Raw genomic sequence first — 57,671 nt, forward strand, 5'->3', positions numbered from 1 at the left:
TAAAGATTATGTGGTTATTATAGCAAAGAGGATACACCTGTTCCCATTCCGAACACAGAAGTTAAGCTCTTTAGCGCCGATGGTACTTGGTGGGAAGCTGCCTGGGAGAGTAGGACGTAGCCACGTAATCTTTTTTTATTTGAAAAAATTTAAATTTAATATAGAGGAAATCGATATCTAAAACTATTGCTATATAAAAAATCTATTTGTAATATTTTGAATATTAATGTAAAATTTTAATTGAAATCGTATATTAGGGAGGATTATTATGAAGAAGGTTTTACTATTATGTAGTATGGTGTTTTTAATGACATCATTAGTTTTAGTAGGGTGTAGCAAAGGAGAAGAAACTAGTAATGAAAAAAAGTATAATTATTATACTGCAGATCAACTTAAAGAAGCAATTGAGAAAAAAGAAGACATTACATTGTTAGATATACAAGTTGAAAAAGATTATAAGAAGCATCATATAAAAGGTGTAATTCCTACATATGCATATCCGGTAAAAACTGAAGAAGAAAAAGCTAAGTTAGATAAAATATTACCTCAATTAGAAGAAAATGAAAATCCAATAATAGTAGTGTGCCCAGGTGGTGGCGGTGGAGCTAAAAAAACTATAGATCATTTAGAGTCTAAAGGTATAAAAGCAGATAGATTGTTTATACTAGAAAATGGTCAAAAAGGTTGGCCTCATGATGAATTACTAGAAAAATAAATTTTAAGAGCTATTTTAATAAAAGATAGCTCTTTTTTATATGCTAGGTTAATTTATAGGAATATAATTATTCTTATAAATTTAAAAAATATTAAATTTATTTTCAATTTTTGTTTAAAGCAAATGTTGACGGGTATATATGTATTATAACAAGTTAATAAGAAATTAATATGAATTAATTTTAATTTATTAATATAGATAAGGTTAAAGGGAGGATTTTAATATGAAAAAGTTTGTTTGTACAATATGTGGATATATACATGAAGGAGAAATGCCACCAGAAGTGTGTCCTATATGTAAAGCGCCAGCTAGTAAGTTTGAGGAAATGAAAGGTGAAATGGTTTGGGCTGATGAACATAGAATAGGTGTAGCCCAAGGTGTTGATGAAGAAATAGTTGAAGGATTAAGAGCTAATTTTACAGGAGAATGTACAGAAGTAGGAATGTACTTAGCAATGAGTCGTCAAGCAGATAGAGAAGGATATCCAGAAGTAGCAGAAGCTTATAAGAGAATAGCATTTGAAGAAGCAGAACATGCAGCTAAATTTGCTGAATTATTAGGCGAAGTAGTAGTAGCAGATACTCAAGCTAACTTAAAAGCAAGAGTAGAAGCAGAATACGGAGCAACTGATGGAAAATTAAAATTAGCTAAGAAAGCTAAAGAATTAGGATTAGATGCTATACATGATACAGTTCATGAAATGTGTAAAGATGAAGCTAGACATGGTAAAGCATTCTTAGGTTTATTAAACAGACATTTTGGGAAATAATATAATAAGAGGAATTATATAATTCCTCTTATTATATTAACTAAAAATCAGAAAAATTTTGAAATTTATGATTTAATATAGTAATATAGGGTAGTATATATATGAGTAAAGTCAAAAGTTAACAAAATTAAAGGTTGAATTGATAGGGAAATTAATAAAAAGTTTATATAAATTTAGGAGGATTATAAATATGAAAAAATTTGTTTGTACAATATGTGGATATATACATGAAGGAGAAATGCCACCAGAAGTGTGCCCTATATGTAAAGCACCAGCTAGTAAGTTTGAAGAAATGAAAGGTGAAATGACTTGGGCTGATGAACATAGAATAGGTGTAGCACAAGGCGTAGATCCAGAAGTAGTAGAAGGATTAAGAGCTAACTTTGTAGGAGAATGTACAGAAGTAGGAATGTACTTAGCAATGAGTCGTCAAGCAGATAGAGAAGGATATCCAGAAGTAGCAGAAGCTTATAAGAGAATAGCATTTGAAGAAGCAGAACATGCAGCTAAATTTGCTGAATTATTAGGCGAAGTAGTAGTAGCAGATACTCAAGCTAACTTAAAAGCAAGAGTAGAAGCAGAATACGGAGCAACTGACGGAAAATTAAAATTAGCTAAGAAAGCTAAAGAATTAGGATTAGATGCTATACATGATACAGTTCATGAAATGTGTAAAGATGAAGCTAGACATGGTAAAGCATTCTTAGGATTATTAAATAGACATTTTGGGAAATAATATATAAAGGAGGAAATCTAAATAGATTTCTTCCTTATTTATTTTCAATATATTTAAGTAAATAGAAAGTATAAATTGCATTAGACAAAATACTAAATAGGCAATTTTAGTCGTTGGATGATGTATAAGAAATTAAATTAGTAAATATGGTTAAAGGATTTTATCAAACTAAATTTTTAGATAAATATCTTTATACTGTAATAATACTAGTTTAAATATAATATGATTAAAATATAAAGATATCTAAATATAAATAAAGGAGTAATAATATTTTTATAGAATACTATTACATATGATGAAAATTTAATATACTATATTATAGGTTTTTATTTATAAAATTAATAGGGAAAGAGGTTAAAATCCTCTGCAGCCCCCGCTACTGTTATGCTGATGAAACTTTTTATACCACTGTGACTTAATATAAGTTATGGGAAGGAAAAGTAGTAAGATGAAGCTAAGCCAGGAGACCTGCCTATAATATATAAATTAATTTCTTCGGGGTGAAGGAAAATAGTTTAAAATTTGTATATAATAAGTTGATGATGATTATTTTGTATACAAACTATTAAGTTATATTAATCCTAATCCCGGTATTGGGATTTTTTTATTTTAAATCCTAATATATAATTAAGCCCCTAATCTTATTAGATTAATATAAATAAAGAAATTATATTTTAGCCTAACTTTAGCTCCTTAGATTTTATCTAAGGAGTTTTTATTTAATTATAAAGACGATATGATTTTAAAGATTGTAAATTATGGATATCATTAATATGTAGAATTAATAAATTTGAATTAATATAGATAATAGATTAAAATATACATATAACATTGACTGTAGGAGGTAATTAATGGATATAGATTCGCTAAACCCCGCCCAAAAAGAAGCGGTACTTAAAACAGAAGGACCAGTACTTATATTAGCAGGAGCTGGATCTGGAAAAACGAGAGTTTTAACAACTAGAATAGCTCATCTTATGAAAAATAAAGGAGTACATCCTAGTAATATATTAGCAATAACATTCACAAATAAAGCGGCAAATGAAATGAAGGAAAGAGTTGAAGAAACCATAGATTCAGATGTAAAAGATATGTGGATAACAACTTTCCACTCATGCTGTGTTAGAATGCTTAGAAAAGATATAAATAGAATAGGCTATAATAGATCTTTTGTTATATATGATAGTTCAGACCAAGTAACTTTAGTTAAAGATTGTTTAAAAGAACTTAATTTAAGTGACAAAGCATTTGAGCCTAAAGTTGTTATAAGTTATATATCTGGAGCAAAAGATAAATTACTAACTCCTAAAGAATATAAGGATATGCATAGAAATGATGCTAGAATGAGTAAAATTGCTGATGTATATACACTTTATCAAGATAGATTAAAAAGAAATAGTGCACTTGACTTTGATGACTTAATAATAAAGACAGTAGAATTGTTAAAGACTGAAGAAAGTGTACTAGCTTATTATAGAAATAAATTTAAATATATAATGGTTGATGAGTATCAAGATACAAGCAAAGCTCAATATGAATTTATAAAATTATTAGCTAAAGAGCATCAAAATATATGTGTTGTTGGAGACGATGACCAAAGTATATATGGTTGGAGAGGTGCAGATATAAGAAATATACTTGAATTTGAAAGAGATTATGAAGATGTTCATGTTGTAAAATTAGAACAAAATTATAGATCAACTCAAGTCATATTGGATGCTGCAAATACAGTTATATCTAACAATATAGAAAGAAAAAGAAAAAAACTGTGGAGTGAGCAAAAAGAAGGGGAAAAAATAAAGATACAAGTTGCAAATGATGAAATGGAAGAAGCTGATTTTGTAGCTGATAATATATGGAGAATCCATAGAAAAGAAAATAAACCTTTCAAAGATTTTGCAGTACTATACAGAGCAAATGCACAGGCACGTGCTATAGAAGATGCTTTAAATAGAAGTCAAATACCTTATAATATATATGGTGGTACTAAATTCTATGAAAGAAAAGAGATAAAGGATTTAGTTGCTTATTTAAGAGTTCTTCAAAATGTACAAGATGATATATCTTTAAAAAGAATAATAAATGTACCTAAAAGAGGAATTGGACTTAGAACTATAGAAAAAATAGAAGATAGAGCAAGTTTAAGACAAGAAAGTATATTTTCTGTGCTTTTAGATGTAGATACTAATTCAGATATATCTACAAAAGCTAGAGCAAATATAAATGGATTTGTAGATTTAATAGGAACACTTAGAGTAATAAAAGATGCTTATTCCGTAAGTAAGCTTATAGAAAAGGTACTTGATGTTACAGGGTATTTAGATGAACTTGAAAAAGATAAAAGTGAAGAATCTCAAGATAGAATAGATAACTTAAAAGAGTTTATATCTATAGCTATAGAATTTGAAAATACTAGTGAAGAAAAAGATTTAGAAACTTTCTTAACTAATGTTGCTCTTACTTCTTCAGAAAGTGATGATGAAGAAGACGATAGAGTATCTCTTATGACTATACATACATCTAAAGGACTAGAGTTTCCTGTAGTTTATTTAGTTGGTATGGAAGAAGGATTATTCCCAATATCAAGGGCCGTAAGATCTATGAGTGAGTCAGATATAGAAGAGGAGAGAAGACTTTGCTATGTTGGGATAACAAGAGCTAAAAAAGAGTTATATATGACACTTACAAAGAAAAGAACTCTTTATGGAAAAACTAATCCATCTATACAATCAAGATTTATGGAGGAATTACCAGAAGAGTGCATAGAAAAATTAAATAAAGAGGAGCATGAGCTAAGTTATTCTAAAGCAAATTACAATATATTAGATAAGTATAAGCAAAAATATATGAAGTCTATGAATAAGGCAAATGTTGCAAGTAAGGTTAATGCTACTATAAAAGAAAGTAAAACTGAATCTAATGTTGATGATATAAAATTAGGTTCTAAGGTTCATCATCCTAAGTTTGGGGTAGGAACTGTAGTAGCAGCTTCTGGCTCTGATTTAACAATAGCTTTTAATAATCAAGGTATAAAGAAAATAAATAAAGAATACACTACATTAGATTTACTATAAAATTTAATATAATTAAGGGGGATTTAATATGAATTCAAAAGAATTTGCTAGAAATTTAATCGGGTTTATAGAGAAAAGTCCAACAGCTTTTCATTCAGTAGAAACATCAGAAGAATTATTAAAATTGAATGGATTTAAAAAACTTGATGCTAGAGACAAGTGGACTATAGAAAAAGGCGGAAAGTATTACACAACTAAAAATTCATCAGCTATAATAGCTTTTACTGTTGATACTGATAATTTAAAAGAGGATGGATTTAGAATAATAGGTTCTCATTCAGATTCACCTTCATTTAGAATTAAACCAAATCCAGAGATGGAAGTTGAAAAAACTTATTTAAAACTAAATACAGAATGCTATGGAGGACCTATATTAAACACTTGGTTAGATAGACCACTAGCTATAGCAGGTAGAGTTATATTAAAAGGAGAAGATATACTAAGACCTGTTGAAACTTTAATAAATATAAATAGACCTATATGTATAATACCTAATTTAGCTATACACATGAATAGACAAGTAAATGAAGGCGTAGCTTTAAATAAGCAAAAGGATATGTTGCCATTAGTAGGATTATTAAATGATACATTAGAAAAAGATAATTTCTTAATAAAAACTATAGCTAATGAGTTAGGAAGAAAAGTAGAAGAAATACTTGATTTTGATTTATTTTTATATGAATATGAAAAAGGTATGCTAATAGGACCAAATGAAGAAATGATATCTTGTGGAAGACTAGATAATTTATCTATGGCACATGCTAGTTTACATGCATTAATAGATTCTAAACCTTCAAGAGGCGTTAATGTAGTATCGGTATTTGACAATGAAGAAGTAGGAAGTTCAACTAAGCAAGGAGCAGATTCTAATATGCTAATAAATGTATTAGAAAGAATATCTTTATGTTTAGGTCAAAGTAGAGAAGAATTCTTTAGAAGCTTATATTCCTCATTTATAATATCTGCTGATCTTGCACATGCTGTTCATCCTAATGTTTCAGAAAAACATGATCCAACGAATAGAGCAGTTATGGGTAAAGGACCAGTTATAAAAATAAATGCAAATCAAGCATATACAAGTGATAGTCAATCTACAGCTGTTTATAAATCTATATGTAAAGAAGCTGGAGTTAATTGCCAAGAATTTGTTAATAGATCTGATGTAAGAGGTGGAAGTACAATAGGACCTATATCATCTACACATATAGATATACCATCAGTAGATGTAGGAAGTCCGATACTTGCTATGCATTCTATAAGAGAATTAGGATGTGTAGAAGATCATATGGATATATATAAAACTTTTAAAACATTTTATGAATTATAAAATTAATAAAAAAAGTTAAAGTTAGGGGATGTATAAAAAGTATTTTACTTTTAGACATCCCCTATAATCATTAATGAAAATAAATATAGGAAAAAGAATAGGAGTGATTTTAGATGAAGACAGGTTTATGCCTAGCAGGCGGAGGGGCTAAAGGAGCATTTCAAGCTGGAGTTATATATGGATTATATGAAAAAGGAATAAAATTTGATGCTATAGCTGGAACATCTATAGGGGCTATAAATGGATATTATATATACACAGAAAATGTTAACAAGTTGAAAGAAATGTGGATAAACATTCAGAAAATTGGTGAAAACGGTATCAAAATAGTTGATAATACTGTGGATAATTCTTTAGCAATTGATGAATTAAGAGGATTAATCAACAACTCAAGTTATTCAAAACCTTGCTATATCAATTATGTGGAAGTTGAAAATTCAAAATTAGAAGAAAAAATAGTAGATATATCTGAACTAAGTTATGAAGATGCATTATTAAGTATAAAATATAGTTCATTACTTCCGTTTAGACCGTCAAAAGAGTTAAAGCCTTTTGAACAATTTGGCAAAGATTTAATAGAGGGGTTATATGATGGATATAAATTAGATGGGGGTATATTAAATAATGTTTTAATAAAGCCCTTAATAGAAGCTAAAATGGATAAAATAATAGTTATAACTATGAAACATGATTATGAATTACCAGAAGATATAAAGAACATATATAAAGAGGAAGATATAATTATTATAAGACCAAATACTATATTTGAAAAAAATGCTACTCTAAGATTTGAAGGTGAGTTTTGTAAGAAGATATTTAATGAAGGTTATGAAATTGTAAAAAATATGGATATTAATTTGTAAATAACTACAATTATATTAAAAACATTGAATAAATTGTCGTATATTAGTATAATAAAAAAGTTCTAATTTTGAAATATAAAATATGGAGTTGATATAAATTATGGCAACTAAAAGAATTGCTGTACTAGGTGGACCTAGATGCGGAAAGACAACATTAATACAACACTTATATGTAGAAATGAAGATATCTGGATTAGATGTAGGATATGCTTTAGAATACTCTACTGAATATTTAAGAGATAAGGGTATGATAGAAACTATATCTGAGCAGTATGGTATATATTTAGGGCAAAAGAAAATAGAAGACGATTTATCAGCATTTGATTATGCACTTACAGATTATGCTACATTTGTACCTTACATATACGGTAGATTTATGCTAGGAGATAGAAAAAGAACTCAAAAAGAGATTCAAATTTTAAAGGATTTATATTGTTTAGCATTAGAAGATATACAAAACTATGATATGATAATATACGTTCCTAGAGAATTTGGATATGTTAAAGATGGAGTAAGATGGCAAGATGAAAGTATAGCTATTAAAATCGATGAAGCTATATTAAGTTTCTTAAAAGCAGAGAATATAAATTATATAGAAGTTTCAGGATCTACGAAAGATAGAGCTAAGCAAATATTAGATTTATTAGATATAAATTATGAAGAAACTGCATTATTAAATGAAAAATAAGCTACTAAAATAAGTAGCTTATTTTTGTGATTTTTTAGTGTTATTGGTATATAATATAAAATGAGAATATAAAACTCATAAGAAAGGAAGTACATAAAATGGAAAATAAAAATCCTATAGTAACTATAGAAATGGAAAATGGAAAGCAAATAAAAGTTGAGTTATATCCACATATAGCTCCAAATACAGTTAAAAACTTTGTATCTTTAGTAGAGTCAGGATACTATGATGGAGTTACATTCCACAGAGTTATACCTGGATTTATGATACAAGGAGGATGCCCTAATGGAAATGGAATGGGTGGACCTGGATACTCTATAAAAGGAGAATTTACTCAAAATGGACATACTAACAACTTAAAGCATGAAAGAGGAGTTATATCAATGGCTAGAACAATGGCTCCAAATTCTGCTGGTTCACAATTTTTCTTAATGCATGCAAATTCTCCACACCTAGATGGACAATATGCATCATTTGGTAGAATAATAGAAGGTCTTGATGTTGTAGATGAAATAGCTTCTGTTAAAACTGATAGAATGGATAAACCTCAAACTCCACAAGTAATGAAAAAAGTTACAGTTGAAACATTTGGAAAAGATTATTCTGACGTAGAAAAAATTTAATTGTATATTATATATGGTTATAAAAAAAAAGAGATTCTTAAGTTTAAGAATCTCTTTTTTTTATATTTTAAAATTATATATTTTTCTTAACTGCTTCTGTTAAATTTGGAACTAATTGTTTCTTTCTTGAAACCGCACCTTCAACAAATACTCCTTGAGAAGCATTTACTTTAAATGCATCAGATATTATTTTATCTTCAGCTTTGTATATTAAATATGAACCTTCTTTTATTATATCTGTTACTGCTAATAATAACATATCAAAGTCAGTTCCATTTATATAACTTAAAAATTCATCTTGCTTATTAAGAACTGCATCTATATCTAAAGTAAATACTTGTCCTATTCCTACCTTTTTGCCTTCCATATCAAATGGTTTAAAGTCCATATTTACTATTTCTTCAACAGTAAATCCATCTAATGATGTACCAGCTTTAAACATATCCATAGCGTATTTTTCAACATCTACTTTAACTATTTTATTTAATTCTTCAACAGCTTTTTTATCCATATCTGTAGTTGTTGGAGATTTAAATAATAATGTATCTGATAATATAGCAGACATTAAAAGACCAGCTATTTCATAAGGTATTTCAACATTATTTTCTTTAAACATTTGAGTTATTATTGTACAAGTACATCCAACAGGCATTAATCTCATTGATAAAGGAGTATCTGTTTTTAATCCTCCTAATTTATGATGATCAACAACTTCTACTAAATCAGCATCTTCTAGTCCATCTATGCTTTGTCCGTACTCATTGTGGTCAACTAATATAACTTGAGGTTTACCTTCTAGTACTAAGTTAGCATCATCAATGCATATATTTGATATAGAAGTTAATACAGTTGGGGCATCAACTTTGAAGTAGTCTAAAACGAATTGAGCTTCTTTTCTAACTTCTCCTAAAGCATAAGCCTTAGCTGATTGTCCTAATTTATTTTTTAAGTATGCTAAAGATATTGCTGAACAGATTGAATCTGTATCAGGATTTTTATGACCAAAAACTAATAAAGTCATTTTAAGTCTCCTTTCATATTTGAAAAAAATTATGTATTAATTTTTATTTAAGTATACAAATTTAAAACTTTTTAATCGTAACTTATATTATATCAAAAGGAGGGGAAATTTTGTTACAAAAACGTAAAAAAATTAATAACAATAAAGTTTTATTAATATTTATAATTATAGGAATCATATTGGGAATAACACTATCTTTAAAATTAATCTTTTCCGAAAAAGCTCCAAAAGATACATCGAAAGTATTAAATACTATAGAACAAGTATTAGAACTATCAACATCTAAATATAATTACAGCAATATAGTAACTATTAAGAAAGACAGAAGCTTTAAAAATATCAAGATACCTTTCACAGAAAAATCATTTATTATAAAGTACAATGGAGTAGTAAAGGGTGGTGTAAATTCAAAGGATATTACTATAGATAATGTAAAAAAAGACTCTATAACTGTAAATGTAGCAAAGTGTAGTATTATAGATCACTACATAGATGAAGAAAATATATTTATTTATGATGTAAAAAATGCATTATTTAATAGAGTAAAAACAAATGAAGTTATAGATGAATTGGCAAATAGTAAAAAAGAATATGAGAAAAAAATTATAAAAGAAGGCTTTATGAATGATATAAGTCGTAGTGTAAAAAAGAGTTTGGAAAATAGCTTGAAGAACTTAGGGTATGAAGAAGTAATAATTAATTTTAAGTAATAAATATAATATAAAAAAATCCATCTGATTTTCAATAAATCAGATGGATTTTTTTATTTTAAGATACTAAAGTTAATATCAAAAATAATTAGATTATTATATATTTTACAACATTAAATAATGGATAAAAAATTAACAAAAAATGATTGACATTCTTTTTTGATAGGTATATTATATAAACATAAATATTGTTAAATAACTAACATTGAAATAAATAAACAACATTTTGGGAGGGTTTTAAAATGAGTAAAGAAGCTAAAAAAGTAGTAAATATGGGGACTAAGAAAGAATTAACAGCAGAAGAAAGAGTAAATGTTTTGGTCGAAAAAGCTAACAAGGCTAAAAAAGAGATGTTAAAATTAGACCAAAAAGCTGTAGATAAAATTGTTAAAGAAATGGCAAAGTGTGGTCTTGATAAACATATAGAACTTGCTCAACTAGCTGTAGATGAAACTCAAAGAGGGGTTTTTGAAGATAAAGTAACTAAAAATATATTTGCAACAGAGTACGTTTACAATAGTATAAAGTACAATAAAACTGTTGGAGTTATAGAAGAAAATGAAGAAGAAAATTATAAATTAATAGCAGAACCTATAGGAGTTATAGCAGGAGTAACGCCAGTTACTAACCCAACTTCAACAACAATGTTTAAATCTATAATAGCTATGAAAAGTAGAAACCCAATAATATTTAGCTTCCATCCATCAGCTCAAAAGTCTTCATCTGAAGCTGCGAAAGTAGTAAGAGATGCTGCAATAGCTGCTGGAGCCCCAAAAGATTGTATCCAATGGATAGAAGAACCTTCAATAGAAGCTTCAAATGCATTAATGAAAAATGATGGGGTATCATTAATACTAGCAACAGGGGGACCTGGTATGGTAAAAGCTGCATACTCTTCTGGAAAACCAGCATTAGGAGTTGGAGCAGGTAACGTACCTTGTTACATAGAAAAAACTGCTGATATTAAACAAGCAGTAAACGATTTAATATTATCAAAAACATTTGATAATGGAATGATATGTGCTTCAGAACAAGCCGTAATAATAGATGAAGAAATATATGATGACGTAGTAGCTTTAATGAAAGCTTATGATTGCTACTTTGTAAATAAAGAAGAAAAGAAATTACTAGAAGGTTTAGTTATAAATAAAGAAACTTGTACAATAAATGCTAATATAGTAGGTCAAAGTGCATATAAAATAGCTGAAATGGCAGGAATAAAAAATGCTCCAAAGGATACAAAAATATTAGTTGCAGAGTTAGAAGGGGTAGGACATGACTATCCTTTATCTAGGGAAAAATTAAGTCCAGTATTAGCTTGCTATAAAGTAAAAGGTTATAAAGAAGGAATACAAAGATGTGTTGAAATGACAGAGTTTGGAGGTCTTGGACACTCCGCTGTTATTCACTCACACAACGATGATATAATATTAGAATTTGGTGAAAAGGTTAGAACAGGTAGATTACTTGTTAATGCACCATCAACTCACGGTGCTATAGGGGATATATATAATGTAAATATGCCATCATTAACGTTAGGATGTGGATCTATGGGTAATAACTCAACAACAGACAATGTATCAGCAGTAAACTTAATAAATGTTAAAAAAGTTACTATGAGAAGAAACAATATGCAATGGTTTAGAATACCTGAAAGAGTTTACCATGAATTTGGTTCAGTAAGCTATTTAGAAAAAATGGCAGATACTAATAGAGTAATGATAGTTACAGATAGAATGATGGTTCAGTTAGGGTATGTAGATAAGTTAACTTACCATTTAAGAAAAAGAAATAATCCAGTAATGATAGAAGTATTTGCAGATGTTGAACCAGATCCATCAGTAGAAACTGTATTAAATGGTGCAAATGTTATGAGACAATTTAAACCAGATACAATAATAGCTTTAGGTGGAGGTTCATCAATGGATGCAGCTAAAGGTATGTGGTTATTCTATGAAAACCCTGAAGTTGACTTTGATGACTTAAGATTAAGATTTATGGATATAAGAAAAAGAGTATTTAAATTCCCTAAACTAGGAAGACAAGCTAAATTAGTAGCTATACCAACTACATCAGGAACAGGTTCAGAGGTTACATCTTTTGCAGTTGTTACAGATAAAGTTAACAATGTTAAATATCCTTTAGCAGATTATGAATTAACTCCAGATATAGCAATAATAGATCCAAACTTTGTAATGACTGTACCAAAATCTGTTACAGCAGATACAGGAGTAGATGTATTAACTCACGCTATAGAAGCTTATGTTTCTGTAATGGCTACTGATTACACAGATGCATTAGCTATAAAAGCAATAGAAATGGTATTTGAATATCTTCCAAGAGCATATAAAGATGGAAGTGACAGAGAAGCAAGAGAGAAAATGCATAATGCATCATGTATGGCAGGAATGGCATTTGCAAATGCATTCTTAGGTATAAACCATTCATTAGCTCATAAGCTTGGTTCAGAATTCCATATACCACATGGTAGAGCAAATGCAGTTTTATTACCTTATGTTATAAGATATAATGCTACTAAACCAACTAAGTTCTCTGCATTCCCTAAATACAAATCATTTGTAGCTGATAAAAAATATGCAGAAATAGCTAAGTATATAGGTCTTAAAGCTAATACTACTGAAGAAGGTGTAAATAATTTAATAGATGCTATAAACAAATTATTAGTTGAATTAAATATACCTAAAACTATAGCTGAATGTGGAGTGAGTGAAAAAGACTTTATGGCATCAGTTGATAAATTAGCATTAGATGCATTTGATGATCAATGTACTCCAGCAAATCCAAGATATCCATTAGTATCTGAATTAAAAGATATATACTTAACTGCTTTTGGAAAAGGTGAAAATAAATAAAGGCTATATGAGAAAATTAGAATTTTAGAGAAGATAAATTTATTAATCTAAATTATTGAATTGTATTTTATTAACAACATATAAAATTAAAAGGGGCCTATTAAGGCCCCCTTATTATTTTATAGTAAATTTTTATAAAGATAGTTTCTTTTTACTAAATATTACTTTTTCATGATTATTTTTAATACATATACTAGAATCAGCACAATTGATTTCAAAATTTGCAAATGCGGAAAATAAATCTATATCTCTCATAAAGTGAACCGTCATTGAATTACTAGATTTATTAAATCTCAGTATAATGGACCTAACAAAAGGAAATTGAACTCTAGATGAAAAGAAGCTATTATCAGAGCAATCTATATCTACACTTCTATAATTGACATCAATGAATAAATCAACATCATCATTCTCTTCTCTTATAATTCTATAATCAAAATCTGTATCTAAGTTTAAGTTATATATTTTTATCATAAACAACAGCTCCTTTTTAATAATTACTTAGTAAATTATTATATATTATATATTAAAAATAACAATATATATAATAAAAAAAAGAGCTTTCATAGGGGAATGAAAGCTCATAATTGGGGGAGATTGAGTTAAATATTGTTTATATACTAGTATTATTAACAATATTTATAGTTTTATACAGAAAAAATAAAAAAGTATAAAAATATCCCTAACAAATTGTTAGGGATATAAAACTATCTTTTATTAACAAATTTAGGACCTAAATACTTTCTTATTTCTTCTTCTGGAGAGAAGTCATCTATTAAAATTTCTCTTCCACTGTCTTCTAATATAACTAAAACTTCACAGTCACCTTGTAAGAAGAATTTTCTAACTGTTTCTTCTCTTACTTCTCTGATTTTAGTTACATTTTTTTTCTTTTTCTCGTAGTCTTTTGTATAGTAACTTTCCATCATATTTATAACCTTAGTATATCTATTCATATAAAGTACCTCCTATAAAATTCAAAAAAATGTGTTATAATAATTGTTTGTATTAACCTAATAATTATAACAAGGAGTAATAATAATGGCTAGCCTAAAAAAGATTGATATAGAGAAAAGCATAGAGTTTGCTAAAAACAATGGTTTAATCAGTGAATTAAATAAAGTATATGAAACTGTACCAAGTGGAGATTGCACTGGATGTGGAAATTGTTGTATGGAATCAGTAGGTATAAACTTAGTAGAGTTTATAAATATATATAACCACTTAAAAAACAATAAAGATTTAAGAAAAAGATGTTTAGACAAGGTAATAGATTATTACTTCTTAGAGTATATAAAAAAGAGTCCGTGTCCTTTTAAAGATGAAGACAACAGATGTTTAATATATGAAGTTAGACCTTTAAATTGTAGGATTTATGGACACTGGATTAAAAGCGATTATAATTTGAATTTAAACAATATAAATAAGAGAAATAAAGATTATGCAAATTTAATAAAATCTAAATATGGTTTTGATATTAATGATGATGTTGTAAATTATAAAATAAACTATTGTGAAGATTTTAAACCAAGTGAGAGATACTTAGAAAAGCATGAAAGATTAAATTTTTCTGATTCATTAATGATTTTAGATTCTAAGATATATTCAAGTGGAGTTATTGATATAGAATTTAAAGATAGAGGTATCGTTGAATATTTTATAGAGTCTTTATTATATGAAGATGTGGCGTATAATATAAAGATAAAGGTATCAAAAGACGAAAATATTAGGAGTAGGGCATTAAGAAGATTAAAAAAAATAGTATTGTAAGGTGATTCTAATGAGGCTAATAAATATAAAGGGAAACTCTTTTTATATAAAAGGTGGTACTAATACAGGCGTTTATATATTTGAAGACAAAAGTGCACTAATTATAGACCCAGGATTACCAGGAGCTAGACCAAGAAATATAATAAGAGACCTTGAAAAAGATGGCATAGAAGTAAAATGGATAATAAATACACATGAACATAATGATCATTATGGTGCAGGTTATCAATTCAAAGATAAATTTAAAGATCTGATTAACATGTCTAGTAAAGATAGTAAACCTTATATTGATAATCCAATTTTATTTTCAGCATATATAATGGGTGGAAACACTAATGAGTTTTTAAATACTATACTAACAAATAAAAATATGGAAACAGTTAATATAGATAAAACAATAGAACCAGGTAGAATTATAATAAATAATGAATATATAGATATAATAGATTTAAAAGGACATACACTAGGGTCTATAGGTGTTCTTACTAAAGATAAAGTATTTTTCATAGGTGATACATTAGTAAGTGAAGAGCTACTAAGTAAATTTGAATTGTTATTTTTATTTGATATAGAAGCCTATTTAAAATCATTAAGCATATTAGAAATTATAGACTTTGAGTATGTTGTATTAGGTCATGGAAAAAAAGTATTAAGTAGAAATGAAGCCTTAGAATTGGCTAAAAAACATGAACTTTGTGTAATGAAATATTTAAATCAATTAAGAGAATTAACTAAAGAACCTAAAAATTTAGAATCTATATTAAAAACTATATTAAACAATAATAAATTAAGTTATAATTATAAAGAATATCATTTTTTTAAGTCAACATTGGTAAGTATGATAAGTTACTTAACAAAATTAGGAGAACTAAATTATGATTTAAGAGATGGAGATGTTCTTTATTATACAAAATGATTAGAAATTATGTTAAAATATAGAAGTTGGTAAATTTGAAAATAAAGGGTGAGAAATAATGGAATACGAAAAGTGGGATAAGATACTTGTTCCTTATGAACACGCTGTTGAAGAACTTAAAGTTAAGTTTAAGAATATAAGAAAAGAGCTTTTAAAAAAAGGAGAATATTCTCCTATAGAGTTTGTAACAGGTAGAACGAAAAAAATAGCATCAATAATATCTAAAGCAAAAAGATTAGATATTTCAGATATAGAGGAAATGGAAGATATAGCTGGTATAAGAATAATGTGCCAGTTTGTTGAAGATATATATACAATAGTTGAACTTATAAGATCAAGAAATGATATGAAAATAGTTTATGAGAAAGACTATATAGAAAATTTTAAAGATAGTGGATATAGAAGTTATCATGTAATAATAAAATATCCTATAAATACAGCACACGGATATAAGGAAATTTTATGTGAAATACAAATAAGAACATTAGCTATGAACTTTTGGGCAACTATAGAACATTCATTAAAATATAAATATGAACATTACATACCAGAAGACTTAGCAATGAGATTAAGAAGAGCAGCTGATGCAGCATTTTTATTAGATCAAGAAATGAGTGAAATTAGAGAACATATAATGAAAGCTCAAGTAATGTATCAAGTAAAATCTATAACAGTAAGAGATGTATTAGGTAAGATACAAGAATTATATGATCTAGGAGAAACTCAAAAAGCTATAATATATCAAAGAAGATTAGATAAAATTGATAGTGAGAAAGATATAACTGAAATAATAGCTCTAAAAAGTGAGATAGATACTTTGTTAGAAGGGTATAATAAAAAAAGAAGAGGGTAGAAATCTCGCTTCTTTTTTTAATTTTAAAATAAAGAAAGGACATTAATATGAGTTTATATGCAATAGGAGATTTACATTTTTCAACTGCAGTTAATAAACCTATGAATATATTCGGAGACAATTGGGATAATCACGAAGAAAAAATAATTAATAGTTGGAAAAGCCAAGTTAAAGATGATGATATAGTGTTAGTTGTAGGAGATACATCTTGGGGTATAAATATGAATGAAGCGGAGCAAGATTTAGATATAATACATAAACTTCCTGGCAAAAAGATATTTGTAAAAGGGAATCATGACTATTGGTGGACTACTGTAACTAAATTGAATAAGCTTTATGAAAATATGAGTTTTTTGCAAAACAATTTTTACTCATATAAAGATTATGCTATCTGTGGAACTAGAGGTTGGATATGCCCAAATGACTTTAAGTTCACACAAGAAGATGAAAAAATTTATAAAAGGGAAGCTCATAGGTTAAAGCTTTCTTTAGATGCAGCTAAAAAAGCAGGATTTAAAAAAATAATTGTAATAACTCATTATCCACCTACTAATGATAAATTAGAATCATCATTGTTTACAGATATATATGAAGAATATTGTGTTGAAAAAGTTATATATGGACATCTTCATGGTAAAGAATCTTTTAAGATGGGATTAGAAGGAATACGAAATGAAGTTGAATATAAATTGGTATCATGTGATTATACAAATTTTAATATAATAAAAATTATGGATTAATTAATATAATCTGGTAAATACTATAAGATATGGTTAGCCTAATACATAAAATTTATGTAAAGGAGTTGTTAATGTGAGATGGGCATTAGTAATTTTAATCTTATATATATTACCGTTATGGACTTTATTTAAAAATAGAAGAGATTTTAAACGAGCTAGTATATATGGGAGTATCTATATAGTTATTGCCAGTGTTATAGTAATTAGTAATATATATATAAGTACATTAAATAAAATGGAAGATATGTTAGATTATAAAGCATATGCATTAGATGAAAAATATACAAATGTATCAAATAAAAAAAATCCAAAAAAATCAAATGAAAACAAATCTAAAGTTAATAAAGAGATTTTAGAGGAAGATATAGAAGATAACAAAATAAATAAAGATTATAATAAATCAAAAAATGCCAAACCAAAAGAAAAAAGTGATAAAGAGATTATAAATAAATTCAAAGAAAATATTTATTCTATAGAAAGAAAAGCTTTAGTTCCTATGAGAGAATGTATGCCGGATATGAAGCATTTAAAAATTAACTCTGAAACAATAAAAAATGCAAAAAAAGATGTTTCCTATGCTAAAGATATGTGTGAAGAAGTAGTTAAAACATATGAAAAGATGAAAGTACCAAATCTTTCAAATGATAAAGATACTAAAAAACTAGCACAATCAAAGATGTATGTACAAAAAGCATATATCTTAAGAGGAAAGGCTATGGATTCAGCTCAAAGTTTATTAAAAAGTAAAAATTTAAAGTATGTAGGAGAAATAAAAGAATATTTAAGGCTATCAGATATAGAAATAAAGAGATTTGTAGATACTATTAAAAAAATATAAAACAATTGAAAAATAATGTTGAACGTGAAACATTTTTTGGAAAAGCTTGTGAATACACAAGTTTTTTCTTTTATATACATATACTAATAGTACGGTTTTGATTTATAATATGTATTGTGATATAATGTCTTAACCATAAAAATAAGGTATCAACTGGAGGTAGAGATGGGAAAGTTAAACATATGTATAGATATAGATGGAACAATAACTAATCCATATCATTTTATTCCATATTTAAATGATATGTATAATAAACAAATAACAGAAGCTGAATGTATAACTCATAAATTAGAAGAACTATATGAAGTTAAACTAGATGACTTATTAAAAGCTTTCCATACAGATTATATTTACGCATATAAAGAAGCTAATGTGGTAGAAGGTGCAAAAGAAGTAATAAAAGATTTAAATGAAAATCATAATTTATATTTTGTAACAGCTAGAGATGAAATGTTAAAAGATATAACACAAGGATGGCTAAATGAAAATGATTTAGGCTATATAGATGTTCATTTATTAGGAAGTGATTATAAAGTTAATAAAGCTAAAGAATTAGAATGTAATATTTTCATAGAAGATAATCCAAGTAATGCTATGCAATTAGCTCAAGAGGGATTAACAGTATTATTAATAGATAATAATTACAATAAAGATATCGATAATGAAAATATAATAAGAGTGAGTAGTTGGAATGATATAAAAGACTTTATACTTAATATGAAGTAAATAGATAGATTGGGGGGAGGTAAATAATTGTTAGAAGTAAAATTAAAACAAAATCAAGAAACCCTAAATATAAAAAGTATAGATATAAAAGAAATGCTAAATCAACGTGAAGACTTTGCTAGTGTGCAAGATATATCGACTAATATAAAAGAAGATAGTATAATGGCATTTGACTGTCAGTTAGATGACACTATATTTTCAGTAGATGAAATAAATGAATTATTGGAAGAATTGGGTGAAGATGCTAATATAGAAGATATTCAAATTTTATTTGAAGATGTAAGAGCTTTTGTAAAAGATGTAACAGATGAAATTGAATCTGATTTAAGAGAGCGATACTTAGATGATAATATAAGATGTTTTTTTAATGTTTATAGTATAGATGAGACATTTACTGATTTTAAGCTAGTATTTGTAATAAGTTTTAAGAAAATAAGTATAGCATCACTTACAAGTTTAGCTAATTTGTTAGGTAAAAAACAGTTAAACGGAGCATCTAAGTTTTATAGTTAATAAATTAAAATTAAAAAAGGGATGTCTCAAAATGAATAATATTTGAGATAGCCCTATTTTTATGCAGTAGTATTTATAGATAAATTGTAATAATGAAAAATTAAAAGTATAATAATATCTATATAAATAAGTAAATAATTAAAGAAAGGATGATATATATGCCACAAATTAAAATAAGAGGAATACATGAAAATGATATATGTAAAATAAGTGAAAAAATGATAGATGATTTAGTTGAGGCTGTTAAATGTCCAAGAGATTATTTTGAGATAGAGTGCATAAAATCAGTAGCTATAAGAGATGGAAAAATAGCAGACGTTTATCCATTTGTGGAAGTAGCTTGGTTTGATAGAGGACAAGAAGTTCAAGATACAGTAGCCAAAATAATAACTAATAGTATAAGAAAGAATCTAGATGTAGAAAGTATGGATTTAGCATTTACAGTATTTGAGAAAGAAAAGTACTATGAAAATGGAGAACATTTTTAAAGGAAGGTATGACTTATGGCTAAAAAGCAACGTTTAGATAAGGTACTTTCAAACTTAGGATATGGAAGTAGAGCAGAAATAAAGAGAGATTGCAAAAAAGGATTAGTAAGTGTTAATGGAAAAATTGAAAACAATCCTGGACTTCAAGTAGATACAGATAAAGACGTTATAGTATTTGATGGCGAAACTATTGAATATAAAGAATTTATATATTTGATGTTAAATAAACCAGATGGATACATATCAGCAACTTTTGATAAATATGATCCAATAGTTCTTGATTTGATAGATGATAAATCTTTAGTGTTTGAACCATTTCCAGTAGGAAGGTTAGATAAAGATACAGAAGGTCTATTAGTATTAACTAATGATGGGCAATTAGCACATAGGGTATTATCTCCAAAGAGTCATGTTCCAAAAACTTATTATGCTAAAATTGATGGAATAGTAACTAACGAAGATATAAGTGCTTTTAAAGAAGGTGTAGTATTAGATGATGGTTACAAGACTATGCCAGCACATCTTGTAATACTTAAAAGTGATGAAGTATCAGAAATTGAACTTACTATAAATGAAGGAAAATTTCATCAAGTTAAAAGAATGTTTGAGAGCGTAGGTAAAAAAGTAATTTACTTAAAAAGATTATCTATGGGTAAATTGAAATTAGATGAAAGTCTAGAATTAGGAGAATATAGAGAACTAACAGAAGAAGAGATAAGACTTATAGAACAAAGATAGTCTTTAATAACGGAGGATAAAAGCGTGAAGAGAAGAGATATAATAGAATTTGAAGTAGATAAAATGGAGTTTGGTGGTACGTCTGTAAGTCGCTTAGGAAATAGAGACATATATATGAAAGGTGGAATAAGTGGACAAAAGGTGAAAGCTTCAGTTAAAAAAACTAGAAGTGGAAAAGCTGAAGTTAAGATGCTAGAACTATTAGAAAACTCACCTATTGAAACAGAAACTCCATGTAAGCATTTTAATGTATGTGGTGGATGTAGTATATTATCAGTACCATATGAAAAACAACTTGAAATAAAAGAAAGACAAGTAATGGATTTATTTTTAGCCCAAGATATATTTGGATTTAAGTTTGAAGGAATAGAAAGAAGTCCTCAAGCTAAAGAATACAGAAATAAAATGGAGTATACTTTTGGAGATGAAATGAAGGATGGACCTTTAACTTTAGGTCTACATAAAAAAGGAAAACATATAGATATATTAACAGTAGATGGATGTTTTTTAGTAGACGATGATTTTATAAAAGTATTAACTTCAACGGTTGAATATTTCAATGAGAAGAAAGTTCCTTACTATAGAAATATGAGCCATAAAGGATACTTAAGAAACCTTGTAGTAAGAAAAGGTATAAATACAAATGAAATGATGGTAAATATAGTAACTTCATCTCAAGAAGATTTTGATATGACAGAGTATAAGGATATGTTATTAAATCTTAATTTAAAAGCTGATTTAGTAAGTATATTACATACTATAAATGATGGATTAGCAGATGCTGTTAATTGTGATGAATTAAGAGTTTTACATGGAAGAGATTATATACAAGAAGAACTTTTAGGACTTAAATTTAAAATATCTCCTTTCTCATTCTTCCAAACTAACACTAAGGGAGCTGAAGAATTATACAAAATAGCTAGAGAATTTGTTGGAGAGCACAATAATAAAGTTGTATTTGACTTATACAGCGGTACAGGAACTATAGGTCAAGTAATGGCAGAAAAAGCTAAAAAGGTATATGGAATAGAGATAATAGAGGAAGCAGTAGAAGCAGCTAATAAAAATGCTGAATTAAATGGGTTAACTAACTGTGAATTCATAGCAGGAGATGTTTCTAAGACAGTTAATAAACTAAAAGCTAAACCAGATATAATAATAGTTGATCCACCAAGACCAGGTGTACACAAAGATGCTATAAGAGATATAGCTGGATTTAATTCTAAAGAGATAGTTTATATATCTTGTAACCCTAAGACATTAGTTTTAGATTTAGTAGAATTTAAAAAGTATGGATACGAAGTTGAACGAGTTAAGTGTATGGATATGTTCCCTAATACACCTCATGTTGAAACAGTAGTTAAGATATGTAAAAAAAATTAATAAATTAAGGACTATCTAAAATTAGATAGTCCTTTTATTTTACATAATCATTAATATCTCTTATATAAACAGTGTTATATACACAAATTTTAAAAATTGTTTATATTATTAAGCTTTGTTTATAGAACCAAATAGTTCCATTTTTTCTTTTACAGTTTCTTTTATAGCTTCAAATCCTGGAGCAAGAAGTTTACGAGGGTCAAAACCTTTACCTTGTAAGTCTTTACCTTCTTCTATATATTTACGAGTTGCAGCAGCAAAAGCTAATTGACACTCAGTATTAACATTTATTTTAGATACACCTAAAGATATAGCTTTTTTTATCATATCAGCTGGTATACCAGTTCCACCATGTAAAACTAAAGGCATATCTCCTGTAGCTTTATTTATAGATTCTAAAGCATCAAAGTTTAATCCAGCCCAATTTTCTGGATATTGACCATGTATATTACCTATACCAGCAGCTAACATATCAACACCTAAATCAGCTATTAATTTACATTCATTAGGGTCTGCTATTTCACCAGCACCTATAACACCGTCTTCTTCTCCACCTATAGAACCAACTTCTGCTTCTACAGATATTCCTTTAGCATTAGCTATTTTTATTATCTCTTTTGTTTTTTCTATGTTTTCTTCTATAGAGTAGTGAGAACCATCAAACATAACAGAAGAGAATCCTGCTTCTATTACTTTTAAAGCTCCTTCATAACTACCATGGTCTAGATGTAGTGCAACTGGAACAGTTATATTTAATTCTTCTAACATTCCATTAACCATACCAACTACAGTTTTATATCCTCCCATATATTTCCCAGCACCTTCAGATACCCCTAATATAACTGGAGAATTGTTTTCCTGAGCAGTAAGTAATATTGCTTTAGTCCATTCTAAGTTATTTATGTTGAATTGACCAACAGCATACTTACCTTCTCTAGCTTTGTTTAACATTTCTTTAGCTGAAACTAACATATTAAAAACCTCCATAAGAAAATTAACCCTTAACTAGATTGTTAAAAAGTTATGTATTATCTAATGCATATTATACCCTAAAAAAAGGAAAATGAAAATAAAATATTAAATTACATTCATATGAAAATTAAAATAATTTTTATAAAAATATTTAAAATTGTGCAAAAATAACAGTTAATGTCAATAAACAGGTATACTTAAATTATGAAATATTGTATATTAATAAAGTGAAATAATATTTAAGCAGATTCTCATATAATTTGTAAATAAGGAGGGAATATGTATAAAATTATAAAAAGTTTTAACAATAATGTTATTCTATGTATAGAAGAAAATAAAAATAAGGAGTACATTTTAATTGGAAATGGAATTGGATTTAAAGCATCTACAAATTCAATTTTTAAAGATGTAGATAAAATTGAAAAAATATTTGTTATAAATGAAGATAGATATAAAAGTTTAGAGGAATTATACGATACAATAAATCCAAACTATATTGGGGTAGTAACAGAGGGTTTATCTACAATAGATGATAGTATAGATGTAGATATAAACAATAAATCACATATGGCACTATTAGATCATTTAGTATTTGCAATAGAAAGATACTATGACAATATGTGCTTAAAAAACCAATTCAAAGCAGAATTAAAGACTTTATATGAATATGAATGGGAATTAGCAAAGAAAATAGTTGATTTTATAAATAAATCTTTAGATATAACATTAAATGAAGATGAAATAGCATTTGTAACTATGCATATAAATGGAATATTAAATAAAACAAAAGCAGTAGATAGTGCTAAACAAGCTATAATAATTAAAGAAGCTATAGATTTTTTAGAAAAAGAATTAGATATAAATATATATAAAGATTCAATATACTACAATAGACTTATAGTACATTTAAGACTTGCTATTAACAGATCTATTAAAGGGATATGTGAAGAAAATATGTTATTAGATCATATAAGGGAGAAGTTAAATAAATCATATAGTATATCTGAAGTATTATGCGAATATCTAAAATTAAAACACGATATAAATTTAAATGAAGGTGAAGTTGGGTTTATAGCACTTCATATAGATAGATTAATGACAAATTCTAACAGATAGTACAAAAAAGTGGTAGGGAAATTGTTTACAACGTACAATTTAAATGTTATACTTAATTTATACTAAATAAATAAAGAGCGTGTTACTGGTAAAGCAGGCAAGAGCTAAATTATTTATATTTATGTAACTATTTTATAGTACTCATAAATATGAATATTTTAGCTCTTTTTTATTTATTATAGTAATAATGCATGAAAACTTAACTAAAATTAAATTTAATTACACATATTATAATAAGTAAGGAGGAATTATGAAATGCTTCAATTTTTACAAAGAATCGGTAAGGCTATAATGCTTCCAATAGCAGCACTACCGGTTGCTGGTATTTTACTAGGAGTTGGAGGAGCTTTACTTAATATAGCAGCACTAGATAATGCTCCAGCTATATACCAACCACTTATAAGCTTTGTATCTATTCCAGCAATTACAGTAGTATTAAAGATAATGCAAGGTGTAGGAGATATAGTATTTGGTAATTTACCACTACTATTTGCAGTAGGTACTGCAGTTGGTCTTGCAAAAGAAGATAAAGGAACATCTGCACTTGCTTCAGTATTTGGATTTTTAATAATGAATAAAGTTATAAGTGTATTATTAGCTTTAGGAGTTACTAGATTAGGTGTTGTAACAGAAGCAAATACACCAGCTCAATATGCAACATATGTAACTTCAACATTAGGAATATTTACTCTTAATATGTCAGTGTTTGGGGGTATTATAACTGGTATAGTTACATCTACACTACACAATAAATTCTATAATATACAATTACCACAAGTTATAGGATTTTTCTCTGGATCAAGATTTGTTCCAATAGTAGTTTCAGTAGTTATGGCAATTGTAGGTGCAATACTTGCTTTTATATGGCCATTTGTTCAAGACGCAATAGCTTACATAGCATTAGGAGTTAATAATGCAGGTATAATAGGAACATTCTTCTATGGATTAATAGAAAGATCTTTAATACCATTTGGATTACATCATGTATTCTATACGCCATTTTGGTTTGGTTCTTTCGTAGATGGACATGTTTTAATAGATGGAGCATGGAAAACAGTACAAGGAGCGAATTATGCATACTTCGCACAATTAGGTAGCATGCAAGATTTAGTAGGAGCTTCACCAGAAACTATGTCTAAAATAGTTGCAGGAACTACTAGATTTATGGCTGGTAAATTCCCATTCATGATGTTTGGATTACCTGCAGCAGCATTAGCAATGTATCATACAGCTGCTCCAAGTAAGAAAAAAGTAGTAGGAAGTTTATTATTATCAGCAGCAGTAACATCTTTCTTAACTGGTATAACTGAACCATTAGAATTTACATTCTTATTTGTTGCACCAGTATTATATGCAGTTCACTGTGTACTTGCAGGACTTTCATTCTTATTAATGGATTTATTAAATGTATTTATAGGAATGACATTCTCTGGAGGATTTATAGATTTCTCATTATTTGGTATACTTCCAGCAGGAGCAGGAGTACCAACTAATTGGTTAAGAGCTATAATGGTAGGAATTGTATATGCGGTAGTTTACTACTTCTTATTCAAATTCTTAATAGTTAAGTTCAATTTAAAAACTCCAGGTAGAGATGAAAATGAACAAGAAACTAAGTTATATACAAAAGCTGATTATCAAGCAGGAAAAACTGATAAATCAGGAAGTAGTGAAATAGAAGAAAATGCACCATATGTATTAGAAGCATTAGGTGGGGAAGAAAATATAGTTTCAGTAGATGCTTGTATAACTAGATTAAGAGTAGAAGTTAAAGATAAATCTAAGGTAGAAAAAGATAAGTTTAAATCATTAGGTGCTGTTGGTGTTATGGAAGTCGGCAATGGTATCCAAGTTATATATGGAGCTAAAGCAGATGCATATAAAAACCAAATAAATAAAATTTTAAAAAAATAATTTAAAGGCCTTGAAGAATATTCTTCAAGGCTTTTTTATTTGAATAAATATATTTCCAAAATATTAATATAATATTTTTAGGATATAATCAGAAAATAATATATATTACAGATTAGGAGGAATATATATTATGATTTATAGAAAAAGACTTATATTCTTAACAGCACTTATTACAATAGTAGTATCTATTTTTTATATAAATGTAAAAACTAAAGGTCCAATTGATTTTAATAATTTAACATCATCTATAATACAAGGTTTTAAACCTTTAAAAGTAATAGAAGATAAATCAGTTATAGAGTACGATGGAATTAAATTTGTAGTAAAAATGCCTATAGTAAATTATGAAAATAAAGATGTAGAAAGGTATATAAATACATATATAAGGAAAAATATAAGTCAATTTATAAATACAAAGAAACAACAAAAAGATATTTCTTCAAATAACAAAGATTTAGTGATAAACATAAATTACCATATAGCGTTTGAAGATAAAAATGTACTAAATATTATAATTTATAAAGATATAAACATTAAAGGTAAAAAGTATGAAAGAATTAAGGACAGTTATGTGTTTGATTTAAAAACTGGACAAAGAATATATATAGATAATTTTTTAAAAAATAATAAAGATTACGATTATGTATTAAAAAATTATGTTTTAAACAAAATAGATAGAAAAAATCTTAAAATAGATAAAGAAAAAATTCAAATAAATAAACATACTAATTACTATATAACAGATGAAGGGCTAGCTATATACTTTAATCCTTATCAAATTAGTGATAGAAAAGAAATTTATGAATTTAAAATACCTGTTACAGCATTTAATAAAAAGATAAAAACATTAGATACTAATCCTATAGTAGCTCAAATAGATACACAGACTATAACTAAAAATACTGAATATATAAATAGTATAATTAATATTCCTATGATAATAATTAAAAATAAAGAAATTGAGAAGAGTATAAATGAAAAAATAAAAAATGATATAATGAAATCTTATTCTAGTGTAGAAGAGGATGCTAAATCATATCTTTCAAATACACCTAAAGAATATACAAAACCATTTATATATAATGTTAATTTTGATGTAAAAAAAAATAGTGATAATATGTTAAGTATTTTGATTAAATATTATCAAGAGAGTGGGGGAGCCCACGGATTTTATGAAAATAAATCTTATAACATATATATAGAAGATGGAAAAATATTAAGTTTAAGAGATTTGTTTAAAGAAAGTTCAGATTATGTAAATGTAATAAATGAAATAATAAGAGAGAAAATAAAAGAGGGTCAAGATGGAGCATATAGTTTTAAAAGTATTTCTAATAATCAGAAATTTTATATAGAAGATGATAAGTTAGTTATATATTTTGATTTATATGAAATCGCTCCTTTTGCAGCAGGTATACCTGAATTTAAGATAGATATAAACAACATAAGCCATATATTAAATGAAAAATATATAGATATATTTAAATAGTGTAGTAATTTTACTACACTATTTAAATGAAATAAATTAAATTGTTGGATTTAATGAAGCTATTTTTGTAACAGCTACATAAACTCTAGATATTTCATACCATGTTTTAAAATCTACGACACCTGATTGAGGAAGACCGAATATACGTTGAAATTCCTTTACTGAATTAGCAGTAGCATCATTATATATACCATCTTCTCTAATTTTAGGAATAGCGGGATAACCATTTGATATTGCATTTAATTGACTTTGAATAGTTCTTACATCTTTTCCTGTAGACCCTATTTGTAAAACCTCTCCAGGGAAGGATACAGGAACTCCACTTACTATAGGTGCTTTTTCAAACACAACATTATTTCCATAAAAAGATCTTATAATTTCTTCATAGCTAAGTCCTTGATCTCCCAAATCTTTGCTTCCCCATTGTGTCATTTGACCTGGACATTGAGTTTTGACTCCGTCACAGTATTGAGCTAATAACGGCTGTCTAGATGTAGGAGGTCTTTTTATAAAAGTATTAAAAATTTCATCAACTGCAACACTTATAGTATCAAACACATTTCTTTCATGTATATATTTATGGTCATATGCTGTAGTTGAAGTTATAGTAAATGTATATCCCTTACTTCTATACCATTCAGTAAAAACTCTATTTAAAGTAAATGATATTATAGCTACAACATTAGCTAAAATAGTTTCTCTAGTCCACGTAGAGTAAATCTCTGAAGATGCTACGTTTTTTATATAATCTTTGAAATAAATCCAATAATTAGGAGCATTTTTATCTTCAGGCATACCGTCATGAACTACTACAAATTCAGGGACAACAGGATTATCTAAAACTACGAAACCAGTTGGAGGTGGTATTGGTTTTAAATCACTTTCTGGAATTTTTGGAGGATAATTACCCCATAAAGTATGAGGCCCTATATCAATTATTATTTCATTTTGTCTAGAGTACAATCGTCTGCTTCGTTGAAGAGGCTGCATTCTAATGCCTTGCTCAGCTATAACTGTAGCTAAAATTTGAGTTCCATTTATTAATGTTGTCTCATAACCGTCTTTTATAACTTCTACAATATATTGACTATACGGCCTAACATCACTTGGTTGTTGAGAATAAATTAAATCAGGTGCTTCTAGATTTAATCCTACAATTTGGCCAGAGATGTCTGTTTTTAAATTTTGAAATATAGTTCTAGATGCTTGGTCTTCAGTTGCCATAGAGTAAACATTAACAGTGGCATCAACAATTGGAAAATTGTTAGTACTATCAACTACATTTACAGTTAAAAAACCATCTTGCATAAAAAAACTCCTTTCTTACTTAAAATGATAGTATTAATACATAGTATGAATAAATAGATTATTTTGTTAAGAGATTTGGAAATAATATATTAGAAACGTATTTAATAAGAAAGGTAATGAGTATATGAAATTAAATTTATTAATTATATCTATAGCACCTAGTCTTGCGTTTTTAATGTGGATATATTTTAAAGATAAATATGAAAAGGAACCTATAAAATTCTTAGCAAAGCTATTTTTTATTGGAATTTTAATAAGTATTCCAGCAATAGCAATAGAAGATTTACTACTTAAAATTAAGATTAATAATGAATATTTAAATTTATCTTATATAGCGTTTATAGTAGCTGCATCAACTGAAGAAACTTTAAAATATATTGTATTAATAGGTTATACATTAAAAAGTAAATATTATACAGAAAAACTAGATGGAATAGTATATAGCATATTTATAACTCTTGGATTTGCAACAGTTGAAAATATAATATATATATTTTATGAAAATTATTTAAGTTTACTTGAAATTGGATTAAGTAGAGCGATTATAGCTATACCAGGTCATATAATGTTTGCTATAGCTATGGGGTATTATTTATCTATATATAAATTTAATAGCAAAAATAAGAATGAAAATAAAATTAATTTATTTAAAATCTTATTTATTCCAATAATACTTCATGGAATTTTCGATTTTTTATTAATGATAAAAACAACTTGGGCAACAGTATTATTTCTTTTATACTTGATATATTTATGGAAAATAAGTTTAGATAAAGTAGATATTTATACTGATTATGCAAGGAAGAGATTTATAAGATTAAGGACAAGAAGAAAAAGAAAATGATCAATAGGAGTGATTAAATGAGATATATAAATAAAAGTCAAGAATTAGTTATATGCAAGTTTTTACAAAGATATGATTATGATGGAGTTTTAGATATATTAATTGAGGCAGGTATAGAAAGTGGAGATTTATATGATTTATTAAATTCATGTAAATATGCTACTAATTTTGACTTTAATACAGCACTTAGTATTGCTAAAAATTTAAGTGAACCTATGTTAGAAAGAAAAGAGATTAAAAATCTTATATCTAACTTAGAAAATTTAAATGATGGAGATCCAGAAGACATACTATCAGAGTTAATAGAGAATATAAAAATTCAGATAGTTAACGAGGAATACATAGATTTCTTAGGTCGACTTTACAGATTAAAAGAAGCTTTATTTAAATATATATTTGTTAATTCCAAAGAAGATAAAAAATATGTAGTGTCAATGCATGGGCATATGGTGTCTAAGAAAAATATACTATATACTCTTAAAAAGAAGTATAATATATATAATGGTAACCTAATACATGGTGTAACTCAATATATAAAGAGATATCTTAAACAAACTAAGCGTATGGATAAAGTTTTAGAAATATTAAATGGAGAAAAACTTGAAAACTTAATAAGGTTAAGAAATGAAAGTCCAGTAGGCCACGGATTCAGAGGTGTTAGTAGGGAAGATATAGAAGCTATATATGGAAGCCCTATGGAAGTTGTACATGATTTAATTAAGGCATGTGAACTTTTAGATTTGGGGATAAATACTAAAAAGTATGAGCATATAAATGATATAATTATAGAGCTTTTATCTAAGTATGTAGAGCATGAAGGAGATGAAGAATTTGAGCAAAAACATTAAAAAGGAGATAATAGAGTGGATTAAAATAATAGCTGTATCATTAGTTATTGCTCTTATAATAACTCACTTTGTTAGACCAACACTAGTGCAAGGATCATCTATGTATCCTACGCTAGAAGAAAAAGATTATTTGATAATAAATAGAATTGCATATGATCACAAAGAGCCTAAAAGAGGAGATATAATTGTTTTTAAGACAGATTTATTACAAGATAATGGAAAAGCAAAGGATTTAGTAAAAAGAGTTATAGCAGTTCCAGGAGACCATATAAAGATAACTGATAATAAAGTATATATAAATGGAAAGCTTCAAGATGAAAAATACATACATGGAGCAAAAACAGAAGGAGATATAGATATGACTATTCCAAAAGGATATGTATTTGCTATGGGGGATAATAGAGAAAATAGTATGGATAGCAGAGATCCACAAGTAGGAATAGTAAAAGAAAGTGATATAATGGGAAAAGTTATGGTTAGATTGCTACCATTTAATAAAATAGGAAAGATTTCATAGAGGTATAGATATGAAAATAGGTATACCAGCATTAGTTCATGAAATAAGTAAAGCTATTGATATATGCAAGTGTAATAAATACATAAATCATATAGAGATAGGAATTGACAATTTAGATGAATGTAAGCAAGTTATTAAATATGCTAAAAAATTTGAAGAAAATAATATAAGTATAGGCATACATATTCCTATGGAACTTAATACTTGTGAAAATATAGATTATATAAGAGAGTCTTGGATAAAGTTTATATTAGAACTAAACAAGAACTTAATTAATATAGATGTAAAATATTTTAATATGCATGTAGGGTATGTGATAACAAATAGGTTTGAAAAAAATAAAGAAAAATACTTAAATAATAGTATTAAATTTTTCAAAAATTTAGATATAGATACAAAAATATATATTGAAAATACTTATACAAAAGGTGGAGATATATGTAATGTAGGAACAACATCGTATGAATTTGAATATATATTTAATAGCGTACCTAAGATTGGATTTTGTTATGATACAGGACATAACTTAATAAATAAAGATGATTTTATATCAAAATTAAAGGATAAATTAAATTTAATTCATCTAAGTGACAATGATGGTATAAAAGATTTACACATTGGACTTGGAAAAGGAATATTAAGTATTGATAGCATAAAAGATTTAATAAAATTAAATCCTCAATTTATTATATTAGAAATAAATTACAATGATATAAATGAATCTGTTAAATTATTAGAACGATTTATATAATATAAACCGTTCTAATAATAGTATAAGGATTAAAAAGACAGGGAGGATTCTATGTGTAATATAAATGTCAAAATTGGTGAATCTAATTATAAATACAAAAAAGGCGTAATCTTAGAAAATATATCTAAAGATTTAAGCAGTAAGTATAAAGGGATAATAACATTAGGAAAAATAGATAATAAATTGAAAGATTTAAGTACTGAGTTAAATAAAGATTGTAACCTTGAATTTATAGATACTACAATTGCTGATGGTATGAGGGTTTATACAAGAACATTATCTTTCATTTTTATAAAAGCATGTGAGGAATTATATCCTAATTGTAAAGTTACTATAGAACACTCTTTATCTAATGGTTTATATTGTGAGGTTAAAATTGGAAAACAAAATCTAAACGATGAAATTTTAGATAACATAAAAGCACAAGTTAAGTCTATAATAGATAGAAATGAAAATATAGAAAAGATAGTCACTAACAAGGAAAACGCTATAAAAATCTTTGAAGAAAGACATGATTATATAAAAGCTGAGCTTTTAAAATATAAAGAATACGATGACGTGAAAATATATAAATGTGGAAGTTATATAAATCATTTTTATGGGCATATGCTACCATCGACAGGTTACGTAACTGTATTTGATATAAAAAAATGGAAATCTGGCGTTGTTATACTAGGACCTAGTAAACTTGATAAAACTAAAGCTCAAGAATTTATACCTCAGCATAAATTATCAAATATATACAAGGAATCTGAATTATGGTCAGATCTTATAGGTGTAGGTGAAGTTGTAAGTCTTAATAAGGCTATAACAGAAAATAAATATAGTGAGATAATAAGAATAGTAGAAGCTTTACATGAAAAAAAGATATCTCAAATTGCAGATATAATAAAGGAAAATAATAAAAGAGTTATATTAATAGCAGCTCCATCATCATCAGGAAAAACAAGTTTCGCTCATAGATTATCAATTCAGTTAAAAGTAAATAATTTACACCCAGTGCCTATATCTCTAGACGACTATTTTGTTAATAGAGAGGATACACCGTTAGATGAATTTGGTAACTATGATTTTGAATCTATATATGCTATAGACTTAGAGTTGTTTAATAGTGATTTAGAAAAATTACTTAAAGGAGAAGAAATAAGGCTTCCTAAATTTAATTTTAAGACAGGTAAAAGAGAATTTAGTGGAAAAACATTGAAAATAGATAAGGATCAACCAATTATTTTAGAAGGTATACACGCTTTAAATCCTATGCTTACTAAAAGTATAGATGAAAAAGATAAGTTTAAGATTTATATAAGCGTTCTTACTCAAATAAATCTAGATAATCATAATAGAATACCTACGACTGATTTAAGGTTAATAAGACGAATAGTTAGAGATTACAACTTTAGAGGTTATAGTGCGGAGAAAACTATTTTAAATTGGGATTCTGTAAGAAGAGGAGAAGATAAAAATATATTCCCTTATCAAGAAGAAGCGGATATTATGTTTAATTCAGCTTGTTTATATGAACTAGCTATACTAAAAAAATATGCTAAGCCACTTTTAGAAGAGATAAAAGATGATAATGAAGCTTTTATAGAAGCTAATAGGGTTCTTAAATTTTTACAATACTTTGTAGAGTTGGATGATGAACTAGATATACCACCTACATCTATAATAAGAGAATTTATTGGAGGTAGTAGAATCGTTGATTAAGATTGAAATCCTGGGAAGTTGACACAATCCCAGGATTTTTTGTATTATATTTAAAAGAGTATTGAAGCGTTATAAAAAAATAAGGAGGAATGCGTATGGAAAATGTATTAGAAAAAATACTTGAAGATAACAGAAAATATGCAAATTATGGACAGGTGGCATCATATATACCTGAGCTTAAAAAAGCAAGACAAGATGATTTAGGAATATGTATGATAGATATGAACAATGTTGTTCATACAGCTGGACACTATGATAAAAAATTCACTATACAGAGTATATCGAAACCTATTGTTTTAGCCTTAGTACTTAGTGAAAGTGATTGGGAACATGTATTTTCTAAGGTGGGGATGGAGCCTAGTGGAGACCCATTTAACTCAATAATGAAATTAGAAACTAATAACACTAAAAAGCCATGTAACCCAATGATAAATGCAGGAGCTATAGTTACAACTTCTATGATAAAAGGTAAAAACCTTAAAGAAAAAGAAGAAAAAATGTTAAATTTCTTTAGAAAATTAGCTAAAAACGATAATTTAAAAATAAATTATGATGTATATGAGTCTGAAAAGGCTACGGGAGATAGAAATAGAGCTATGGCATATCTTTTAAAAAATGATGGATTTATAGAAGGTGATGTGGAAGAAGTATTAGACTTATATTTTAAACAATGTTCAATAGAAGTAGATTGTGTAGATTTAGCTAGAATGGGAGTGAATCTAGCATCATATGGATTAGATATTGAAACTGGAAATAGACTTATAGATGAAAGAATATCACGTATAGTTAAAACTTTTATGGTTACATGTGGTATGTATGATGCATCAGGAGAATTTGCAATAAAAGTAGGAATACCTGCAAAATCTGGTGTCGGAGGCGGTATAATGGCTTCTGTACCTAAGAAGATGGGAATAGGTATATATGGTCCTGCTCTTGATAAAAAAGGTAATAGCATTGCTGGTATAAAAATACTGCAAAACTTGAGTGAAAAATATAAAATAAATATATTCTAAAATAGAGAATTTTTTGACAATTACTGCTTGGTAATATATAATTATTTATATAATTAAATATTTTTATGGGTGGTGGGGGAATGAAAGAAGTATTAGTACTGAGAGATTTAGAGTGCATAAAAGCTATTGCACATCCAAGAAGAATAGATATATTAAAAGCATTTAAGGCAACTCCATTATCAGCAAAACAATTATCTCAATTATTAGATGAACCACATGCAAAAATAAATTACCATATAAAAACTTTATATAAAGTAGGAGTTTTAGATTTAGTAGAAGAGAAAGTTAAATCTGGAATTGTGGAGAAATATTACTACCCTACAGCTAAACATATTGTAATAGGGAAAAAAGCTTTGGATTTTAATAACGACTTGGAACAAATGGATATGGGGGATATCTGTATATCTAAGTTTGAAAATATGAGTAATTCCTTTTATAAAGCTATTGAAGAAAATAATATAGAGGATGAAAATATAACTAATTATAATCAAGTATCTTTAAACAAAGATGAGATTAAAGAGTTAGTAGAAACAATGGACTTGAAAATAAAAGAAATTATATTAAATAGAAAGCATGAAGAATCGGAAACTAAATATAATTTATCTTTAATTACTATACCCGTAGAAGAAAAATGTAGAGTATAAAGTATCAACAAACTTGTTGATACTTATTTTTTTGGGTATATTAATAAAAATGAATATAAATTGGTAGGAGGAAAATTAGTGATAGTAATAGGACCACATATATCAATAGCAAAAGGATTTTCAAAAGCAGCTCAAAGTGCTGTAGATATGGGAGCGAATACTTTTCAATTTTTTAGCAGAAATCCAAGGGGAGGAAATGCTAAAGCTTTTGATGAAAAAGATATAATGAAATTTCAAGAAATAAGAAAAGATAATAATTTTGGGCCACTACTAGCGCATGCACCATATACTATGAACTTAGCAGGAGTTAAAGAAGAAGTATATGAGTTTGGAAGAAAGGTAATTAAAGAAGATATAGAAAGAATGGATTCTTTAGGAATAGAATTTATGTGTTTTCATCCAGGTAGTCATGTAGGTTCAGGTGTAGAAGTTGGAATAGATAAGATAGCTAGTGCATTAAATGAAGCTATAACAGGAAAAGAAAATATAACTGTTTTACTTGAAACTATGTCTGGCAAAGGAAGTGAAATAGGGTTTACTTTTGAGCAAATAAGAGAAATTATAGATAAAGTAGAACATGATGAAAAAATAGGAGTATGCTTAGATACTTGTCATATATTTTCGGCAGGATATGATATAGTAAATGATTTAGATTCAGTGATAGATAAATTTGATAAAATAATAGGTTTAGAAAGATTAAAAGCAGTGCACCTTAATGATAGTATGATGCCTTTTGAATCTAAAAAAGATAGACATGCTTGTATTGGTGAAGGAGAAATAGGATTGGATGCGATTATAAGGTTTATAACACATCCAAAATTAAAACATTTACCATTTTATCTAGAAACACCATTAGAAGATGAAGGTCACAAAAGAGAGATTTTAATGATAAAAGATATTGTTAAACAAATATAATAAATTAATATATAATATATGTAGGGAATAAGACGATATTTTAATTGAAATATCGTCTTAATTTATAATATGAAAAATTAATAATGGGGTGAATATATGAGAAAGTTAGGAAATACTGAAATCAAAATTAATAGAGTTGGATTTGGAGGGATTCCTATACAAAGAATAACTCAAGAAGATACCAATTTGGTTATAAATGAGTTGATAAATCAAGGAGTTAATTTTATAGATACAGCTAGAGGATATACTATAAGTGAAGAATATATAGGTAATGCTATAGATGGGAAAAGAGATAGGTTTATATTAGCAACAAAAAGTATGGCAAGAACGTATGATGCTATGACAGAAGATGTAAAAAAAAGTTTAAGAAATCTTAAAACTGATTACATAGATTTATATCAATTTCATAATGTTAAGCCAGAAGAATATGATAAAATATTCAATGATGATATGGCTTATAAAGCACTTTTAGATTTTAAGAAGAAAGGTAAAATAAGATATATAGGAATAACAAGTCATAGTATAGATACCATAAAGAAAGCTGTATATAGCGGAAAGTTTGATACAATACAATTTCCATATAATATAGTAGAAGATCAGGCAGATGAAATATTTAAGGAAGCTAATAGAAGGAATATAGGTATAATTGTTATGAAGCCTTTAGCTGGAGGAGCTATAGATAATGCTAAACTGGCTATAAAATATATTTTATCTAAGGATTATATAGATGTTGTAATTCCAGGTATGGATAGTGTAAATCAAGTTATAGAAAATACATCTGTTCTTAAGGATTTAAATATAACAAAAGAAGAAGAAGCGCTTATTGAAGAAATAAGAAATAAGCTAGGGGATAAATTTTGCAGAAGATGTGAATATTGTATGCCTTGTCCATTAGGAATAAATATTCCACTAAACTTTTTATTAGAAGGATATTATAGTAGATATGGTTTAAAAGAGTGGTCAAAAAATAGATATAAAGGTTTAGAAATAAAAGCATCTGATTGTATTGAGTGTGGTAAATGTGAAAGTAAATGTCCGTACAATTTACCAATTAGAGAAATGTTAAAGGATGTATCGAATAAATTAGATTAAAAATAATTCCACCTAATGATTTTTAGGTGGAATTAACTATAGTTTTGAAATAGTATAATCTACTTTATATTGAGATAAAGGATATAACTCTATCTCAACACGAGGATTTTCTTTATCTATAAAATCAAATAAAAGTACAGGTTTTAATTGTTTATCATTTTTTATAATGCCACTTTTTTCTATACCATCACATATACTTTTAGGATAGTTATGTAAGTCACCCATTCTTTTATTTGGAAAATATAACTTTAATATAGTAATAAGATCTTCTTCTATGCAAGGACCATCATACTGAGTATTTATATATCCTGCAATCATATTTTCATAAGCTAAATATTTAGAGTGCTTACCTTTAGAAGGCATCCATGATTGACCATGAATATTATGAAGTTTAAAGTTAGACTTGCTTATTGGTCTTCCTGGAATTACTAATTTTATCAAAAAAATCACCATCCTTTATACTTTAGTTATTATAAATGTAAATATACATTAATGAAAGGAAAACTTATGAATAGTAAAGATTTAAAAGAGTTTTGTTATAGTATAGGTATTAAATGTGTCGGAATTGCAGGAATAGGACCATACTATGATTTAGAAGAAATAATAAAAGATAAATTAAATAAAGGGTACTTTACAGGAATGGAAGAGTCATGTATAGAAAAGAGAATTGACCCTAGAAAAACTATGAAAAATGCTGAGTCTATAATTGTTTGTGCTTTTCCTTATTATGTAAAAGATGTAGACGATTCTAATATTTCTAAGTATTGTTATGGAAAAGATTATCATATAGTAGTAAAGGAAAAGTTAGAACAAATTGCACAATATATAAAAAGTAAACAGGGAAATTTTGAATATATGATATTTGCAGATAATGGTCCTCTTGTAGACAGGTATCTAGCTAGTATATCTGGAGTAGGTTATTATGGAATAAATAATAATATAATAACGGATGAATTTGGGTCGTATGTATTTATAGGTTATATAATAAATAACTATAAGTTTGAAAATGATAATGTAGAAAAAAGAACTTGCTTGCAATGTAAAAAGTGTATAAATAATTGTCCAGGTAAAGCAATTTTAGGAAATTTTGAAATGAATCCAAAACTATGTTTATCTTATATAACACAAAAAAAAGAAGAGTTAAGTGAAGATGAGATAAATGTTTTAAAAGAAAATAAAAAAGTATTTGGATGCGATGTATGTCAAGATGTGTGCCCTCATAATAAAAATATATCGACGACTAATATAAAAGAGTTTTATGAAGATTTGATGTTTAATTTGGATAAAGATGAAATTAATAGTATATCTAATAAAGAATTTAAAAGAAGGTATAAAGAAAAAGCTTTTAGTTGGAGAGGTAAAAAAATAATACAAAGAAATATGGAGATTTTAGAAAAGTAAAACTTTTAACTTTTATAGTTAGAAGTTTTTTATTTTTTACTTAACATTTAATAAATATAAAACATATTATATAAAAAGGAATTGAAAGGGGGATGAATATGATTAAATATTCTAATACCTCTGAATTAGAGGGTTTAGGGGAAATAATAGGGCAAGAAAGTGCTATAAAAGCTATGGAACTTGGACTTAAAATAGATAATCCTGCATATAACATATTTGTGGCTGGAGACAGTGGAACTGGAAAAACTACTTATGTACTTAATGCTTTAAATACTTATGCACAAGAAAAAAATGATCATAAAGATTGGTGCTATGTATATAATTTTGAAAATAGTAGAGAGCCTATAGCGGTGGCTTTGGATAAAGGTATAGGGAAATTATTTAAAAAAGATATGGAAAAACTTATAGAAACCTTACTTGATGAACTTAAAGATGCATTTGAAAGTGAAGAATTTGAAATGAGTAAAAATGAATTATTAGATGATTATGAAATTGAAAAAGAAGCACTACTTCAGAAAATAAAAAAATATGGAGAAGAAAAAGGATTTAAATTAAAAAGTAGTAAAGTTGGAATGATATTTACCCCAGAAGATGAATCTGTAGATACGTCTTCTGAAGAATTTTACAAGGTAAAAAAAGAACTAGAAAATGCTGCTATACAAGTTGCTTATAAAATTAGAGACATAGAAGAAGATGCAAAGGAAGCTTTACTAGATTTAGAAAATGAGATAGGTAAATATATAGTAAATCCACATATAGAAAATTTAATAGATAAATATGGAAGTTTCGATAAAATAAAAAAATATTTAGAGGACACTAGAGATGATATATTAGAGTATGTTTATTTATTTTATATGGATGAAGAAGAATTAAAAGATAAATACGACAAAGAGCATTTTACTAGATACAAAGTTAACTTATTAGTTGATAATGGATTAGATAAATCTGGAGCACCAGTAGTAGTTGAAATAAACCCAAGTCCTAGCAATTTATTTGGTAAAGCGGAATATGAATATTATAATGGAACTGTGAAAACAGATTTTACAAAGTTATTACCTGGAGCAGTACACAAAGCAAATGGAGGATATTTAGTTTTATATGTAGACCAATTATTAAGATATAATTTATCTTGGGATATATTGAAAAAGACAATTCAACAAGGTGAAGTAACATTAGATACACAAACAGCAATAAAGCCTGAGAAAATACCTGTAAACGTAAAAGTAGTTTTAATAGGTAGTAATTATATGTACAATTTAATGTATAATTATGATTCTGAGTTTAATAAGTATTTTAAGATATTTGTAGATTTTGATAATGAGATGAAAAAAGATGAAAACAATGAAATGAGGGTATCAAGATTTATAGCATCGTATTGTAATAAAAATAACTTAAAGCACTTAACTTATAGTGGAGTAGAGCAAATTATAAAATATAGTACTAGAATAACTGGAGATAGAGAAAAATTATCAACTAAATTTAATAAAATAGTAGAAATCTTAGTTGAAGGAGATGCATATGCAAAAATAAGAGGTGCTGAGTTTGTAGATAAAGAAGATATACTAAAAGCTATAAGAGAAAGAAGAGAAAGATTTAGTAAAATAGAAAAGAAGATGGATGAATCTCTTGAAAAAGGTTTTACTCTTATATCAACTGAAGGTTCTAAAGTTGGAGTAATAAATGGATTATCAGTACTTAATATGGGAGAATATTCTTTTGGAAGACCATCGAGAATAACTGTAACAACAGCTCCGGGAAGTAATGGTATAGTTAATATTGAAAGAGAAGTTGAAATGAGTGGACCTATACACAGTAAAGGAGTTCTTATATTAAATGGATTTTTACTAGAAAATTTATCTCAAGAGTTTCCGTTATCTTTAAATGCCAATATTTGTTTTGAACAAAATTATGGAGGGGTAGATGGAGATAGTGCATCTGGAGCAGAGTTATATGCTTTATTATCATCTCTAAGTGAAATACCTATAAAACAAAATATAGGAGTAACTGGTTCTATAAATCAAAAAGGTGATATACAAGTAGTAGGTGGAGTAACTGAGAAAGTAGAAGGATTTTACTATACATGTAAGAAAAAAGGTCTAACGGGAAAACAAGGAGTTATACTCCCAAGAAATAATTTAAGAAATCTAGTCCTTTTAGATGAGGTAAATGATGCTATATTACAAGGTAAATTCCATATTTATCCTATAGATAGAATAGAAGAAGCAATTGAAATTTTAACTGATAAAACATTTGATGAAGTAAAGCAAGCTGCTATATATAAATTAAAAAAATATAGTGAATTAGATAAAAAATAATTTCGAAATGGATTGTGTATTGTTTTAATACACAATCCATTTTTTTTTAAAAGTAACAAAATATTACTAACCAATAAATTAAATTATATATATATTATGATAAATTTTGATAAATAATATAATTAAGATATATCAAAATCAATTCCATATGTTTAAATAATAATCAAAATTGTTATATATTATTATATATAAATCACAATATAAGGGGGATTTTGTAACATGGCTAAAGCAAAAAAGAAAAACAGAGAGAATATAAAAAAAATATTAGATATATTAGAACAAACATATCCAGATGCTGAATGTGAATTAAATTACACAAGTGCATTTGAATTGCTTATTGCTACTATACTATCTGCACAATGTACTGATGTAAGGGTAAATAAAGTTACAGCAGAATTATTTAAAAAGTATAATAAACCAGAAGATTTTGCTAAATTAAGTACAGCCGAAATTAGTGAGGAAATTAAAAGTTGTGGCTTATTTAAAAGTAAAGCCCAAAAAATAAAAGAAACATCAGTAATACTTTGTTCTAATTATGGTGGAGAAGTTCCAGATAAAATGGAAGAGTTAGTAAAACTTCCTGGTGTAGGAAGAAAAACTGCTAATGTAGTATTAAGTAATGCTTTTGGAGTTGATGCCATTGCAGTGGATACTCATGTTTTTAGAGTATCAAACAGAATAGGATTAGTAAAAACTGATACTCCAGAAAAAACAGAATTTGAACTTATGAAAGTATTGCCTAAAAAAAGATGGTCTAAAGCTCACCATCTAATAATATTTCATGGAAGAAGAATATGTAAAGCGAGAAAACCAGAATGTAATATATGTCCAATAGTTGAATATTGTGACTACTATCAAGAAGGGAATGACTAATATTGAAGAGACATAAAATTTATTTTCTATTAATAATATCTATATTGTGTTATTTTGGATTAATTGAAAAATCTTATGCAATTAACAAAGATAGTAAGATATGTAAAAATGTATATATTGAAAATATTGATGTCTCGGGATTAACAAAAAGTGAAGCTATAGATAAAATAAATAAATTTGTCTGTAAAGATAATAATATTAATTTACTTTATAAGGATAAAAATTATAATCTTAAATTAGAAGATGTAGGATTTTACTACAAAGTTGAAGAAGCTGTAAAAAAAGCTCATGGAGTAGGTAGAAATAAAGGGCTTTTATCTGATGTTAAAACAAAAATGAATTTATATTTCGGTGAAAAAGTAAATCTTAAATTAGATGTAGGATATGAAAAAAATAAGCTAGAAACATACATATCTAATTTAGCTAAAGATATGTATGTAAGTCCTATAAATTCTGAGATTAAATTAAGTGGAAATAAATTTAAAGTTAGTGATGAAAAAAATGGTGTTAAATTAAATAAAAAAGAATTGTTTACTTTACTTGATAAGCAAATAATAGATAAAGATTACTCTGAATGTTATATACCTACATCTATAATTACTCCTAAATATACTTTTGAAAAATTATCTAAGATAAACACTATTTTAGGAACGTATGAAACAGAATTTAATTCTAAGAATAAAAACAGAGTTAATAATATTACAATTGCTACAAATAAAATTAACAATACATTGATAGATTCTAATGAAAAGTTTTCCTTTAATGAAACTACAGGAAAAAGAGATATAGAACAAGGCTTCAAAGAAGCTCCAATTATATTAAATGGAAAATTAGAACTAGGAATGGGTGGAGGTATATGCCAAGTTTCTAGTACTGTATATAATGCTGCACTTTATTCGGGATTAGAAATAATACAAGCTAAAAATCATAGTATTCCAAGTAGTTATATACAAAAAGGAAGAGATGCAACGGTATCATATGGAAATATAGATTTGATATTTGAAAATAAATTTGATTCTCCTATACTAATACAAAGTAAAGTTGAAAATAATAAGATAATATCTACAATTTATGGCAATCATGAAGACAAAAAATATATAGATATAAAAACAAATATAGTTGAAACAATACCTCAAGAAATAATAATTAAAAAAAGTGATAAATTATATGAAGGAAAAACTAAAGTTGGAGAAAAAGGTAGAAGAGGATATAAAGTTAACACATATAGAGTTTATAAAAATGAAGATGGAAGTGTAACGAAAGAAGAACTTATAAATGAATGTTATTATCCACCTAAAAATAAAGTTATTGTAAAGGGCACAAAGAAAAAACATGAAAATTTAAATAGAACAAACATTAAAATAATATAAATCTCCATAATTTACTGGAGATTTATATTATTTTAACGTAAAGAAGTTTTTAGAAATACGAACTTTTTGATATAATTATTTTTATAAATCATTAAGGAGGATTTTTTATGTCTTTAAATATAGTATTAGTAGAACCTGAAATACCACAAAATACAGGAAATATAATAAGAAGTTGTGCAGCTACAGGAACAACACTTCACTTAGTAAGACCATTAGGGTTTTGTATGGATGATAAATATTTAAAAAGAGCTGGTTTAGATTATTGGGATTTAGTAGAAATAAAATATTATGATAGCTTTGATGAAGTAAGAGAACAAAATCCAGATGCTAAGTTTTTTTATTCAACAACAAAAGCTAAACAAACACACTCTGATGTAAAATATGAAGATAATTCATTTTTAGTATTTGGTAAGGAAACAAAAGGACTACCGGAAAGTTTAATAATGGAAAACTTAGAAACTGCAATAAGAATACCTATGGTAGATATAGAAAAAGCAAGATCGCTTAATTTATCAAATAGTGTAGCTATAGTATTATTTGAAGCATTAAGACAAATAGGGTATCCTAATTTAAGATAAAGTGTGTAATAAATAAATATATTGTATACAATAAAGAAGGTAAGAAATCTAATTATGATTAAGAAAAAGATTTCTTACCTTCTTATTTTTTGGAATTGTATGTAATATATAGTGAAAAATTGAATAAAATTTGAAATAAATGTAGAAAAAACTTTTTATATAGTGTAAAATTTAGGTAAGAAATCATAATCGTTATATACAGGAGGTAATATATGAAGTTTAAAAAGTTGTTAACTTTAGGTCTTGTTACAGTATTATCGGGGTCTATGTTAGTTGGTTGTGGAGCTTCTAAAGGTTCATCAGGAGACAAAGAAAATGGGAATAAAAAGATAAAGGTAACTATGATAACTGATGTTGGGGGAGTTAATGACCAATCTTTTAACCAAAGTGCATGGGAAGGATTAGAAAAGGCTAAGAAAGATTTAGGAATAGAAGCTAACTATATAGAATCTAAACAAGAATCTGATTATGCTACTAATGTTGAAACAGCAATAGATAATGGTGCTGATTTAGTAATAGGGGTTGGATTTAAATTAGAAAAAGCAATAGGAGATGCAGCTAAAGCTTATCCAGAAGAAAAATTTGCTTTAATAGATGCAGATTTTGGAGGAAAACCTCCTAAGAATGTAGAGAGTATAATGTTTAATGCTCAAGAAGCTTCATACTTAGTAGGATTAGTTGCAGGTAAATTAACAGAGAGTAATAAAGTAGGATTTGTTGGGGGAATGGAAAGTCCATTAATAGAATCTTTTGAGGTTGGATATGAAGCAGGAGTTAAAGCTGTTAAACCAGATGCACAGGTAGTTGCTCAATATGCAAACAATTTCGCAGATCCAGCAAAAGGAAAATCTATAACAAATCAAATGATATCTAATGGTGTAGATATAGTATTCCATGCTGCAGGAGATACTGGAAATGGTGTTATAGAAGCTGCTAAAGAAGCTGGTAAAAAAGCTATAGGGGTTGATAGAGATCAAAATAGTATTGCACCAGAAACTGTAATAACTTCTGCTGTAAAGAGAGTTGATGTTGGGGTTTATAACACTGTTAAAAATTTAGTTGATGGAAAATTTGAAGGTGGATCAGTAGTTACTTATGGATTAAATGAAAATGGTGTTGGGGTAGCAGAAACTACAAAAGAAGATGTTGCTCCAGATATATTAGAGTTTGTTAATCAACAAGGTGATAAAATAAAGAGTGGAGAAATAAAAGTTCCAGCTACAAAAGCTGAATTAGAAAAAACACAAAAATAATAATGAAAAAGGCTAGCATATGCTAGTCTTTTTTTATACCAAAAATATTATATGCAGATTAAAAATAAAATGAAAAGTAAAATGAAATTTAAATATCATTTATAATTATAAAATATATCATTATTAAACCTAAAACAGAGGAATAATTGTCATAATATGTAATAAATATATTGAAATTATATTTTAAAATTACAAATTATAACAAAAAACAACAAAAAGTATGTGATATAATTAAAATATTACATACTAATTATTAAATTTAAATTGTTATTAATGTTATTTTTTAGTATAATGAAATTGGCAATTATTTAAAGAGGAGGGATATAGTTAACTATGGTTAATAGTAATGTAGATTACAGTCGAAAAGTTGTAGAGATGAAAAATATAACTAAAAAATTTGGAAACTTTATAGCTAACGATAATATAAATTTGACTGTGCATAAGGGAGAAGTACATGCTCTTTTAGGAGAGAATGGAGCAGGGAAGTCAACACTGATGAATATATTATATGGTTTGTATCATCAAACTTCAGGTGAGATATATATAAATGGTGAGAAGGTAGAGATGGCAAATCCAAATGTTGCAATATCTCATGGAATTGGTATGGTTCATCAACATTTCATGTTAGTACAACCTTTTACAGTTGCTCAAAACATAATACTAGGAACAGAGCCTACAAAGGGAACTGGAGTAATAGATATGAAAAAGGCTATAGAAGATGTAATTGACATATCTAAAAAGTATGGATTACATGTTGATCCAAATGCAAAGGTAGAAGATATAACTGTAGGTATGCAACAAAGAGTAGAAATATTAAAAGCATTGTACAGAGGGGCAGATATATTAATATTAGATGAACCTACTGCAGTACTTACGCCTCAAGAAATAAATGAACTTATGCAAATAATAAGGAATTTAACTAAAGAAGGTAAGTCAGTTATAATAATAACTCATAAATTAAAAGAAATAAAAGCAGCAGCAGATTATTGTACGATTATAAGAAGAGGTAAATATATAGGAACAGTAAAAGTTGCTGAAACTTCAGAAGATGAGCTAGCTGCAATGATGGTAGGTAGAGAAGTTAGCTTTAAAGTTGATAAGCAAGAGGCTAAAGTTGGGGATGTAGTACTTAAAGTTGAAGGTTTAAAAGCTAAAGATAGCAGAAAAGTACAAGTATTAGATGATTTATCACTAGAAGTAAGAGCTGGAGAAATACTAGGAATAGCTGGGGTTGATGGTAATGGTCAATCAGAATTGGTGGAAATATTAACTGGATTAAGAAAAGCTGACTCAGGTAGTATCAAAATAAATGGTGAAGAAGTATTCAACAATAAACCAATTGATATCTTTAAAAAAGGAATAAAAAATATACCTGAAGATAGACATAAAAGGGGTCTTATACTTGATTTTACAGTTGCAGAAAATGCAGTAATTCAAAGATACAAAGAAAAAAGATTTTCTAATAAAGGCGTATTAAATAACAAAGAAATAGAAAAACATGCACAGAATATAATAGAAGAATTTGATGTAAGACCAACAGATTATACTTTAAAAGCTAGAGCGCTATCTGGTGGTAACCAACAAAAGGTAATAATAGGTAGGGAAGTTGACAATATAAGAGTAGATAGAAAAAGTACAGGAAAAGCTCAACTATTAATAGCAACTCAACCAACAAGAGGTTTGGATGTTGGAGCTATAGAGTTTGTTCACAAGGCATTGGTTGATCAAAGAGATGAAGGTAATGCAGTTTTATTAGTTTCTTTAGAACTTGATGAAGTTATGAATGTATCAGATAGAATAGCAGTAATATATGAAGGAAAAATAGTTGGAATTGTAGATGCAAAAGATGCTGATGAAAATACTTTAGGATTTATGATGGCGGGAGGTGCAGAGAATGTGTAATAATACTAAGACTAAAAGGAAGATATCTTTAGCTAATAATACTATAGTATTCTCTTTGATATCTATATTTCTTGGGTTAATAGTAGGAGCTATAGCTTTAGCAATATCAGGATTTAATCCTATAGAAGCTTACTCTGTAATGATTGATGGTATAATTGGTAAGCCTAAATATATAGTATGGACTTTTATAAAAGCAACTCCACTTATATTAACAGGACTTTCAGTAGCTTTTGCATTTAAAACAGGTTTATTCAATATAGGAGCAGAGGGTCAATTTATTGTGGGTGCATTAACTGCAACTTTAGTAGGATATGGACTTCACTTACCTGCAATAATACATATACCACTTACTTTAATAGCAGCAGCTTTGGCAGGAGCTTGTTGGGGTGGATTTGCAGGGTTTTTGAAATCAAAGTTTGGAGTTAATGAAGTTATATCGACTATAATGTTAAACTGGATTGCATTTTATTTAAATAATTATATGATAATGAAACCTTGGTTAAGAGAAGGTAATAGTGAAGCATCTCATTTAATAAATGAAAGTGCTAGTATAAGCATAGATTGGTTAACGGGACTTATTGGTCCAGCAACTAAAGCTAACTGGGGGATAGTAATCGCAATAATATTAGTATTTATAATAGCGTTTGTATTATTTAAAACAACTTTAGGATATGAGTTAAGAGGGGTTGGATACAATAAATTTGGAGCAGAATATGGAGGAATAAATATAAAATCATCTATATTTAAATCTATGGCTATAGCAGGAGGGCTTGCAGCTTTAGCGGGTGCAGTACAAGTTTTAGGTGTAACTCATAATATAACAGTACTTGCAGCACCAGAAGGTAACGGATTTGATGGTATAGCAGTTGCTCTTATAGCGAATAGTAATCCAATTGGAGTTATATTCTCAGGTATATTATTTGGAGCACTTAAGTATGGTGGAACAAAGATGCAAACTATACAAGCTCCTTCTGAAGTAATAAATATAGTTATAGGTTCTATAGTTTATTTTATAGCTTTAAGTAGTGTTATAAGAATGTTATTTATAAAATATAAGAATAAGAAAAAGCAAGGGGGAATTGAATAATGGAAGATTTAGCTTTAATTTTAAGTACAACTTTAATGTACTCTACACCCCTTATATTTACAGCGTTAGGTGGAGTATTGTCAGAAAACTCAGGTATAGTTAATATAGGGTTAGAAGGTATGATGACTATAGGTGCATTTGCAGGAGCAGCTGCAGGTGTTTTAGTAGGAAATCCGTGGATAGCGTTTTTAATAGGTGGTTTAGCAGGTGGATTATTTGCATTAATACATGCTGTTGCAACTATAAGTTTTAATGCAGATCATACTATATCAGGAGTTGCGATAAACTTACTTGCTCCAGGGGTAGCATTATTTACATCTAAGATGTTATTTGATGGTGCTACTATGACTCCTACAATAAGTATGGAAGATAAAATGCCAAGACCTTTAGATGGTTTATTTGCAGATGGAAGTATATTAAATACTATATTTAATACATATGCAACAGTATTTTTAGCATTTATATTTGTTGCTATAGTATGGTATGTTTTATATAAAACTAAGTTAGGTCTTAGAATAAGAGCAGTTGGAGAACATCCAGGTGCGGCGGATACTCTTGGAGTTAATGTAGCTCGTATTAGATATATAGCAGTAATAGCTTCAGGTATACTTGCAGGATTCGGGGGAGCATCTATGAGTTTAGCTATAGTTTCTTCGTTTAGGCCTACATTAATTTCAGGACAAGGATATATAGCTATGGCAGCTGTTATATTTGGTAAGTGGAAACCACAAGGAGCTATGGGTGCATGTTTATTATTTGGATTCTCTACAGCATTATCTGTATTCTTTGGAAATCCAGAATTACCGTTTAAAATAAATGAAAACTTACTATCGATGATACCGTATATAATAACATTAATAGTATTAGTTTTATTTATAAAAACTTCTAAGGCGCCAGCGGCACTTGGAAATCCATATAAAAAAGGTGAAAGATAAAAATGGTAGCATTAGCTACCATTTTTTTATTGAAAAAATAGTTATAGTATAACAAAGTATATATAATAAAATACTATATAAAATAAATATAAAGGAAGGTAAATATGAATAAAAAATATAGTCACGAATCTTTTGTAATTAATGAGGATTTATGTCTAGCATTGGTAGATAAAAGAATTACTTGCGATATGGAACTAGAATTAAAAAAAAGAAATATACAAATAATAAAAACGACAGAATGTAAGGAATGTTACAATGCTATAAAATATCATCCAGATATAAGTATATGTAATTTAGGAGAGGGTAATATAGTTGTAGCACCAAATGTTTATGAATATTACTTTAATATTTTAAAAAAACTTGGATTTAATATTTTAAAAGGAGACAGTTATATAAAAAGAGATTATCCGCATAATATACAGTATAACGTAGCTATATTTGGAAATTATGCAATACATAATTTTGAACATACAGATAAAAAAATTCTAGATTATATAAATAAGAAGAAATTAACTAAGATAAATATAAAACAAGGATATTCAAAGTGTTCTATATGTATAGTTGACGAAAATTCAATAATAACATCTGATGTGGGTATATATAAAACTGTTTTAAAATATGGAATAGATTGTCTTTTAATACAATCTAAAAATATAGATTTATTTGAATTGAATTATGGATTTATAGGTGGTTGCTCAGGCCTTATAAGCAAAGACAAACTTGCATTCTTTGGAGATATAACAAAACATCCCGACTATGAAAATATTAAAAAATTTTTAAAATCAAAGAATAAGGAAATAGTAAATTTAAGTAAAGAAAGATTATTGGATTTAGGTTCCATAATTCCTCTTATGACTAGAAAGGAGTGATGACTTTGAATAATAAAGAGATTTATTTGAGTTTATTACCTAAATATGAATTAGTTGCAAATGAATTTGTAGAATCGAGTATATTTAAAAATAAAATTAAATATAATAAAGATTTTATAGAAATTAAAATAAGTATGGATGATGAAAATGAGAGTAAAAGATTAGATGTAGTTAAAGAGATAACAAGTTTCTTAATGAAAGTAATGAAAGAAAATATATTAAAAGAGTACATACATAAGACATATAGTGAAATATATAAAGAACAAGAATTTAGTATATATGATAAATCCTTAGAAATATTTGATAAAAAAGAGGTGTTGATTAGAGAATCGATATTTAATAAATTAAACAATTATATATCGAATAATAATCGTATAGATATTGATGGATTTGTTAGATTTAGAATGAGAGAATTAATAGACTATGTATCTAATATAGGTGATATTGCATTAGAAGAATATCTTATGAAAAAAGATTATGATGAGTTTATAAATGTTTTGAAATATTTTACACAAGTTCAAGATACAAAAATAGATACACTTAAAGTTTATATAAGAAAAGATAATTCATTTATACTATATGATGAAAATGATAACATAATAGAAAATGAAAATGATGAAGAACTTATGAATATGTTTATAAAAGAAAATTTAAATTATGAAGATTTTTTAATAAGTACATTACTATCTTTGTGTCCGAATCGTATAATTATATATGACTCATTAAAAACAAATTCATCCAGAGAAATAGTTGATATGATAAAAGCAATATTTGAAGAAAAGGTAGAAGAGACAAATAAGTCTTAAATATTAAAAATATATTGAAAAAATTTTATTAAAGTATAAAATATATATTGTTTCTTATTAAATAAATAGTTAAGGAGATATTTAAAATGAACAATATATATATAATTCTTATTATGGGAATTATAGGAGGAATAATTGGATATATAACAAATAAATTAGCTATAAAGCTTATGTTTAGACCAATAAATCCTATAAAAATTCCAATATTAAATTTAGAAATAATAGGGTTAATACCAAAGAGAAAAAAAGAAATAGCAGTAAAAATAGGAGAGATAATTCAAGATGAATTTGTATCATTAGATGATATACTTAAAGGTTTGGTAACTGAGGAAGATAAAGAAAAGGCTGTAGAGTATATAAAAGAAAAAGTTAGAACTATAATTGATGAAAAGGCAGCTTTAATTCCTAGCTATATAAAATCAATTATAAAAGGCTATATAGATGAAATTATAGAGAAAGAAGTAAATGATTCTATAAATGAGTTAGGTGAAGATATAGTTCAAAAGGCTCATCAAAGAGTTAACATACAAGAAATTGTTGAAAATAAAGTGAATGATTTAGATTTAATTGAATTAGAAAATATAATTTTGAGTGTTGCAGACAATGAATTAAAACATATAGAATTATTAGGATTGATACTAGGATTTTTAATAGGTATAGTTCAAGGAATAATAACTATATTTATATAATAATTTTAGTTGCCATAATGAATTGAATTTGTTATAATGTATATAATTATAAATAATATAGCGATGAAAAGGAAGAGTAAAATAGAAACAATTTACAGAGAGGATATATCAGAGGCTGTAAGTATATCTAAATATGACTATTTGAAAACTACCTTGGAGCTGAGTTTAGTAGCTTAATAAGTGAAAGTGCTCGGATGACTACCTTATAGTCAACAAGAGGGTAATGTACATCACATACCAACTTGGGTGGAACCGCGAATTATACTCGTCCCATGATTTTCATGGGCCGAGTTTTTTTATTTTATACAAAAATTTTAAGGAGGTAAAGACATGATAAAAGTTACTTTAAAAGACGGATCTGTAAAGGAGTACGCTAAAGGTACAACTGTTATGGATATAGCGAAGTCTATAAGCGAAGGTTTAGCTAGAAGTATAGTAGCTGCATCTGTTAATGGAGAAGTTGTGGGGTTAAACTTTGAAGTTAATGAAGATTGTGAGTTAAATTTATTTAAATTTGATGATGCAGAAGGTAAGGATGTATTTAGACATACATCAGCTCACATGTTAGCTCAAGCTATAAAGAGATTATACCCAGAAGCTAAATTAGCTATAGGGCCAAGTATAGAAAATGGATTCTATTATGATATAGATTTAGAGTATAGATTAACTCCTGAAGATTTAGAAAAAATAGAAGCTGAAATGAAAAAAATAGCTAAAGAAGATTTAGCGATAGAGAGATTTGAATTAAGTAGAGAAGAAGCAATAAAATTAATGGAAGAGCAAGGGGAAAACTATAAAGTAGAACTTATATCTGAATTACCAGAAGGAGAAGTAATATCTTTCTACAAGCAAGGTGATTTCACAGATTTATGTAGAGGACCACACTTACCAACTACTAAAAAAGTTAAAGCTATTAAATTACAAAATGTAACTGGAGCTTATTGGCGTGGAGATGAAAAGAACAAGATGTTACAAAGAATATATGGAACATCTTTTGAAAAAAATAAAGATTTAGAAACATATTTACATTTATTAGAAGAAGCTAAGAAGAGAGATCATAGAAAATTAGGTAGAGAATTAGAATTATTCTTTATACCAGAAGAAGGACCAGGATTCCCATTATTCCTACCAAAAGGTATGGAACTTAAAAATGAATTATTAAAATTCTGGAGAGAGTTACACAGAAAAGACGGATATGTAGAAATAGAAACTCCAATAATATTAAATCAAAAATTATGGGAGACTTCAGGTCACTGGTATCACTATAAAGAAAATATGTATACTGTAGATATAGATGAGCAACAATTTGCTATAAAACCAATGAACTGTCCAGGTGGTATGTTATACTACAACTTCAAACAACATTCTTATAAGGATTTCCCTATGAGAGTTGCTGAATTAGGTAGAGTTCATAGACATGAATTATCAGGAGCTTTAAATGGACTTAAGAGAGTTAGAGCATTTACTCAAGATGATGCACATATATTCATGTTACCAAATCAAATAAAAGATGAAATAAAAGGTGTTGTTTCATTAATAGATAAAGTGTATTCTGCATTTGGATTTGAGTATCACCTAGAATTATCAACTAGACCAGAAGATTCAATGGGAACTGATGAAGAATGGGAAGCTGCTGAAAACGGATTAAGAGAAGCATTAGAAGAGTTAAATCTACCTTATGTAATAAACGAAGGAGATGGAGCATTCTATGGACCTAAGATAGACTTCCACTTAAAAGATTGCTTAGGAAGAACTTGGCAATGTGGAACTATACAATTAGACATGCAATTACCTCAAAGATTTGATATCAGTTATATAGGTGAAGATGGAGAGAAACATAGACCTGTTATGATACACAGAGTTGCATTAGGAAGTATAGAAAGATTTATAGGTATATTAATAGAGCATTATGCTGGTAAATTCCCAACTTGGATATCTCCAGTTCAAGCTAAGATATTACTTGTATCTGATAGATTCAAAGATTATGCTGAAGAAGTTAGAAATGCATTATTTGATAAAGGTATAAGAGTAGAGCTTGATGATAGAGCAGAAAAAATAGGATATAAGATAAGAGAAGCTCAGCTTCAAAAGGTTCCTTATATGTTAATAGTTGGTGAAAAAGAGCTTAATGAAAAGAAAGTATCTGTAAGATCTAGAGACAACGGAGAAATGGGAGCTATGGATGTTGAAGAATTTATAGCTAATGTATTAAAAGAAGTAGAAGAAAGAACTAATGTAATTCAAGCATAGTTAATTTAAAAAAGTTAGCCCTAGGGCTAACTTTTTTTATACACATTCTTTTCTTATTATATCTTTAAGTTCTTCGTGAGTCATAGTTTCCTTATCAAATAAATGTTGTGAAACTAAATGAAGATCATTTAAACTAGAATTTAAAAGATTCAATGTTTCTTCGTAACAACTATTTATTATATTAGTTGTTTCTTCTTGTATTTTCTTTGATAAGAAATTCTTTTGATTCGAGTCTATAGTCATAGCGCCAAGACTACTCATACCATATTCACATACCATTTGAGTTGCGATATCTGTTACTTTTTTTAGGTCGTCTTTAGCACCAGTAGATTTATGTCCAAATATAATTTCTTCCGCAGCTTTACCAGCAAGTAAGATTTTTATTTTTCCTAAAAGTTCATCTTTAGTATAAATATATCTATCCTCATCTGGTAGTTGAAGAACATATCCAAGAGCTTGACCTCTAGGTATTATAGAAATCTTTTGTATTGGATTTATTCCAAGAGCATTACTAACAAGAGCGTGGCCTGCTTCGTGATAAGAAACTATACGTTTTTCCTTTTCTATAAGTTTAGCATTTTTAGATTCAAGTCCAGCTATAACTCTTTCTATCGCTTTATCAAAATGAAGGCTATTTATAGTTTCACTGCTATCTCTAACTGCAAAGATTGCAGCTTCATTTGCTATGTTTGCTAAATGCGCTCCATTAAATCCATGAGTTTTTTTTGCTAATATATCTAAGTCTACAGAGGCATCAATAGGCTTATTTTTAGTATGAACTTTTAAAATTTCTAATCTAGTATGATAGTTAGGATCTCCTATGTGAACGTGTCTATCAAATCTACCAGGTCTAAGTAATGCATCATCTAATAAATCTAGTCTATTTGTTGAACCGACTATAAGTATATTAGAATCTTTATTAAACCCATCCATTTCAACTAATAATTGATTTAAGGTTTGGTCTTTTTCGTTATTACTTTCTAAGTGTCTTTTTGCACCTATAGCATCGATTTCATCTATAAATATTATACTAGGGGCATCTTTTCGAGCTTTTTCAAATAATGTTCTAACCCTTTTTGCACCCACACCAACGTATTTTTCTACAAACTCAGAGCCAGTTACGTTAAAGAAAGATGCATTTGTTTCTCCAGCCATAGCTGAAGCAAGTAATGTTTTACCTGTGCCTGGAGGTCCATAAAATAATACACCTTTAGGGATTTTAGCACCCATTTTTTTATACTTATCAGGGCTTTTCATAAAATCTACTATCTCAAAAAGTTCTTCCTTGACTTCTTCTAGTCCAGCTACATCATTAAATGTAGTTTTGGGCTTAGATGAATCGGAGTTGTCATTAGGAGTTTCTTTTTCAAGTTTCGTCTGATTAAACGCAGGAGCTGGTTTATTAATTTTTTTTAAAAAATTATCTAACATTTTCATAGTCAAACACCTCAGTTATAAAAAATTGTTGTTACTACATATATTTGCCGTTTTTTGAATTAATATTATTAAAATTTTACATTTAGAAATTTAAATATTGATTTTATTAAAAGTATAACCATAAAGGGAAGAATTAATTAACAAAAAATCAAAAAAGTAATTGACATAAATTTAAAACAATGATATATTAGTTAAGTAATGAAAAACAAGAAGAAGTCCGCTTCTCACCTTACGACAAAATAAGTTAGTAAGGTAAATATAAGTTACGATTTTAGATTAGGTTTATTAATTGAGATAACTTATATGGCGGATGATAATATCATTCGCCTTTTTTAATATAAAATTGGAGGTGTCCTACTATTAGTAAGGAATTAGCAATCAATGATGAAATAAGAGATAAAGAAATAAGAGTTCTCTCAGAAACAGGTGAGCAACTTGGAATAATGTCTTCTAGAGATGCTCAAATAATTGCAAATAATAAGAATTTAGATTTAGTTAAAATATCACCTAACGCTAATCCACCTGTATGTAAGATAATGGATTACGGTAAATATAAGTATGAACAAGCTAGAAAAGAAAAAGAATCTAAGAAAAAGCAAAAGGTCGTAACTGTTAAAGAAGTTAGATTAAGACCAGGTATAGAAACAAATGACTTAAACACAAAAGCTAATCAAGCTATGAAATTCCTTAAAAAAGGAGATAAAGTTAAAGTCGAACTTAGATTTAGAGGTAGAGAATTAGGACATAAAGACTTAGGAAAACAAGTAATGCTTAAATTTATAGAACTAGTAAAAGAGTTTGGAGAACCAACTAAAGCCCCAGCATTTGAGGGTAATAATATGGTTGTAATGATAGATCCAAAAAAATAGATATATATTTGAGAGGAGGATATTAATATGCCTAAAATGAAAACTCACAGAGGTGCAGCTAAGAGATTCAAAAAAACTGCAAGTGGAAAATTAAAGAGAGCTAAAGCTTTCAGAAGACATATACTAACTAAGAAGGATGCTAAGACTAAGATGCAATTAAGAAAGTCTGGAACAGTTAGTGAAGGAGATGCTAGAAGAATAGCACAATTATTACCATACCTATAAGAACGAAAAAATATAGATAAAATTTATTAAAGAGAGAAACGAAGGAGGTTACGACGATGGCAAGAGTTAAAAAAGCTATGAACGCTCGTAAGAAGCATAAGAAAATATTAAAACTTGCAAAAGGTTTTAGAGGATCAAGAAGTAAATTATACAGACCAGCTAACGAATTCGTTATGAAGGCATTAAAGCATGCTTATGTTGGTAGAAAATTAAAGAAAAGAGATTTCAGAAAGCTTTGGATACAAAGAATAAACGCAGCTGCTAGAGCTAACGGAATGTCTTACTCAAGATTCATGAACGGATTAAAATTAGCAGGTGTTGAAGTTAACAGAAAAATGTTATCTGAAATGGCTATAAACGATCCTCAAGGATTCGCTAAATTAGTTGAAGTTGCTAATTCAAAATTAGCTTAATTATATTAAAAACTCTGAGTTAATACTCAGAGTTTTTTTGTGTATAATAAAATAATATTTTAAAAATTCTAAATTTCAATTTTTATGTAGATATATTTAAGGACTAGGTATATAATGTATTTTATTATAAATATAAGTATAATAATATAAGTGTATGCAATACGTAATTTAATATTAAGATGGAGAGGAGAAGATAAAGTAGATGAAAGATATTATTTCAAATATAAAAAAGTCGATAAATAAATTGAATCCATCTCAAATAATGGTTATTGGATTTGCCTCTGTAATATTAATAGGAGCAATTTTATTATCCTTACCTATTGCGACTAAAACAGGAGAGAGCATACCTTTTGTAGATGCTCTATTTACATCTACATCAGCTGTTTGTGTAACGGGACTTGTAGTAGTAGACACAGCTACATATTGGAATTTATTTGGACAAATTATAATAATTATTTTAATTCAAGTTGGTGGTTTAGGGTTTATGACCATAACCACATTATTTGCATTAATAACTAAGAAAAGAATAAATCTTAGAGAAAGACTTCTTATACAAGAAGCTTTAAATCAGATAGATTTATCTGGGTTAGTTAAATTAACTAGATATGTGTTATTGATGACTTTTATTATAGAAGGAATAGGAGCATTAACACTATCTACTGTTTTCATACCAGAGTTTGGAATAATCAAAGGAACGTGGTATAGTATTTTCCACTCTATATCCGCATTTTGTAATGCAGGATTTGACCTTATGGGTACTGTAAGTGGTCCATTTACATCTTTAACTAGATATGTAAATAATGTGACTATAAGTCTTACCATATCAGTACTTATAATACTTGGAGGGATAGGATTCCCTGTAATTTTAGATGTAGTAAAGAATAAAAGGATTTCTAAATTAAATA

56 protein-coding genes, 1 rRNA gene, 1 riboswitch and 1 other annotated feature (1 of these 59 running past the window's edge) are annotated in these 57,671 nt (G+C 27.4%); of the genes, 50 read left to right on the forward strand and 7 right to left on the reverse strand.

Annotated features, from left to right (window positions below):
• Positions 1-9: 9 nt before the first annotated feature.
• The 9 genes from rrf (at position 10) to H8891_RS10615 (ending at position 8,795) form a co-directional block, all read left to right on the forward strand.
• Positions 10-126 (forward strand): 5S ribosomal RNA (rrf, locus tag H8891_RS10575).
• Positions 127-268: 142 nt separating this feature from the next.
• Complete coding sequence (locus tag H8891_RS10580; RefSeq protein WP_207723614.1) at positions 269-715, forward strand: rhodanese-like domain-containing protein; 447 nt, start codon at positions 269-271, stop codon at positions 713-715.
• 223 nt (positions 716-938) lie between these two features.
• Positions 939-1,484 carry an NADH peroxidase gene (locus H8891_RS10585; protein ID WP_187006434.1) on the forward strand — a complete coding sequence of 182 codons (546 nt, stop codon included), beginning with the start codon at positions 939-941 and terminating at the stop codon, positions 1,482-1,484.
• A 190-nt stretch (positions 1,485-1,674) separates the two neighbouring features.
• The gene (locus H8891_RS10590) at positions 1,675-2,220 is read left to right on the forward strand and encodes an NADH peroxidase (RefSeq protein ID WP_147546943.1); all 546 of its coding nucleotides are present in this window, start codon (positions 1,675-1,677) and stop codon (positions 2,218-2,220) included.
• A gap of 303 nt (positions 2,221-2,523) precedes the next feature.
• Positions 2,524-2,710, forward strand: a riboswitch (cobalamin riboswitch).
• Positions 2,711-3,071: 361 nt separating this feature from the next.
• Positions 3,072-5,294, forward strand: coding sequence for a DNA helicase PcrA (gene pcrA, locus H8891_RS10595; RefSeq protein ID WP_187006435.1), 2,223 nt, complete (start codon positions 3,072-3,074; stop codon positions 5,292-5,294).
• A gap of 28 nt (positions 5,295-5,322) precedes the next feature.
• A complete protein-coding gene (locus H8891_RS10600; RefSeq protein WP_187006436.1) occupies positions 5,323-6,621 on the forward strand; it encodes a M18 family aminopeptidase in 1,299 nt (432 codons plus the stop codon).
• A 113-nt stretch (positions 6,622-6,734) separates the two neighbouring features.
• The gene (locus tag H8891_RS10605; protein WP_187006437.1) at positions 6,735-7,484 is read left to right on the forward strand and encodes a patatin-like phospholipase family protein; all 750 of its coding nucleotides are present in this window, start codon (positions 6,735-6,737) and stop codon (positions 7,482-7,484) included.
• Between the two features lie 100 nt (positions 7,485-7,584).
• A complete protein-coding gene (locus H8891_RS10610) occupies positions 7,585-8,172 on the forward strand; it encodes an AAA family ATPase (protein ID WP_187006438.1) in 588 nt (195 codons plus the stop codon).
• 98 nt (positions 8,173-8,270) lie between these two features.
• The gene (locus H8891_RS10615; protein ID WP_187006439.1) at positions 8,271-8,795 is read left to right on the forward strand and encodes a peptidylprolyl isomerase; all 525 of its coding nucleotides are present in this window, start codon (positions 8,271-8,273) and stop codon (positions 8,793-8,795) included.
• 73 nt (positions 8,796-8,868) lie between these two features.
• Here H8891_RS10615 and H8891_RS10620 read toward each other — a convergent pair whose 3' ends face one another.
• The gene (locus H8891_RS10620; RefSeq protein WP_187006440.1) at positions 8,869-9,816 is read right to left on the reverse strand and encodes a manganese-dependent inorganic pyrophosphatase; all 948 of its coding nucleotides are present in this window, start codon (positions 9,814-9,816) and stop codon (positions 8,869-8,871) included.
• Between the two features lie 110 nt (positions 9,817-9,926).
• Here H8891_RS10620 and H8891_RS10625 point away from each other — a divergent pair, with 110 nt between their 5' ends.
• Both H8891_RS10625 and adhE read left to right on the forward strand, forming a co-directional pair.
• On the forward strand, positions 9,927-10,526 hold the full coding sequence (locus tag H8891_RS10625; RefSeq protein ID WP_187006441.1) for a DUF4230 domain-containing protein: 600 nt from the start codon (positions 9,927-9,929) through the stop codon (positions 10,524-10,526).
• A gap of 242 nt (positions 10,527-10,768) precedes the next feature.
• Positions 10,769-13,399, forward strand: a complete 2,631-nt coding sequence (gene adhE / locus H8891_RS10630; protein ID WP_187006442.1) for a bifunctional acetaldehyde-CoA/alcohol dehydrogenase — start codon at positions 10,769-10,771, stop codon at positions 13,397-13,399.
• 132 nt (positions 13,400-13,531) lie between these two features.
• Here the strand turns inward: adhE and H8891_RS10635 are convergent, their stop codons facing one another.
• A complete protein-coding gene (locus H8891_RS10635; protein ID WP_147546961.1) occupies positions 13,532-13,873 on the reverse strand; it encodes a hypothetical protein in 342 nt (113 codons plus the stop codon).
• A 233-nt stretch (positions 13,874-14,106) separates the two neighbouring features.
• Positions 14,107-14,355 (reverse strand): hypothetical protein, encoded by a 249-nt coding sequence (locus H8891_RS10640; RefSeq protein ID WP_187006443.1) that lies wholly within the window; start codon positions 14,353-14,355, stop codon positions 14,107-14,109.
• A gap of 85 nt (positions 14,356-14,440) precedes the next feature.
• Here H8891_RS10640 and H8891_RS10645 point away from each other — a divergent pair, with 85 nt between their 5' ends.
• The 10 genes from H8891_RS10645 (at position 14,441) to rlmD (ending at position 22,364) form a co-directional block, all read left to right on the forward strand.
• Positions 14,441-15,169, forward strand: a complete 729-nt coding sequence (locus H8891_RS10645; protein ID WP_147546965.1) for a YkgJ family cysteine cluster protein — start codon at positions 14,441-14,443, stop codon at positions 15,167-15,169.
• Between the two features lie 10 nt (positions 15,170-15,179).
• Positions 15,180-16,085 (forward strand): MBL fold metallo-hydrolase, encoded by a 906-nt coding sequence (locus tag H8891_RS10650; protein ID WP_147546967.1) that lies wholly within the window; start codon positions 15,180-15,182, stop codon positions 16,083-16,085.
• Between the two features lie 58 nt (positions 16,086-16,143).
• Positions 16,144-16,938 carry a GTP pyrophosphokinase gene (locus H8891_RS10655; protein WP_147546969.1) on the forward strand — a complete coding sequence of 265 codons (795 nt, stop codon included), beginning with the start codon at positions 16,144-16,146 and terminating at the stop codon, positions 16,936-16,938.
• 47 nt (positions 16,939-16,985) lie between these two features.
• Positions 16,986-17,678: a metallophosphoesterase gene (locus H8891_RS10660; protein ID WP_187006444.1), complete on the forward strand. Its 693-nt coding sequence runs from the start codon at positions 16,986-16,988 to the stop codon at positions 17,676-17,678.
• 73 nt (positions 17,679-17,751) lie between these two features.
• Complete coding sequence (locus H8891_RS10665; protein WP_187006445.1) at positions 17,752-18,516, forward strand: methionine aminopeptidase family protein; 765 nt, start codon at positions 17,752-17,754, stop codon at positions 18,514-18,516.
• Positions 18,517-18,681: 165 nt separating this feature from the next.
• Positions 18,682-19,242, forward strand: coding sequence for a 5' nucleotidase, NT5C type (locus H8891_RS10670; RefSeq protein ID WP_147546975.1), 561 nt, complete (start codon positions 18,682-18,684; stop codon positions 19,240-19,242).
• A 27-nt stretch (positions 19,243-19,269) separates the two neighbouring features.
• Entirely contained in the window at positions 19,270-19,755 is a 486-nt protein-coding gene (locus H8891_RS10675; RefSeq protein ID WP_147546977.1) for a hypothetical protein, read from the forward strand.
• Between the two features lie 158 nt (positions 19,756-19,913).
• On the forward strand, positions 19,914-20,243 hold the full coding sequence (locus tag H8891_RS10680; RefSeq protein ID WP_187006446.1) for a DUF1904 domain-containing protein: 330 nt from the start codon (positions 19,914-19,916) through the stop codon (positions 20,241-20,243).
• 15 nt (positions 20,244-20,258) lie between these two features.
• On the forward strand, positions 20,259-20,981 hold the full coding sequence (locus H8891_RS10685; protein WP_187006447.1) for a pseudouridine synthase: 723 nt from the start codon (positions 20,259-20,261) through the stop codon (positions 20,979-20,981).
• Between the two features lie 24 nt (positions 20,982-21,005).
• Positions 21,006-22,364 (forward strand): 23S rRNA (uracil(1939)-C(5))-methyltransferase RlmD, encoded by a 1,359-nt coding sequence (gene rlmD / locus H8891_RS10690; protein ID WP_330604983.1) that lies wholly within the window; start codon positions 21,006-21,008, stop codon positions 22,362-22,364.
• Between the two features lie 108 nt (positions 22,365-22,472).
• Here the strand turns inward: rlmD and fba are convergent, their stop codons facing one another.
• The gene (fba, locus tag H8891_RS10695; RefSeq protein ID WP_147546986.1) at positions 22,473-23,336 is read right to left on the reverse strand and encodes a class II fructose-1,6-bisphosphate aldolase; all 864 of its coding nucleotides are present in this window, start codon (positions 23,334-23,336) and stop codon (positions 22,473-22,475) included.
• 279 nt (positions 23,337-23,615) lie between these two features.
• Between fba and H8891_RS10700 the strand changes: the two genes are divergently transcribed.
• From H8891_RS10700 to H8891_RS10710, 3 genes are all read left to right on the forward strand, one after another.
• A complete protein-coding gene (locus H8891_RS10700) occupies positions 23,616-24,452 on the forward strand; it encodes a PRD domain-containing protein (protein ID WP_187006448.1) in 837 nt (278 codons plus the stop codon).
• 255 nt (positions 24,453-24,707) lie between these two features.
• Positions 24,708-26,366 carry a PTS transporter subunit EIIC gene (locus H8891_RS10705; RefSeq protein ID WP_187006449.1) on the forward strand — a complete coding sequence of 553 codons (1,659 nt, stop codon included), beginning with the start codon at positions 24,708-24,710 and terminating at the stop codon, positions 26,364-26,366.
• A gap of 130 nt (positions 26,367-26,496) precedes the next feature.
• Complete coding sequence (locus H8891_RS10710) at positions 26,497-27,855, forward strand: DUF3298 domain-containing protein (protein ID WP_187006450.1); 1,359 nt, start codon at positions 26,497-26,499, stop codon at positions 27,853-27,855.
• Between the two features lie 36 nt (positions 27,856-27,891).
• Here H8891_RS10710 and sleC read toward each other — a convergent pair whose 3' ends face one another.
• A complete protein-coding gene (sleC, locus tag H8891_RS10715; protein WP_187006451.1) occupies positions 27,892-29,163 on the reverse strand; it encodes a spore cortex-lytic germination protein SleC in 1,272 nt (423 codons plus the stop codon).
• Positions 29,164-29,287: 124 nt separating this feature from the next.
• On the opposite strand from sleC, the gene H8891_RS10720 reads away from it, so the two are divergent.
• From H8891_RS10720 to H8891_RS10760, 9 genes are all read left to right on the forward strand, one after another.
• Positions 29,288-30,007: a PrsW family intramembrane metalloprotease gene (locus tag H8891_RS10720; protein ID WP_187006452.1), complete on the forward strand. Its 720-nt coding sequence runs from the start codon at positions 29,288-29,290 to the stop codon at positions 30,005-30,007.
• Positions 30,008-30,024: 17 nt separating this feature from the next.
• Positions 30,025-30,855, forward strand: coding sequence for a hypothetical protein (locus tag H8891_RS10725; protein WP_187006453.1), 831 nt, complete (start codon positions 30,025-30,027; stop codon positions 30,853-30,855).
• Positions 30,830-31,372 carry a signal peptidase I gene (lepB, locus tag H8891_RS10730; protein ID WP_408637166.1) on the forward strand — a complete coding sequence of 181 codons (543 nt, stop codon included), beginning with the start codon at positions 30,830-30,832 and terminating at the stop codon, positions 31,370-31,372. Before H8891_RS10725 ends, lepB begins: the two co-directional genes overlap by 26 nt.
• Before the next feature lie 10 nt (positions 31,373-31,382).
• Entirely contained in the window at positions 31,383-32,123 is a 741-nt protein-coding gene (locus H8891_RS10735) for a sugar phosphate isomerase/epimerase family protein (protein ID WP_187006454.1), read from the forward strand.
• A gap of 51 nt (positions 32,124-32,174) precedes the next feature.
• Positions 32,175-33,830: a nucleoside kinase gene (locus tag H8891_RS10740; RefSeq protein ID WP_187006455.1), complete on the forward strand. Its 1,656-nt coding sequence runs from the start codon at positions 32,175-32,177 to the stop codon at positions 33,828-33,830.
• Between the two features lie 95 nt (positions 33,831-33,925).
• Positions 33,926-34,843: a glutaminase A gene (glsA, locus tag H8891_RS10745; RefSeq protein ID WP_147547007.1), complete on the forward strand. Its 918-nt coding sequence runs from the start codon at positions 33,926-33,928 to the stop codon at positions 34,841-34,843.
• A gap of 80 nt (positions 34,844-34,923) precedes the next feature.
• Positions 34,924-35,487, forward strand: coding sequence for a winged helix-turn-helix domain-containing protein (locus H8891_RS10750; RefSeq protein ID WP_187006456.1), 564 nt, complete (start codon positions 34,924-34,926; stop codon positions 35,485-35,487).
• Between the two features lie 78 nt (positions 35,488-35,565).
• Complete coding sequence (locus tag H8891_RS10755) at positions 35,566-36,402, forward strand: deoxyribonuclease IV (RefSeq protein WP_187006457.1); 837 nt, start codon at positions 35,566-35,568, stop codon at positions 36,400-36,402.
• Positions 36,403-36,498: 96 nt separating this feature from the next.
• Positions 36,499-37,494, forward strand: a complete 996-nt coding sequence (locus H8891_RS10760) for an aldo/keto reductase (RefSeq protein ID WP_187006458.1) — start codon at positions 36,499-36,501, stop codon at positions 37,492-37,494.
• Positions 37,495-37,530: 36 nt separating this feature from the next.
• Here the strand turns inward: H8891_RS10760 and H8891_RS10765 are convergent, their stop codons facing one another.
• Entirely contained in the window at positions 37,531-37,935 is a 405-nt protein-coding gene (locus H8891_RS10765; RefSeq protein ID WP_147547016.1) for a RusA family crossover junction endodeoxyribonuclease, read from the reverse strand.
• Between the two features lie 66 nt (positions 37,936-38,001).
• Here H8891_RS10765 and queG point away from each other — a divergent pair, with 66 nt between their 5' ends.
• The 13 genes from queG (at position 38,002) to thrS (ending at position 53,822) form a co-directional block, all read left to right on the forward strand.
• Positions 38,002-38,895 (forward strand): tRNA epoxyqueuosine(34) reductase QueG, encoded by an 894-nt coding sequence (queG, locus tag H8891_RS10770; protein WP_187006459.1) that lies wholly within the window; start codon positions 38,002-38,004, stop codon positions 38,893-38,895.
• Positions 38,896-38,993: 98 nt separating this feature from the next.
• Positions 38,994-41,210, forward strand: coding sequence for a Lon protease family protein (locus H8891_RS10775; protein ID WP_207723616.1), 2,217 nt, complete (start codon positions 38,994-38,996; stop codon positions 41,208-41,210).
• A gap of 219 nt (positions 41,211-41,429) precedes the next feature.
• Complete coding sequence (nth, locus tag H8891_RS10780) at positions 41,430-42,083, forward strand: endonuclease III (RefSeq protein ID WP_187006460.1); 654 nt, start codon at positions 41,430-41,432, stop codon at positions 42,081-42,083.
• Between the two features lie 44 nt (positions 42,084-42,127).
• The gene (locus tag H8891_RS10785) at positions 42,128-43,453 is read left to right on the forward strand and encodes a VanW family protein (protein ID WP_187006461.1); all 1,326 of its coding nucleotides are present in this window, start codon (positions 42,128-42,130) and stop codon (positions 43,451-43,453) included.
• A gap of 107 nt (positions 43,454-43,560) precedes the next feature.
• Positions 43,561-44,031, forward strand: a complete 471-nt coding sequence (trmL, locus tag H8891_RS10790; protein WP_187006462.1) for a tRNA (uridine(34)/cytosine(34)/5-carboxymethylaminomethyluridine(34)-2'-O)-methyltransferase TrmL — start codon at positions 43,561-43,563, stop codon at positions 44,029-44,031.
• A gap of 212 nt (positions 44,032-44,243) precedes the next feature.
• A complete protein-coding gene (locus H8891_RS10795; protein WP_147547027.1) occupies positions 44,244-45,284 on the forward strand; it encodes a BMP family lipoprotein in 1,041 nt (346 codons plus the stop codon).
• 333 nt (positions 45,285-45,617) lie between these two features.
• The gene (locus tag H8891_RS10800) at positions 45,618-47,186 is read left to right on the forward strand and encodes an ABC transporter ATP-binding protein (RefSeq protein WP_187006463.1); all 1,569 of its coding nucleotides are present in this window, start codon (positions 45,618-45,620) and stop codon (positions 47,184-47,186) included.
• Complete coding sequence (locus tag H8891_RS10805) at positions 47,179-48,273, forward strand: ABC transporter permease (RefSeq protein ID WP_187006464.1); 1,095 nt, start codon at positions 47,179-47,181, stop codon at positions 48,271-48,273. Before H8891_RS10800 ends, H8891_RS10805 begins: the two co-directional genes overlap by 8 nt.
• Positions 48,273-49,208, forward strand: a complete 936-nt coding sequence (locus tag H8891_RS10810; RefSeq protein WP_147547033.1) for an ABC transporter permease — start codon at positions 48,273-48,275, stop codon at positions 49,206-49,208. Before H8891_RS10805 ends, H8891_RS10810 begins: the two co-directional genes overlap by 1 nt.
• Before the next feature lie 104 nt (positions 49,209-49,312).
• On the forward strand, positions 49,313-50,077 hold the full coding sequence (locus H8891_RS10815) for a DUF6873 family GME fold protein (protein ID WP_187006465.1): 765 nt from the start codon (positions 49,313-49,315) through the stop codon (positions 50,075-50,077).
• 5 nt (positions 50,078-50,082) lie between these two features.
• The gene (locus tag H8891_RS10820; protein ID WP_187006466.1) at positions 50,083-50,883 is read left to right on the forward strand and encodes a putative sporulation protein YtxC; all 801 of its coding nucleotides are present in this window, start codon (positions 50,083-50,085) and stop codon (positions 50,881-50,883) included.
• An 86-nt stretch (positions 50,884-50,969) separates the two neighbouring features.
• The gene (locus H8891_RS10825) at positions 50,970-51,572 is read left to right on the forward strand and encodes a DUF445 domain-containing protein (RefSeq protein ID WP_187006467.1); all 603 of its coding nucleotides are present in this window, start codon (positions 50,970-50,972) and stop codon (positions 51,570-51,572) included.
• 54 nt (positions 51,573-51,626) lie between these two features.
• Positions 51,627-51,848 (forward strand) — a binding site (T-box leader).
• A gap of 54 nt (positions 51,849-51,902) precedes the next feature.
• The gene (gene thrS, locus H8891_RS10830) at positions 51,903-53,822 is read left to right on the forward strand and encodes a threonine--tRNA ligase (RefSeq protein ID WP_147547042.1); all 1,920 of its coding nucleotides are present in this window, start codon (positions 51,903-51,905) and stop codon (positions 53,820-53,822) included.
• A 36-nt stretch (positions 53,823-53,858) separates the two neighbouring features.
• On the opposite strand, the gene H8891_RS10835 is transcribed toward thrS, so the two are convergent.
• On the reverse strand, positions 53,859-55,259 hold the full coding sequence (locus H8891_RS10835) for an ATP-dependent metallopeptidase FtsH/Yme1/Tma family protein (RefSeq protein ID WP_187006468.1): 1,401 nt from the start codon (positions 55,257-55,259) through the stop codon (positions 53,859-53,861).
• Positions 55,260-55,636: 377 nt separating this feature from the next.
• On the opposite strand from H8891_RS10835, the gene infC reads away from it, so the two are divergent.
• The 4 genes from infC to H8891_RS10855 all read left to right on the forward strand — a co-directional run.
• The gene (gene infC, locus H8891_RS10840; RefSeq protein ID WP_330594196.1) at positions 55,637-56,128 is read left to right on the forward strand and encodes a translation initiation factor IF-3; all 492 of its coding nucleotides are present in this window, start codon (positions 55,637-55,639) and stop codon (positions 56,126-56,128) included.
• Positions 56,129-56,155: 27 nt separating this feature from the next.
• Entirely contained in the window at positions 56,156-56,353 is a 198-nt protein-coding gene (gene rpmI / locus H8891_RS10845) for a 50S ribosomal protein L35 (RefSeq protein ID WP_147547049.1), read from the forward strand.
• Positions 56,354-56,409: 56 nt separating this feature from the next.
• The gene (gene rplT, locus H8891_RS10850) at positions 56,410-56,766 is read left to right on the forward strand and encodes a 50S ribosomal protein L20 (RefSeq protein ID WP_147547051.1); all 357 of its coding nucleotides are present in this window, start codon (positions 56,410-56,412) and stop codon (positions 56,764-56,766) included.
• Positions 56,767-56,968: 202 nt separating this feature from the next.
• Positions 56,969-57,671, forward strand: the 5' portion of a protein-coding gene (locus H8891_RS10855; protein WP_147547053.1) for a TrkH family potassium uptake protein. Its footprint extends 674 nt past the window's final position; the window shows 703 of its 1,377 coding nt (coding positions 1-703); the start codon lies at positions 56,969-56,971; its stop codon lies beyond the right edge, outside the window.

Source organism: Paeniclostridium hominis (genome assembly GCF_014306135.1).
GTDB classification, from domain to species: Bacteria; Bacillota; Clostridia; order Peptostreptococcales; family Peptostreptococcaceae; genus Paraclostridium; species Paraclostridium hominis.

Excerpts from the sequence above, each read along its gene's own strand:
- H8891_RS10580 (WP_207723614.1), top strand. The coding sequence starts at position 269 with ATGAAGAAGGTTTTACTATTATGTAGTATGGTGTTTTTAATGACATCA.
- H8891_RS10585 (WP_187006434.1), top strand. The coding sequence starts at position 939 with ATGAAAAAGTTTGTTTGTACAATATGTGGATATATACATGAAGGAGAA.
- H8891_RS10590 (WP_147546943.1), top strand. The coding sequence starts at position 1,675 with ATGAAAAAATTTGTTTGTACAATATGTGGATATATACATGAAGGAGAA.
- pcrA (WP_187006435.1), top strand. The coding sequence starts at position 3,072 with ATGGATATAGATTCGCTAAACCCCGCCCAAAAAGAAGCGGTACTTAAA.
- H8891_RS10600 (WP_187006436.1), top strand. The coding sequence starts at position 5,323 with ATGAATTCAAAAGAATTTGCTAGAAATTTAATCGGGTTTATAGAGAAA.
- H8891_RS10605 (WP_187006437.1), top strand. The coding sequence starts at position 6,735 with ATGAAGACAGGTTTATGCCTAGCAGGCGGAGGGGCTAAAGGAGCATTT.
- H8891_RS10610 (WP_187006438.1), top strand. The coding sequence starts at position 7,585 with ATGGCAACTAAAAGAATTGCTGTACTAGGTGGACCTAGATGCGGAAAG.
- H8891_RS10615 (WP_187006439.1), top strand. The coding sequence starts at position 8,271 with ATGGAAAATAAAAATCCTATAGTAACTATAGAAATGGAAAATGGAAAG.
- H8891_RS10620 (WP_187006440.1), bottom strand. The coding sequence starts at position 9,816 with ATGACTTTATTAGTTTTTGGTCATAAAAATCCTGATACAGATTCAATC.
- adhE (WP_187006442.1), top strand. The coding sequence starts at position 10,769 with ATGAGTAAAGAAGCTAAAAAAGTAGTAAATATGGGGACTAAGAAAGAA.
- H8891_RS10635 (WP_147546961.1), bottom strand. The coding sequence starts at position 13,873 with ATGATAAAAATATATAACTTAAACTTAGATACAGATTTTGATTATAGA.
- H8891_RS10640 (WP_187006443.1), bottom strand. The coding sequence starts at position 14,355 with ATGAATAGATATACTAAGGTTATAAATATGATGGAAAGTTACTATACA.
- H8891_RS10645 (WP_147546965.1), top strand. The coding sequence starts at position 14,441 with ATGGCTAGCCTAAAAAAGATTGATATAGAGAAAAGCATAGAGTTTGCT.
- H8891_RS10650 (WP_147546967.1), top strand. The coding sequence starts at position 15,180 with ATGAGGCTAATAAATATAAAGGGAAACTCTTTTTATATAAAAGGTGGT.
- H8891_RS10655 (WP_147546969.1), top strand. The coding sequence starts at position 16,144 with ATGGAATACGAAAAGTGGGATAAGATACTTGTTCCTTATGAACACGCT.
- H8891_RS10660 (WP_187006444.1), top strand. The coding sequence starts at position 16,986 with ATGAGTTTATATGCAATAGGAGATTTACATTTTTCAACTGCAGTTAAT.
- H8891_RS10670 (WP_147546975.1), top strand. The coding sequence starts at position 18,682 with ATGGGAAAGTTAAACATATGTATAGATATAGATGGAACAATAACTAAT.
- H8891_RS10680 (WP_187006446.1), top strand. The coding sequence starts at position 19,914 with ATGCCACAAATTAAAATAAGAGGAATACATGAAAATGATATATGTAAA.
- H8891_RS10685 (WP_187006447.1), top strand. The coding sequence starts at position 20,259 with ATGGCTAAAAAGCAACGTTTAGATAAGGTACTTTCAAACTTAGGATAT.
- fba (WP_147546986.1), bottom strand. The coding sequence starts at position 23,336 with ATGTTAGTTTCAGCTAAAGAAATGTTAAACAAAGCTAGAGAAGGTAAG.
- H8891_RS10700 (WP_187006448.1), top strand. The coding sequence starts at position 23,616 with ATGTATAAAATTATAAAAAGTTTTAACAATAATGTTATTCTATGTATA.
- H8891_RS10705 (WP_187006449.1), top strand. The coding sequence starts at position 24,708 with ATGCTTCAATTTTTACAAAGAATCGGTAAGGCTATAATGCTTCCAATA.
- H8891_RS10710 (WP_187006450.1), top strand. The coding sequence starts at position 26,497 with ATGATTTATAGAAAAAGACTTATATTCTTAACAGCACTTATTACAATA.
- sleC (WP_187006451.1), bottom strand. The coding sequence starts at position 29,163 with ATGCAAGATGGTTTTTTAACTGTAAATGTAGTTGATAGTACTAACAAT.
- H8891_RS10720 (WP_187006452.1), top strand. The coding sequence starts at position 29,288 with ATGAAATTAAATTTATTAATTATATCTATAGCACCTAGTCTTGCGTTT.
- H8891_RS10725 (WP_187006453.1), top strand. The coding sequence starts at position 30,025 with ATGAGATATATAAATAAAAGTCAAGAATTAGTTATATGCAAGTTTTTA.
- lepB (WP_408637166.1), top strand. The coding sequence starts at position 30,830 with ATGAAGAATTTGAGCAAAAACATTAAAAAGGAGATAATAGAGTGGATT.
- H8891_RS10735 (WP_187006454.1), top strand. The coding sequence starts at position 31,383 with ATGAAAATAGGTATACCAGCATTAGTTCATGAAATAAGTAAAGCTATT.
- H8891_RS10740 (WP_187006455.1), top strand. The coding sequence starts at position 32,175 with ATGTGTAATATAAATGTCAAAATTGGTGAATCTAATTATAAATACAAA.
- glsA (WP_147547007.1), top strand. The coding sequence starts at position 33,926 with ATGGAAAATGTATTAGAAAAAATACTTGAAGATAACAGAAAATATGCA.
- H8891_RS10750 (WP_187006456.1), top strand. The coding sequence starts at position 34,924 with ATGAAAGAAGTATTAGTACTGAGAGATTTAGAGTGCATAAAAGCTATT.
- H8891_RS10760 (WP_187006458.1), top strand. The coding sequence starts at position 36,499 with ATGAGAAAGTTAGGAAATACTGAAATCAAAATTAATAGAGTTGGATTT.
- queG (WP_187006459.1), top strand. The coding sequence starts at position 38,002 with ATGAATAGTAAAGATTTAAAAGAGTTTTGTTATAGTATAGGTATTAAA.
- H8891_RS10775 (WP_207723616.1), top strand. The coding sequence starts at position 38,994 with ATGATTAAATATTCTAATACCTCTGAATTAGAGGGTTTAGGGGAAATA.
- nth (WP_187006460.1), top strand. The coding sequence starts at position 41,430 with ATGGCTAAAGCAAAAAAGAAAAACAGAGAGAATATAAAAAAAATATTA.
- trmL (WP_187006462.1), top strand. The coding sequence starts at position 43,561 with ATGTCTTTAAATATAGTATTAGTAGAACCTGAAATACCACAAAATACA.
- H8891_RS10795 (WP_147547027.1), top strand. The coding sequence starts at position 44,244 with ATGAAGTTTAAAAAGTTGTTAACTTTAGGTCTTGTTACAGTATTATCG.
- H8891_RS10800 (WP_187006463.1), top strand. The coding sequence starts at position 45,618 with ATGGTTAATAGTAATGTAGATTACAGTCGAAAAGTTGTAGAGATGAAA.
- H8891_RS10805 (WP_187006464.1), top strand. The coding sequence starts at position 47,179 with ATGTGTAATAATACTAAGACTAAAAGGAAGATATCTTTAGCTAATAAT.
- H8891_RS10810 (WP_147547033.1), top strand. The coding sequence starts at position 48,273 with ATGGAAGATTTAGCTTTAATTTTAAGTACAACTTTAATGTACTCTACA.
- H8891_RS10815 (WP_187006465.1), top strand. The coding sequence starts at position 49,313 with ATGAATAAAAAATATAGTCACGAATCTTTTGTAATTAATGAGGATTTA.
- H8891_RS10825 (WP_187006467.1), top strand. The coding sequence starts at position 50,970 with ATGAACAATATATATATAATTCTTATTATGGGAATTATAGGAGGAATA.
- thrS (WP_147547042.1), top strand. The coding sequence starts at position 51,903 with ATGATAAAAGTTACTTTAAAAGACGGATCTGTAAAGGAGTACGCTAAA.
- H8891_RS10835 (WP_187006468.1), bottom strand. The coding sequence starts at position 55,259 with ATGAAAATGTTAGATAATTTTTTAAAAAAAATTAATAAACCAGCTCCT.
- rpmI (WP_147547049.1), top strand. The coding sequence starts at position 56,156 with ATGCCTAAAATGAAAACTCACAGAGGTGCAGCTAAGAGATTCAAAAAA.
- rplT (WP_147547051.1), top strand. The coding sequence starts at position 56,410 with ATGGCAAGAGTTAAAAAAGCTATGAACGCTCGTAAGAAGCATAAGAAA.